The following is a 56582-nucleotide window of genomic DNA, read 5'->3' as shown; positions in this document are numbered from 1 at the left end:
ACGAACCACTGTTCATGCTGACCCATGAGCGCATGCGCCGCTGGCCGGGCGATGCCAGCGTCAATGCCGACGGTTGGGGTTGGGACGCCATCAGCCACTACGGCGGGTCGATCGGCAACCTGGAAACCAAGGCCAATTTCGGCGGTGAAGTGCGCTTTGGCTGGAAGCTGCCAGACGACTTCGGCAGCACGCCGCTGCGCCCGGCCGGCGAGAACACCGCGCCGACCCGCCGCGGCCGCCCCAGTGGGTGGTCCTGGCACCTGTTCGCGACCTCGGACGCTGCCTGGGTGATCCGCGATATCACCCTCGATGGCAACACCTTCCGCAACAGTCACAGCGTGGACAAGCGCCATGTGGTGGCCTACGGCGGGTACGGCGTGGCGGTGATGTACGGCCGCTGGAAGTTCGCCGCCGCGCGCTACCACAGCACGCGCGAGTTCAACGGCCAGCGCGAGGCGCCGGTGTTCGGCAGCTTCACCATCAGCCGGTCGCTGTAGGCGAGGGGCTGATGGTGAAGCGGGTAGGTGCCGACCGTTGGTCGGCACACCGGTTATTGCATCGCTCGCTGTAAGCGAGCGGCTGAGGGTAGTGCCGGCCGCTGGCCGGCTGTTGGCACATCCGGATGGGTTCAAGCGGAGCCGGCCAGCGGCCGGCACTACCCGCATCCGCACGCAACCGGCATCCCGAAACAGAAAAGGCCGGCATTCGCCGGCCTTTTCGTTCACCACGCCGGGGCGTGGATCATTCCGATTCCCACCACATCCAGAAGCTGTCCCACAGGCGCTTGAAGAAGCCGGCCTGCTCGACGGCGGCCACGGCCACCAGCGGCGCTTCGGCGACGACCTTGCCATCCAGGGTGACCTTCACGGTGCCGATCTGCTGGCCGGCGGTGAACGGTGCTTCCAGGGTCTTGGGCACATCGATGCTCGGCTTCAGGTCGTTGTAGCGGCCGCGCGGCACGCTCACCAGCATCGGCTGGGCCACGCCCAGCTGCACCTTGTCGGTGGTGCCCTTCCAGACCTTGTGCTCGGCAACGGCCTTGCCCGGCTCGTACAGGCGGTGGGTCTCGAAGAAGCGGAAGCCCCAGTTCAGCAGGGCCAGGCTGTCATCGGCGCGCTGCTTTTCCGACGCACCGCCCAATACCACGGCGATCAGGCGCTGGTCGCCACGCTGCGCCGAACTCATCAGGCAGTAACCGGCTTCGGAGGTGTGGCCGGTCTTGATACCGTCCACGCTGCCGTCGCGCCACAACAACAGGTTGCGGTTCGGCTGCTTGATGTTGCCGACCTGGAATTCCTTGATCTTGTTGTACGCGTAGGTTTCCGGGTAATCACGCACCATCGCGCGGCCCAGCAGCGCCAGGTCGTAGGCGGTGCTGTGGTGGCCTTCGGCAGTCAGGCCGTGGGCGTTGACGAAGTGCGAGTTCTTCATGCCGATCTTGGCGGCGTAGCTGTTCATCAGCGACGCAAAGGCTTCTTCGCTGCCGGCCACGTGCTCGGCCAGGGCGATCGCGGCGTCATTGCCGGACTGGATCGCCATGCCCTTTTCCATGTCTTCCAGGCGTGCGGTCTGGTTGACCGGGAAGCCGCTGTAGCTGCCATCGGTGCCGGCGCCGCCTTCGCGCCAGGCGCGCTCGCTCATCATCACCTGGTCATCCGCACGGACCTTGCCGTTCTTGACCTCGGCGGCAACCACGTAGGACGTCATCACCTTGGTGATGCTGGCCGGCGCGAGCTGCTCGTGGATGTTCTCGCCGGCCAGCACCTGGCCGGTGGCGTAGTCCATCAGCACCCAGGCCTTGGATACGCTCGGCACCGGCGCCGGCGGGGTGGCAACGGTGGCCGGGGCGGCAGCGGCGGCGGCAGGCGCCGGCGTGGCCGGGGTCGGCAGCGGGGTCTGGGCGGAAGCCAGGCCCACCACCAGGGTGGCGGCCAGGGCGGTGGCGGCGGAACGGAAATTCATTGGACAGCAGGCTCCAGGGGACGGCCAGGAATGGAGGGTGGAACGTAGTGGCCATTGTAAGGCCGGGGCAGCATGGGCCGGCAGCACCGGCCCGGGCGGGTCAATCCTTGACGATCTGCGGCGAACCCAGGCCCAGACCGGCAATGCGGCCGACAAGTTCCGCGGCACTGGCATGGTCGCTGGCGGGAACGCGCAGGCGGAACAGGGTGCGGCCACCGGCGGCGATGTCGCTGATGGTCGCGCCAACGATGCCGGCGGCGTTGAGCTGGCCCATTGCGCGGTTGGCATTGTCGCGGCTGGAGAAGCTGGCGACCTGCACCATCACTGCGCCTACCACCTGCTGCGACAGGCTGGGGGCCGTCGGTGTGGCCGGCGTCGTACGCGCCGGCGCCGGCGTGACCGCGCGCGGCGCCGCGCTGGCGACGGCAACCGGTGCCACAGGGGCGCTGCGCGCCGGCGGTGCGCTCGGCGGCAGGCTGCTGACCGCCACGTCCGGCACGGCGCTGGCCACGCCCTGGGTGGTGGCCGGCTGGCCACGCGCAGGCATGGCGTCGGCCGGCAGGCGCTTGACCAGGCGATCAATGTCGCTGTCGGCGGTGGCACGCGCAGCCGTTACCGGGCGCGTACTGGCCGCCGCGACAGCCGTTTCGGCGGCACGGCGCTCGCGGCGCGACGGCTTTTGGGCCAGCAGGTTGCTCTCGCCCGGTTGCAGCGCACGCACTTCCACGTTGCCGGTACCGCGCTGGGTGATGCCCAGCCGCACCGCGGCGGCATAACTGAGGTCGACCACGCGGCCATCATGGAACGGGCCACGGTCGTTGACGCGCACGATCACCGACTCGCCGTTGTCCAGGTTGGTGACGCGGGCGAAGCTGGGCAGCGGCAGCGTCTTGTGCGCGGCGGTGAACTGGTACATGTCGTAGACCTCGCGGTTGGAGGTCAGGCGGCCGTGGAACTTGGCGCCGTAGTACGAGGCCGTACCGCGCTCGACATAGTTGCGGGTGTCGTCGAGCACCTTGTACGACTTGCCCAGCACCACGTACGGCGACTTGTTGCCGATGGCCGAACGCTCTTCGGCGGTCACTTCCGGCTCGGGAATGCAGGCGACGTTGGGAATGTAGTCCGGGGTGCTGTCACGCACGCCGGGCTTGTACAGCCCCCCGGCGGTGTAGTTGCCGCGCGTGTTCGGGTCTTCCTTGGCCGCGGCATAGGGCGAGCCCTCCGGGCAATGCGCCGGGCGCGAGCCGCGACCCTGCACCACCGTGCCGCTGGGCTTGCCACCGTGGCCGGCCGTGGCCGGCTTCTTCGGCGCACTGCTGCAGGCAGCGAGCGCGAGGACGATCAAGCTCGGGACCAGCCATCTGATGTTCATGCCGGGGGCAGCTCCTGTCCGGCGATGGCCTGGGACAACTGGAACACGGCCATCGCGTACATCTTCGAGAGGTTGTAGCGGGTGATCGCGTAGTAATTCTGGAAGCCCAGCCAGTACTGCTTGCCGGTGCTGCCCTCAAGCGTGATCGGCGTTGCGGTGGCGCCCGGCTGCACCGCAGCGCTGGGCTGGTAGCCGCGCTGCGCCAGGTCGGCCAGCGACCAGGTCGGCATCCATTCGGTCGGGTTGAACTCCTCGCGCCCCGGCGCCAGCGTGGCCGGTACGGCCACCTGGCCACCACGGACCCAGCCGCCCTTCTTCACGAAATAATTGGCGATGGACGAGAACACATCGTCGTAGCTGGTGAACAGGTCGCGACGGCCATCGCCATTACCGTCCACGGCGTAATCGAGATAGCTGGACGGCATGAACTGGCCCATGCCCATCGCACCGGCATAGCTGCCCTTGAGCGTGGTGATGTCCAGCTTTTCCTCACGGCCCAGCTCGAACAGCTTGGCCAGCTCATCGCGGAAGAACAGCTCGCGACGCACTTCGCGTTCCAGCTTGGCCGGGTCGCCACTGCGCGGGTAGTAGAACGCCAGCGTGTACAGCGCATCGAGCACGCGGTGGTTGCCGGCATTTTTCCCGTAACTGGTCTCCACGCCGATGATCGCCACGATCACTTCGGCCGGCACGCCGGTGCGCTGCTGCACGCGATCCAGTTCGGCACGATGCTGGGCCAGGAACGCACGGCCGCCATCGATGCGTGCCTTGCTGATGAACATCGGCCGGTATTCGTTCCACGGTTTGACCCGTTCGGCCGGGCGCGACATGGCGGCGATGATCGGCTGGCGCACCTGCGCCTGGTCGAGCACGCTGCTGATCTGCTCTGGCTTCAGGCCATAGCGCTTGGCCGTATCGGCAACAAAGCGGGCCCGTGCGACCTCGAACGGCACCGGGGTGAGATCGACCGGCGGCGCTGTAGCAGCGGCCGCTTCGGGCGCGGCCTCGGCCGGGCCGTGGGCCTTGGTGGCGGGCTGGCGCGGCGTACTGCTGGCCTGGGGCGGAGACGGTGGGGACTTCGGCTGGGTCGCGCAGGCGACCAGGCCGAGGGTGAGCATGCAGGCCAGAGTGCGTCGAATCATCGTCGCAGGTTAGCAGGTCATGGATGAATTAAAACCCCTAACACCATGAATCACAACGATTTGCCCGCGTTTAGCGGGAAATGTGAAGACGTCGTGATCGAGCTTCCCCATTCAGATAGAGGTGGCCGGTTGCGTCCCCATCCCCGCAGACGCAACCGGCGACCGGATCCGGTCGGTACCTGCGCGGCTGCCGCTCCCCAGTGGCAGTTCCCCGCGCTCCCTGTACCCGTTGGATCAGTACTGCTCCCGCCCGACGCCCCCTCGCGCTGCATCGATTGACGGCGCGCCGTACCGAACGGGCCGCCATTGTGCAGGCCGATTACGACAAGTCCATTGATCAAGATCAACGCGGTGTAAAAATGTGAACCAGCTAACGTTTTTCGCGGACTTTGGTCGGAGAGCGTGTTGCGTCGCATTGTTGTGAGAACGCTTCCACAACGGGCATTGCGCAGCGCCAGGAAGTCTCCGGCCAACGGCGCAGCCCCCTCGTGGGTGGTGTCTGGGTGGTCGCAGAAAGCCGGATTGCTGGGAGCTGGCCGGGTGGGTGGGCAGTGCGGGGACGCCGTGAACCCATCCATGGGGGCTTGGCCGCGGCATCCATGCCGCGGACACCCCGCACTGCCCACCCACCCGACCGCTGACAGTTTTCGGGCGCGTTCACCCACGGAGAAGAAAAGAGAAGATCAAAAGCAAAAGCGGTTTGGCGGGTCGCTTCATTGCCTTGTGTGGAGCCGAGCCATGCTCGGCTCACGAGCAAGCGCAGCGCCGTGACCCGCTTTTGATTTTCTCTTGCTTCTCCGTGGGTGGCAGACCGCCAAAATCTGTCAGAGGGCGGTCGGGTTGGGTACGCGGGGGTGTCAGCCGCATGGATGCGGCTGCCAAGCCTCCAGGGACGGGTTCACGGCGTCCCCCGCGTACCCAACCCGACCGGCCCACCCGCGGCTTCTGCTTTCCGCGACCACCCAGACACCACCCACGAGGGGGCTGCGCGGTTGGCTGGAAACGCTATCCCCCGTGCACGGGCCGATGCCCGCGTACCGCCATCACCAGCCCGATGCCGGCCAACAGCGAAACCGCCGAGGTCCCGCCATAACTGATCAGCGGCATCGGAATGCCCACCACCGGCAGCAGGCCGGAAATCATTCCGCCGTTCACCAGCACGTAGACGAAGAACGCCAGCCCCAGGCTACCGGCCAGCAATCGCGCGTGCGTGTCGCGCGCGTGCACCGCAATCCACAGGCAACGCCCCACCACGAACAGGTACAGCGCGAACAGCGTCGCCACGCCGATCCAGCCAAACTCTTCGGCCAGCACCGAGAACGCAAAGTCGGTGGTGTACTCGGGCAGGAAATCCAGCGTGGCCTGCGTGCCCTGCCCCCAGCCACGTCCTTGCCAGCCCCCGGAACCGATCGCGATGCGCGATTGCAGGATGTTCCAGCCGGTACCAAGCGGGTCGGCCGCCGGGTCGAGGAAGGTCAGCACACGATCCTTCTGGTATTGCCGCAGCAAGCCGAACCACGCCAGGGGTGCAGCCACTGCCAGCCCTGCCGCCCCGGTCGCCAACCAGCCCCAGTGCAAGCCCGCCAGCAACAACGCGAACACGCCACTGGCAGTGACCAACGTGGCGGTGCCGAGGTTGGGCTGCATGAGGATCAGTACCGCCGGCATGCCGATCAGCAGCGCGGCAGTCAATACCGTGCGCGGCGAGGGCGGCAGTGGTTGCCGATGCAGGTACCACGCCATCATCAGCGGCAGGCTGAGCTTGAGCAGCTCGGACGGCTGCAGGTAGAACACGCCGAGGTTCAGCCAGCGCTGCCCGTACTTGCCGGTGCCGATGACGTACACCGCCATCAGCGGCAGCATCGACAGCGCGTAGATCGCAGGGGTCCATGCACGCAATCGCAGCAGCGAAACACGCGACAGCAGCCACATCGCCAACAGCCCACCGGCAAAGCGTGCCGCCTGCCCGGCCACCGGGCCGGACACGCTGTGCAGCACCGCCAGGCCGGCGCCCATCAGGATCAACAACGCGCCCAGCAACGGCAGATCGATCGTGCGCAGCGCCTCACGGCAGCCGCCAAGCAGTCGTTTCCATTTCACGCGGGCACGGTAGCAACGGGTGCTTGCGTGAAGCTGTCATTGTGGTCCTGCGTTTGTAGAGTCGAGCCATGCTCGACTGCATTTCCGGCAGTCGAGCATGGCTCGACTCTACAGAAGCGCGCAGCCGATGTTACCCGTAACCCCCGTGCACCGGGTTGTGGCTGCGCACCGCCATTACCAGGCCGAAACCGGCCAGCAGCGACACCGCCGAAGTACCACCGTAGCTGATCAGCGGCATCGGCACGCCTACCACCGGCAGCAGGCCGGAAATCATCCCGCCATTCACCAGCACGTAGACGAAGAACGCCAGGCCGGTGGCACCCGCCAGCAGGCGCGAATAGGAATCGCGTGACTGGCTGGCGATCCACAGGCAGCGCCCGATCACCACCAGGTACAAAGCCAGCACGGTAGCCACGCCGATCCAGCCGAATTCCTCGCTCAACACCGAGAACGCGAAGTCGGTGGTCTGCTCGGGAATGAAGTTCAGGTGCGACTGCGAGCCTTCGCCCCAGCCCTTGCCATCGAAGCCGCCGGAACCGATCGCGATCTTCGACTGGATGATGTTCCAGCCGGCGCCCAGCGCGTCCATCTCCGGGTCCAGGAACATCATGATGCGGTCCTTCTGGTACGGCCGCAGCAACCAGAACCAGGCCACCGGCGCAACCGCTGCCACGCCGCCCACGCCCAGCCCAACCCACCACCACGGCAGGCCCGCCAGCAGCAGCACGAACACGCCGCTGGCGGCGATCAGCACGCCGGTACCGAAGTCCGGCTGCAGCATCACCAGGCCGGTGGGTACGCCGATGATGATCAAGGCCACGAGCACGGTATTGAAGCGCGGCGGCAGCGGCATCTTGTGCAGGTACCACGCCACCATCATCGGCAGGCTCACCTTCAGCAGTTCGGCCGGCTGCAGGTAGAAGAACTTCAGGTCCAGCCACTGCCGGCCATATTTACCGGTGCCCAGCACGAACACCGCCAGCAACGGGATCATCGAGATCGCGTAGATCATCGGCGTGGCCGAGCGGATGCGCAGGATCGGCACCCGCGAGATGCCCCACAGTGCGGCCATGCCCACCGCGAAACGCGCGCCCTGCGCCATCACCAGGCTGTCGCCACCAGCGCTCTTCAGGGTCGCCAGGCCAATCACCATCAGCGCGCCCAGGGCCAGGCACAGCACCCAGTCCAGCGTGCTGAAAAAGCGGCGCAGCATGTCGCCGGCCCAGCGCAGGAACACTCTCATCGTGCAGGCTCCGCAGGGGTCGGGCGGGGCGTGGCGGGCAGCGCGGCGGTCGGCGCACCCGGCTGCGGCGCAGGCGCCGGCTCCGGTGCGGGTGCACCGATCAGCACCGGATGCTCTCCCACCTGTGCAGCGGCGAGGTCACCGGCCTGACGTGCGCCCGCGTCTTCGTTGTCGAACGCGGTGGCGCCGATGGCGGTGGTGCCGCGCTCGCTGTCCAGCGGCTGCATGCCTTCGGGCATCTTGCCCAACAGGTAAGCGTCGAACACCTTGCGCGCGATCGGCGCCGCGGCCGAACCACCATAGCCACCACCTTCCACTGCCACCGCAATCGCGATGACCGGGCTCTCGACCGGCGCGAAGCCAACGAACAGCGCGCGGTGGCGCAGGTGCATCGGCAGGCTCTTCGGGTTCACTGCAGCAGTGCCCTTGCGGCTGATGACCTGTGCGGTACCGGTCTTGCCGGCCATCACGTACGGCGCACCGACCGCGACGCGCCAGCCGCTGCCGCCGGGCCGCATGGTCGCCATCATGCCCTCACGCACGGCCTGCACGTTGTTGGGGTTGGGGCTGATCGGCTTGCTTTCGCCGGCCGGCATTGCCGTCCAGTCGCTGTCGAAGCCGTCGCGCTGCTGGATCACCAGGTGCGGGGTGCGCAGCTGGCCGTCGGCCAGGCCGCTGACGCCGCGCGCCAGCTGCAGCGGGGTGACCTTCCAGTCACCCTGGCCGATGCTGATGTTGACCGTATCGCCGGGATACCAGGCTTCCTTGCGGGTCTTCCGTTTGTAGGCCGGCGAAGGCAGGATGCCGCCGATCTCGCCGGTGAGGTCGATGCCGGTCGGCTGGCCGAAGCCGTAGTACTCCATGTAATGGTCGAAGCGCTCGATGCCCAGGTCCAGCGCCAGCTTGTAGTAATAGGTGTTGACCGATTCGGCGATGGACTTGCGCAGATCCGTCCAGCCGTGGCCGCCACGGTGGGCGTCACCCCAGCCGCGCGAGGTGCCCGGCAGGTAGAACATGCCGGTGGACAGCACCTTGTCTTCCGGGCGGCGCACGCCGGAGTCCAGTCCCGCCAGGCCGATCAGCGGCTTCAGCGTGGAACCGGGAGCGACGCCACCGAGCACCAGGCGATTGAACTGTGGCCGCGACGGGTTTTCGTTCAAGGCCTTGAAGTCGGCATGGGAAATGCCGTTGACGAACAGGTTGGGATCGTAGGACGGCAGGCTGACCATCGCCAGCACTTCGCCAGTGCGCGGATCCATCGCCACCGCCGAACCTTCCTGGTCGCCGAACGCGGCCACCATCGCGCGCTGCAGGTCGGCGTCGATCGACAGCCGCAGGTCGGCGCCGGACTGCGCGGCGACGCGGCCGATGGTGCGGATCGCGCGGCCCTGCACGTTGGTCTCGACCTGCTCGTAGCCGACCTTGCCGCGCAGCTGCTGCTCGTAATAGCGCTCCAGGCCGGATTTGCCGATGTGGGTCAGCGCGGCATTGCCTTCGCCGAGGATCTCCAGATCCTTGTCATCAACGCGGCCGACGTAGCCGATGATGTGCGCGAACAGATCGCCGTACGGGTAGCGCCGGGTCAGGTAGGGTTCGAGCTCGACACCGGGGAAGCGCCAGCGGTCGACGGCGAAGCGCGCCATCTCCTCATCGCTCATGCGCAGCTTCAGCGTGACCGGCAGGAACTTGCGGCGCGCCTTGCGCGACCTGTTGAATGCTTCCAGCTCTTCCGGGCTGATGTTGATGATCTTCGCCAGCCCTTCCAGGGTGGCATCCATGTCCTTGACCTTGTCCGGGGTCACGTCCAGGCGGAAGGCCGGCACGTTTTCGGCCAGCAGGCGACCGTTGCGGTCGTAGATCATGCCGCGCCCCGGCACCACCGGTCGCGGCTTGATGCGGTTGGCCTCCGAGCGCGTGGCGTAGACGTCGTGGTCCAGCACCTGCAGCTTGAAGTACCAGCCGCCCAGGCCCAGCAGGCAGACCAGCACGCCCAGGAAACCCAGCGCCGCGCGGCGGCGGAACTGTTCGGCTTCGGCGTGCGGGTTCTTGACCTGGCGGCGCGGGATCATGGCTCAGCGCCCGCGCTTGCCGAAGCGCACCGCGTCCAGCAGCACGAACACCAGCGGCCACAGGCCCATGCCCAGCAGAGGCGCCCACCAGTACGACCAGGGCAGCGTTGGCTCATCCACCACGATGTGGACCAGCGCGCTGACGATGCGATCGTTGAACAGCAGGCCGCCGATGGCCAGCATCTGCTGGGACATCGGGAAGAAGCGGATGCGGGCACGGAAGCGCTGCAGGATGAAGGCCAGCATCACCAGCCGCAGTGCCTGTTCGCCCAGCACGCCGCCGTACAGCAGGTCGGCCACCACGCCGCTGGCGAAGGCGATGCCCAGGCCGACGCGTTCGGGAGCTTCGATCACCCAGTACGCCAGCACCAGCGCCAGCCAGTATGGGCGCAGCGGCTGCAGCAGCGCCGGCAGCGGCAGCAGGCCCAGCAGCAGCGCCACCACCAGGCTGGCCGGCAGCACCCACGGGTTGTCGCGCAGGCGGCTCATCGTGCGGGCTCCTGCGCGGCGGGTTGGATGGACTGGGCGGGTTGCGGTTGCCGGCCAACGGCCGGCACTACCGGGGACCCGGCGGGTGGAGAGCTCCCCTCTTGTTGAGGGGGGCGCGCCGAAGGCGGGGGGGTAAGGGAAGATGCGCGGGCCGGTTGCGCCGAAGGTGCAGTCGGCTGCGGTTCGCTGGCCGCAGGCAAGCGGATCGCCGCGCCCGGGCGCAGCAGCAGCACGTCGCGGCCGCGGTCGAGCTGGGCCGCCGGCTTCAGTTCGCCGACCAGGAAGGCGTGGGTGTCGTCCGGGCGCAGGCCGGTGATGGTGCCGACCGGGAAACCGGCCGGGAAGCGCCCGCCGAGGCCGGAGGTGACGATCTCATCGCCCACTTCCACGCCAGCGCTGAGCGGGATGTCGCGCAGTTCCAGCGTGTCGCCGCGGCCATAGACGATCAGGCGCACGCCGTTGCGGGCCACGGTGACCGGCACCGCGTGGTCGGGATCGGTCAGCAGCAGCACGGTGGAGGTGCCACCGGTGACGCTGATCACCTGCCCCATCAGGCCGCCGGCGTCGATCACCGCCTGGCCGACGTGCACGCCCTCGCGGCTGCCTGCGTCGAGCACCAGGCGCTGCTTCACCGGGTCCAGGTCGATGTCCAGGATCGGCGCCAGCTGCACGTCCAGGCCACTGCGCTCGGCCACGTTCAGCAGTTCGCGCAGCTGGGCGTTGTCCAGCGCGGCGGTCTGCAGGCGAGTCAGGCGCGCGTTGGCCAGCAGCAGCTGGTTGCGCAGTTCACGGTTTTCGGCGACCAGCTGGGTATGGCTGGCGGCGGAGTCCTTGACCTGGTTGCCGAGCTTGCCGGGCAGGCCAGCCAGTGCCCATACCGGCTGTACCAGGCTGTTGGCCTGCTCGCGCAGGCGTGCCAGCCAGCCGGCCTGGTCATCAAGCACGATCAGGGTGATGGCCAACGCGAGATAGGCCAGCAACCGCAGGGGGCTGGCGGCATCACCGGATCGGGAGGCGACGGGAGGACCGGCGTAGGGCGGCACGGCAACGATTCAACTGGCAGAAGGCGGAAGGGAAACACGCGGGCGCCCCGCCGGTGCCGGCCCGCCATCACGGCGGGCCGCACCCCGGAAGGGCGCGGCGGGCAGGAACGGCCGGGACGGCTTATTCCGGCGCAAAGAACTCGTTGCCGTGCATGTCCACCAGCTCCAGCGCACGGCCGCCACCGCGCGCCACGCAGGTCAGCGGATCGTCGGCCACCTGCACGTGCAGGCCGGTCTCCTCGGAGATCAGGCGGTCCAGGTCGCGCAGCAGGGCGCCACCACCGGTCAGCACGATGCCGCGCTCGGCGACGTCGGCGCACAGTTCCGGCGGGGTCTGCTCCAGCGCCAGCTTGACCGCGCTGACGATGCCCGACAGCGGCTCGTGCAGGGCCTCGAGCACCTCGTTGGAGCTGATCTTGATCATCTTCGGCACGCCCTCGGCGAGGTTGCGGCCGGAGATCTCCATCTCGATCACTTCCGCCTGCGGGTAGGCGCAGCCCAGCTCGACCTTGATGCGCTCGGCGGTGGCTTCACCGATCAGCATGCCGTGGTTGCGGCGCACGTAGTTGGTGATGGACTCGTCGAAGCGGTCGCCGCCGATGCGGACCGAGGCCGAATAGACGATGCCGTTGAGCGAGATGACCGCCACTTCGGTGGTGCCACCGCCGATGTCGATGACCATCGAGCCACGGGCTTCGGTGACCGGCATGCCGGCGCCGATCGCGGCGGCCATCGGTTCTTCGATCAGGAACACGTCGCGGGCACCGGCTTCCTCGGCCGATTCCTTGATTGCGCGGCGCTCGACCTGGGTCGAGCCGGCCGGCACGCAGACCAGCACGCGCGGGCTCGGGCGCAGAACGCGCGACTTGTGCACCTTCTTGATGAAGTGCTTGAGCATCGCCTCGGTATAGGTGAAGTCGGCGATGACGCCATCCTTCATCGGGCGGATGGTGGTGATGTGGCCCGGGGTACGGCCCAGCATCTGCTTGGCTTCGGCGCCGACGGCTGCCACCGAGCGGGTGCCACCGATGGCACGGTCCTGGCGCACGGCCACGACCGACGGCTCGTTCAGCACGATCCCCTGCCCGCGCACGTAGATGAGGGTGTTGGCCGTGCCCAGGTCGATGGACAGGTCGTTGGAGAACATGCCACGGAGTTTCTTGAACATCTGAGGAAGGAGTCCTGAGGGGTGTCGTGCCCGCCGCGGGATGGCGAAAAAATGGGCAGAAATCGAGGCCGACAAGCCTAGCAACCCGCCTGCCGCCGAGCAAGGAAAAAACTAGCTGAACCCGCGTCTTCACAGGCTTTCGGCCTGATCGGGTCTCACCCGGTTCTGGCCCTGAGCGGCACCAGCGGGTAACCTTTGCGCCGTCGGGCGCCCAAGGGCGCCGTTTGCTTGCCCGATGAACCGGGCCGGCCCACCCCAAAATTCACCGCATAGGCTTACATCGATGTCCGCTCTGATCTGTGGTTCTCTTGCCTTCGACACCATCATGGTGTTCCCGGACCAGTTCAAGAATCACATCCTGCCGGACAAGGTGCACATCCTGAACGTGTCCTTCCTGGTGCCGCGCATGCGCCGCGAGTTCGGCGGCTGCGCAGGCAACATCGCCTACAACCTGCACCTGCTGGGCGGCCAGCCGATCCCGATGGGCACCGTGGGTTCGGACTTCGGCCCGTACCGCGAATACTTCGAAGGCCTGGGCATCGACCTGTCGCGCGTGCGCGTGATCGATGAGCTGTTCACCCCGCAGGCGTTCATCACCACCGACCACGACAACAACCAGATCACCGCCTTCCACCCGGGCGCGATGATGCGTTCCTACGAGAACCACGTGCGTGGGGTGCCGGGCGTGACCCTGGGCCTGGTCGGCCCGGACGGCCGCGAAGGCATGATCCAGAACGCGCAGGAATTCCACGAAGACGGCATCCCGTTCATCTTCGACCCGGGCCAGGCCATGCCGCTGTTCAACGGCCCGGAACTGCGCGCCTTCATCGAGCAGGCCGACTACGTGGTGGTGAACGACTACGAGTCGAACCTGCTGCAGGAGCGCACCGGCTGGGACGAAAAGGAGATCGTCAGCCGGGTCAAGGCCTACATCACCACCCGTGGCCCGAAAGGCGCGGTCATCCACACCCCGGAAAAGAGCTATGACATCCCGCCGGCGCACGAGCGCCGCGTGGTCGACCCGACCGGCTGTGGCGACGCCTTCCGCGCCGGCCTGATCTACGGCATCCAGAAGGGCTACGACTGGCTGACCATCGGCCGCATGGGCAACCTGATGGGCGCGCTGAAGGTCGAGCATCCGGGCACGCAGAACCAGCGTTTCACCTTCGATGAGTTCAACGAGCAGTTCAAGCAGCAATTTGGCTACGCGCTTGGCGCGTAACCAAATTGCTCGCGCATTCCACCTTATCCCCGCGCCTTCAGCGCGCCCCCTTGAACAACAAGGGGGCTTTCCACCCGATGCGCCGCTGGGAATGCTGTTGGTAGGTGTCGACCTTGGTCGACACTGCCGGCCAGCGGCCGGCACTACCGGAACTTCCGACCGACACGTTGCCTGCTCTCTGTAGAGCCGAGCCCATGCTCGGCTTGCGCGCGCCGGTCATGCGGCCTGCCAGGCAGCCAACAGCGCGCGGCAATCGGCGAAATGCCAGTCGGCGCGGCCCGGCCATGGGTTTTCCGGCAGGTTGACCAGTACGGTATGGGCGCCCGCGGCGCGGCCGCACTCCAGGTCGTAGGCGTGGTCACCCACCATCACCGCCTGCGCAGGCCCGATGCCCCATCGCCGCAGATGCTGCTGCAGGCCCTCCGGCGAGGGCTTGGGCACCGCTTCATCGCGACCAATGATGTCGGCATCGTCGAACAACGCCCCGACCCCGATCGCGTCCAACGTCAGCTTCGCCAGCGCATGATCATTGCGGGTCAGGATGCCCAGCCGGCAGCCAGCCGCCGCCAGCGCGCGCAGCAGCTTCACCGCACCCGGCGCCGGCAGCGCGTCCTCGGCCAGCGCGCGCTCGTGATCCAGCAACCACTCACGCTTGGCCTGCGCCGATGCATCCGGCAACGCCGCGATATGGTCGAGGATGTCTTCCTCCGCGGCGATCTGCAGCGTACGGCGGATCGCGGCGAAATCATGCACGGCGACGGTCAGCGTGCCATCCATGTCGAACACCCAGTGCCGGATCGCGGACAACGCGTGCACTGCGCTGCCCGCCGCCCCCGTCACTGCCACCACTGCGGCATGCGGCTGGCGTCTACACCACCCGTTTCGAACACCGCCGTGCGGGTGCCGCCGGCCTTGACCGGGAACTCGATGCTGATCGACTTGCCCTTGCGCGCCAGCTTCCACAGCGCCTTCTGGTCGGTGATGAACAGGGCGATGGCTTCATCGGTCTTCGGGCGCCACGCCGCCATCGACACCGGCTTGCCGTCGTCCACGGTCACTTTCACCGTGCACTGCGGGCAACGGAAATCGCCGGCCTGCAGCACCAGGTAGGCATGCCGCTTCCACTCCGGATGATCGCGGAACACCAGCTGCACCGTCTTCGCGCCGCTGCCATCCACGTCCACCCGTTCCTTGCTGTAGATCTGCGCCGACACCTGGTTGCCCTTGTTGCCCACCGGGATCTGGTTGTACTGCCACAGCGCCTGCATGCGGCGCAGGTCGCGCGCGGCATCGCCCTTGGCCTTGACCTCGTCGAAGCCTGCAGCGATGCGCTCGGCGGCGGCGGTGTCCTTGTACTGGTCAAGCAGCGAGGCGCCGTGCAGGCGCGCGCGCTCCCAGTCCTGCGCGGCCACGGCCATGTCGTACTGCTTGGCCAGGTCTTCGGCCTTGGCCTCCTTCTGCGCCTGCACGGCGGCCGCGGCGGCTTCCTGCGCCTTGCGTTCTTCCTCGGGGTTGCTGCAGGCGGCCAGCGCCAGGGTGCAGGCGGTGAGCAGGATCAGTCGTTTCATGGCGGAGGTCCTTTGCGAGTGCATCCCGATTCTATCGGCAGCGAAAAGCGGATACACCAACGGCGGGTTTCCCCGCCGTTGGTGGTGAAGCAGTGACCGGTTGCCGGTCAGCGACCGGCACTACCGCTTACTTGGCTTCAGCCTTGGCCAGCATGTCCTGGACCGAGGCGGTGGTGATCGGGTGGTAGCCCGGCTTGGCCTTTTCGAAGGCCTGCTTGGCCAGCTCCAGCCCCTTCGGGGTCTTCACCAGTTCGGCGTAGATCGGCATGATCAGCTTGCGACGGCCGACGCGCTCGATGAATGCCGCCGCGCCTTCATTGGCCTGCTCGTAGCCGCTGCGGATTGCCAGCGGGTACCAGCGCATGGCGATCTCGCCATTCGGGGTGCCGGTGAAGTGGAAGGCCTTGTCCAGCGTGGCCAGCTTGTCCAGCGGCTGGGTCGCGCCCAGGCCATCGATGAAGCGCACCCATTCCTGCGTGCTCCAGTCGGCGATGACCTGGCTGCTCGGCACGGTGCCGGCGCTGGCGAAGGCGATGCGCGCGGTATCGACGCTGCTGAAGTTGCGCGACTGCGCCTTGGCCGCGAACGCCGGAATGCCCGGCTCGTCCAGCCATGCCTTCAGTTCGGCCTCGGTCACTGCCGACGGATTCTTCGGCAGCAGGTTCTTCTTCATGTAGTCGACGAACTGGTCGGTGTTCGCGCTCTGGAAAGCATGGTCATCGAACCAGCCGCGCAGGAACGGATCGAAGGTCTCGCGGCCGAAGCGCTGCTCCAGGAATTCCAGGAACCACGCACCCTTGACGTAGGCCACCTGGCTGAGGGCTTCGTCGGGATCACGCTCGTTCAGCGGCGGCAGCGCCAGTGCCTGGTCGGCCGGGCTCATGTCCTTCACTTCGGCCAGCAGGTCGGTCTGGTCGATCTGCTTCTCCATCTCGGCCATTTCCTTGCCGTACAGGGCTTCGGTGATGCGGCCCTGGACGTAGGTGGTGAAGCCTTCATTGAGCCAGATGTCCTTCCAGCTGGCGTTGGTCACCAGGTTGCCCGACCAGCTGTGCGCCAGTTCGTGGGCGACCAGCGAGACCAGCGACTTGTCGCCGACGATCACGGTCGGGGTGGCGAAGGTCAGGCGCGGGTTCTCCATGCCACCGAACGGGAACGACGGCGGCAGCACCAGCATGTCGTAGCGGCCCCAGCGGTATTCGCCGTACAGCTTCTCGGCGGCACCGATCATCTTCTCGGTGTCCTCGAATTCCTTGGCGGCCTTGTTGACCATGGTCGGCTCGGCCCAGACGCCGGAGCGGCCAGAGATCGGCTCGAACACCAGGTCGCCGGCGGCGATGGCCAGCAGATAGGACGGAATCGGCTGCGGCATCTTGAAGGTGTAGTCACCATCACGCGCGGCCTTCGGATCATTGTCGGCGCTCATCAGCACCATCACGTCCGGGCGCGAGACCACGTGCGCGCTGTAGGTGAAGCGCACGCTCGGGGTGTCCTGCAGCGGCACCCAGGAACGGGCATGGATGGCCTGCGACTGGCTGAACATGAAGGGCAGCTTCTTGCCCTCGGTCATCGAAGGCGCCAGCCACTGCAGGCCCGAGGCGGTCGGTGCGGTGTGGTAGGTCACTTCCACCTTGGCCGGCTGTTCCGCAGCCTCGATGGTCAGCTTGCTGCCGAACACCTTGTCGGCCGGGGCCAGTTCGAACTTCAGCGGGCTGCGCGCGCCGTCGGCGGCAACGGCCTCGACCTTGGACACGGTCAGCTCGCGGGTGTCGAGCACCAGCTGCCTGGCGTCCTTCTGTTTCCATTCCAGGGTGTAGGTGGCGGTACCGCCGATCTGCTTCTGGTCGAAGTCCAGCTTCAGATCCAGCGCGATGTCCTTGATGACGACCTTGTCCGGCTCGGCGTACGAGCTCTCGTCGTGGCTGCGGTTCTCGGCGTTCACGGGGGCGGCAGGGGCCTTTGCGGCAGTCGGGGCGGCGGCGGGCGCGGCCGCCTCCTGGGAGCAGCCGGCGGCCAGGGCCACGGCCAGCGGAAGGAGGATCAGCGGATTACGCATGAATCGGGACCGTTACGGGGATCAAACCCCAATGGTACCTCCCTCCGGCCCGGCAGGCGTTACGCGGTGCGGGGTAATGGCAGGCACAGCGCCGGTAGTGCCGGCCGCTGGCCGGCAACCCCGTCGCCCGGTGGTTGCCCGCGCAGGTGCCGGCCAGCGGCCGGCACTACCGGAACACCGGGCTTACAGCTTGTAGCCGGAATGGATCGACACGATGCCGCCGGTCAGGTTCTTGTAGTGGCAGCGCTCGAAGCCGGCCTGCCCCATCATCGCCTTCAGTTCGTCCTGCGGCGGATGCTTGCGGATGCTCTCGGCCAGATACTGGTAGCTGTCCGAATCGTTGGCGAACAACTTGCCCAACCTGGGCAGGATCTTGAACGAGTGGAAGTCGTAGATCGGCTTGAACCAGTCCGCAGTGACCTCGGAGAACTCCAGCACGCGGGCCTGGCCGCCCACCTTCAGCACGCGGTACATCTCGCGCAGGCCGGCGTCCTTGTCGGTCACGTTGCGCAGGCCGAAGGCAATGGTGACCAGGTCGAAGCTGTTGTCCGGGAACGGCAGGGCTTCGGCGTTGCACTGCACGTAGTCCAGGCCAAGCACCAGGCCGCGGTTGGTCAGGCGGTCCCGGCCGACCGACAGCATGCCGGCGTTGATGTCGCCCAGCACCACCGAGCCCTCGGCGCCGACGCGTTCCTTCAGCAGGGCGGCGATGTCGCCGGTGCCGCCGGCCAGATCGAGCACGCGGTCGCCCGGCTTCACCTGCGCGGTCGCGACGTAGTAGCGCTTCCACGCCCGGTGCACGCCCAGGCTCATCAGGTCGTTCATCAGGTCGTAGTTGCGCGCGACCGAGGTGAACACCTGGCCGACCAGCTTCTGCTTGTCCTTGGCGGCGACGTCGCGGAACCCGAAATGGGTGGTACCGGCTTTGTAGGGGGATTCGCTCATGGCCCCGATTATCGCACCGCCGGGGGCGAGCGGCACCCCCTGCCCGTATGATGGCGGGCCACGACTGACCGGAGCCCCCGCATGATCACCACGCCCGACTACCAGGCCCTGCTGCAGACCGCCATCGCCGAAGCCCGCCAGGGCCTGGCCGAGGGCGGCGTGCCGATCGGCGCGGCGCTGTACCACAACGACGGCCGCCTGCTCGGCTGCGGCCACAACCGCCGCGTGCAGGAAGGCGACCCGTCGGTGCACGGCGAAACCGACGCCTTCCGCAAGGCCGGCCGCCAGCGCCGCTACCAGGACACCATCATGGTCACCACCCTGGCGCCGTGCTGGTACTGCTCGGGCCTGGTGCGCCAGTTCAACATCGGCACCGTGGTGGTGGGCGAATCGCGCACGTTCCAGGGCGGCATCGACTGGCTGCGCGAGAACGGCGTCAACGTGATCGACCTCGACAACCAGGAATGCGTTGACCTGCTGGGTGGCTTCATTGCGCAGCATCCGGAGATCTGGAACGAAGACATCGGTGAATAAGCACCGTGCAACGTGTCATTGAACCCGTTTAATGAACGCTTCAGCGCGGGCACGCTCTAGTGCCTGCAGCGTTTGCGGCCGATGCCGTGAACCCGTGCACAGTCAGCTGCGCTGCGTGCATACACTGCGGTAACACCCCATCCGGCCGAGGCGCCTAGGGTGGGGTTACCGGGGTCCCTTTCCCCGGCGGAGCCAGCCATGTGCGCGCATGCCGTACGTCCCCCGCCCGACCCGATCCTCGATGCCATCCGCGAGCGCCTGCAGCAGCAGTACGCGCTGCACCAGCGTGGCGCCAGGTTCTGGACCGCCTACCAGGGCCTGCAGCTGGAACTGGTGCGCGACCATCCGCTCGATCAGGAGCGCCTGTGCAATGCGATGGCCGACATGGCCGAGGACCTCGGTGCGGTCGAGCATGCGCAATTGATCGGCAATCGCCACGCCGGCTCCACATCCCGCTGACGCGGCATGCACCGCCACATACGCCACACTCCGATGAACCCCCACTCCCTTTCCACTCAACCGAACTGGATTGTCATGCACGCTGAAGTCCCCACCATTCCTCCGGTCATCAACGTAGACGCCGAGCTTGACCACTGGCGCCGCCAGCATGCCGAAGGCGCACTGCCGCACAACTCGTTCGGCTCGTACGTGCCGTGGATCAAGTTCGCCTGTGATTCGCTGATCACCCAGCCGCGCGCCAGCGAGGCCGAACGTGACGAGATGTTCCAGACCCAGTATGCCTTGCAGATCATGCCGCGGCTGAGCGAAGCCCAGGCCCGTGAGTTCGTCGACCGTTGCTGGCAGCACGTCTACCAGAGCAGCCCGGTGCGCAGCCTGCAGGCGCCACGACTGCAGCGCATGCGCGCCTGACCGGCGCTGCACGGCGCCTGCACGGGTCACTGCCGATCATCCTCGTCACCTGAGTGGGAACACGACGACGATGAAAGCGCGCAACCTGTTCAATACGATCGCCAAGAAGGCCGCGACAGCCACTGGCTCACCGTGGACCTTCCTGGCTGCGGTAGGGATCGTGGTGATCTGGGGCATCAGTGGTCCGGTGTTCGGTTTCAACGACACCTGGCAGCTGGTGATCAATACCGGCACCACCATCATCACCTTCCTGATGGTGTTCCTGATCCAGCACACGCAGAACGCGGACACCGCCGCGATGCAGATCAAGCTGGACGAGCTGATCCGGGCGACGGCCGAAGCCAACAACGAACTGCTGGATCTGGAAGAACTGGACGAAGCGCGCCTGGAAGAGATCCGTGCCGAGTACGAGCAGATGGCCCGCGAAGCAGGCGATGCGCTGGCGCGCGTCCGCGCCTGCCATGCGGCGCGGCGCGACGATGAAGCGGTGTAGCAGGCCCCGGAATGACAATGCCGGCCAGCGGCCGGCACTGCCATCGATCATCCAGGTAGAGCCGGCCGCCGGCAGGCCTTCCCTCAGCCGCGCTCGTGCCAGCCGCCGCCCAGTACCTTGTACAGAGTGATGCGGTTGGCCTGCTGGGCCAACTGCGCCTGCAACTGGGTCTGCTGCGCGTTGTAGGCAGTACGTCGTGCGTCCAGCAGGGTCACGAAGCTGTCCAGGCCGGCGTCGTAACGTGCCTGCGACAGGCGGTTGGCCTGTTCGGCCGCTTCCACCAGGCGCTGCTGTGAACTCACCTGTTCATCCAGGCTGACATTCAACGCCAGCGCATCGGCGGTTTCGCGGAAGCCCACCTGGATCGACTTCTCGTACTGCGCCAGTGCGATATCACGATCAGCGTTGGCGACGGCCAGGTTGGCGCGCAGCTTGCCGCCCTGGAAGATCGGCAGGGTGATCTTCGGCAGGAAACTCCATACGCGAGTGCCGCTGTCGAACAGACTGGACAATTCGCTGGAGCCACTGCCAATGCTGCCGGTCAGCGAGATGCTCGGGAAGAACGCGGCACGTGCCGCGCCGATGTTGGCATTGGCGGCCAGCAGCTGGTGTTCGGCGGCCATGATGTCCGGGCGCTGCAGCAGCACATCGCTGGGCAGGCCGGCCGGCGGAGGCGCCAGTGCCAGCAACTGCGGTTCGATGCCGTCCGGCAGCAGCGCCGGATCCAACTGGCCACCGGCCAGCAGCGCCAGCGCGTTGCGGTCCTGGGCCAGCTGGCCACGCAGGCGCGCGGCATCAGTGCGCGCGGTCTCGACCAGCGTGCGGGTCTGGGTCAGTTCCAGTGCCGAACTGCCACCACGCTCGTGGCGGGCCTCGGCCAAGCGCAACGAATCCTCGTAGGTCTTCAGCGTGGCATCGGCGATCTTCAGACGCTGGGCATCGGCACCGTAGGTCAGCCACGCCGTCGCTGTCTCGGCCACCAGGCTCAGCTGCGCGTTGCGACGATTGGCAGCTACGGCAAAGTACTGCTGCAGTGCCGCTTCGCTGAGGTTGCGCACGCGGCCGAACAGGTCCAGCTCGAACTCGGCCACGCCGACACCGGCGGTGAACTGCTCGGTGACGCCAGCGTCGGTGCCCTGGCGCTGCATCTGGCCGGTGACGGCCACGCCGGGCACGCGGTCGGCACGCTGTACGCGGTACTGGCCGCGCGCGCGTTCAACGTTGAGCACGGCCACGCGCAGGTCGCGGTTGTTCTGCAGCGACTGCTCGATCACTTGCTGCAGGCGCGCATCGGTGAAGAAATCGCGCCAGCCGACGGCGGCGACATCAGCCACCTGGCCCTGTACAGCCTCGGCCGGCCACTGCGCCGGAATTGCCGGAGCGACGGCGGTGTTCTTCGGCACCAGAGTGGAGCAGCCGGCCAGCACGAGCGCGGCGGCAATGGAAAGGAACAGGGATGCACTTTTCATGGGAATGACTTCCATCGGTACTGCCGTATGGCAGGAGGCAGTGCCGGCCAGCGGCCGGCACTGCCGTTTCGATCACGTCGTGGATTTGCGCTTGAACACGCGCTGCACCACCACGAAGAACAGCGGTACGAAGAACACGCCGAGCACGGTGCCGACGATCATGCCGCCGAGCACGCCGGTGCCGATCGCCTGCTTGGCACCGGAGCCGGCACCGGTGGAGATCGCCAGCGGTACCACGCCCATGCCGAAGGCCAGCGAGGTCATCACGATCGGGCGCAGGCGGTCGCGCACGGCGTGCATGATCGCGTCGACCAGGCTGGCGCCCTTCTCCAGGTTTTCCTTGGCGAACTCGACGATCAGGATCGCGTTCTTGCTGGTCAGGCCCACCGTGGTCAGCATCGCCACCTGGAAATAGATGTCGCGCTCCAGGCCCTTGAAGGTATTGGCCAGCACTGCGCCGAGGATACCCAGCGGGGCCGCCAGCAGCACCGCCGTCGGCACGCTCCAGCTTTCGTACATCGCGGCCAGGCACAGGAACACGATCATCAGCGACAGCGTGTACAGCAACGGCGTCTGCGAGCCCGCCTGGCGTTCCTGGTAGGACATCGCCGTCCACTCGATGCCGAAGCCCGCAGGCAGCTGCTTGGCCAGTTGCTCGATCTCGGCCATGGCATCGCCGGAGGCAACACCCGGGGCCGGTTCGCCCTGGATCTCCATCGCCGACACACCGTTGTAGCGCTCCAGGCGCGGCGAACCGTAATCCCAGTGCTTGGTGGCGAACGCGCTGAACGGCACCATCTCGCCCTTGTCGTTCTTCACGGACCAGAGGTCGAAGTCCTCCGGGACCATGCGGAACGGCTGGTCGGCCTGCACGAACACGCGCTTGACGCGGCCACGATCGACGAAGTCGTCGATGTACGAGCTGCCCCACGCAGCGGCCAGCGTGCCGTTGATCTGGTCGATCGACAGCCCCAGCGAGGTCGCCTTGGCCGCGTCGATGTCGATGCGGAACTGCGGCGTGTCCTCCTGGCCGTTCGGGCGCACGTTGGCCAGCTTCTTGCTGCCGGCGGCCAGGCCGAGCAGCTGGTTGCGTGCGGCCACCAGTGCCTCGTGGCCCTGGCCGCTGTTGTCCTTCAGGAAGAAGGTATAGCCCGAGGCGGTACCCAGTTCCGGAATGGCCGGCGGCGGGAAGGCGAAGATGAAGGCATCCTTGATCTGGCCCAGGGCTGCCATCGCACGACCGGTGATCGGCATCACGCCATTGTTGGCGTCACGCTCGCTCCAGTCCTTCAGCTTGACGAACGCCATGCCGGCGTTCTGGCCCATGCCGGCGAAGCTGAAGCCCTGCACGGAGAACACCGAATCCACCGCATCCTTCTCGTTCTGCAGGAAGTGGTTCTCCAATGCCGCGATCGATTCCAGCGTGCGCTCCTGGGTGGCGCCGACCGGGGCCTGCACCAGCGCCATCAGCACGCCCTGGTCTTCGTTGGGCAGGAACGAGCTGGGCAGGCGCACGAACAGCACGCCCATCAGCACGAACAGTGCCGCCACGATGCCCATGAAGCGCCACGGACGATGGATGATGCCGCGCACACCACGCTGGTAACTTTCGCTGGTGCGGTCGAAGCCGCGGTTGAAACCGTTGAAGAAGCGACCGGCCAGGCCGCGGTGGGCAACATGATGCTCGCCCTTCTTCAACGGCTTGAGCATGGTCGCGCACAGTGCCGGCGTCAGCACGATCGCCACCAGTACCGACAACGCCATTGCAGAGACAATCGTGGCCGAGAACTGCCGGTAGATCACGCCGGTGGATCCGCTCATGAAGGCCATCGGCACGAACACCGCCGACAGCACCAGGCCGATACCCACCAGCGCACCGGTGATCTGGCCCATCGACTTGCGGGTCGCTTCAAGCGGCGACAGTCCTTCCTCGGACATGATGCGCTCGACGTTCTCCACCACCACGATGGCGTCGTCCACCAGCAGGCCGATCGCCAGCACCATCGCGAACATGGTCAGCATGTTCACCGAAAAGCCCAGCATCGCCAGCACGCCGAAGGTACCCAGCAGCACCACCGGCACGGCGATGGTCGGGATCAGGGTGGCGCGGAAGTTCTGCAGGAACAGGTACATCACCACGAACACCAGCACGATCGCTTCGAGCAGGGTCTGCACCACGCCCTTGATCGACACGCGCACGAAGGGGGTGGTGTCGTACGGGATCTCGGCCTTCAATCCGGCCGGGAAGAAGCTCTTCATGTCGTCCAGCGCAGCATCCACGCCGGCAGCGGTATCCAGCGCATTGGCGCCGGTGGCCAGGGTGACCGCCAGGCCGCTGGCCGGCTGGCCGTTGTAGCGGGTGACGAAGTCGTAGGACTCGGCACCCAGTTCGACGCGGGCGACATCACCCAGGCGCAGCTCGGCACCGTCCTGCGCGCCGCGCACGATGATGTTGCGGAACTGTTCCGGGGTCTGCAGGCGCGACTGCGCGTTGATGGTGGCGTTGAGCTGCTGGCCCTTCACCGACGGCGCACCGCCGAGCTGGCCGATCGCCACCTGGGCATTCTGCGCCTTGATCGCCGCAGTCACTTCCGCGACGGACAGGCCATAGGTATGCAGCTTGTTCGGGTCCAGCCAGATGCGCATGGCGTACTTGCCACCGAATACCTGGATGTTGCCCACGCCCGGCACGCGGCTGAGGCGGTCGACGACATTGGAACCGACGTAGTCGGCGATGTCGTTGGCGTCCATGCTGCCGTTCTCGGACACGAACGCGATGACGTTCAGGAAGCCCGAGCTGGACTTGGCCACGTTGATGCCCTGCCGCTGCACTTCCTGCGGCAGCAGCGGCATGGCCAGCTGCAGCTTGTTCTGCACCTGCACCTGGGCGATGTCCGGGTTGGTGCCGCTCTCGAAGGTCAGGGTGATGGTGGCCTGGCCGTTGGACGAGCTGTTGGAGGAGAAGTAGATCAGGCCATCAAGGCCCTTCATGTTCTGCTCGATGATCTGCGTCACCGAGTCTTCGACCACCTTGGCCGATGCACCCGGGTAGGTGGCGCTGATTTCCACCGCCGGCGGCGCGACGTTGGGGTACATCGAGACCGGCAGCTTGAACAGGGCCAGGCCGCCGGCGAGCATGATGATGATGGCGATCACCCACGCGAAGATGGGTCGATCGATGAAAAAGCGTGCCATGGGGTTCTCCGCTTACTTCGCGTCGCCGGCCGGGGCGGCAGGCTGGGCGGCGGCCGCCGGCTTGGCCGGTACGTCGCCCTTTTCGGTGGCCTTGACCGGCATGCCGGGGCCGATCTTCTGCAGGCCTTCCACGATGACCTTGTCACCGGCCTTCAGGCCGTCCTCGACCAGCCACTTGTCGCCAACCGTGCGGCTGACCTTGACCGGGCGTACTTCGACCTTGTTGTCCTTGCCGACCACCATCGCCGTGGTATCACCCTTCGGATCGCGGGCGATGCCCTGCATCGGCACCAGCACGGCATCACTGCGCACGCCGCCGCCGATCACCGCACGCACGTACATGCCCGGCATCAGCAGGCCGTCCGGGTTGTCCACCTTCACGCGCAGGCCGAAGCTGCCGGTGGTCGGATCGACGCTGACTTCGGAGAACTCCAGCGTGCCCTTGTGCTCGAAGGTGCTGCCGTCTTCCATCAGGATGCTGACCGGCAGGGTCTGGTTGTCCTGCAGGCGGCCGGCGGCCAGTTCGCGGCGCAGCTGCAGCAGCTCGGCCGAGGACTGGGTCAGGTCGACATAGATCGGATCCAGCTGCTGCACCGTAGCCAGTGCATTGGCCTGGCCGGCGCTGACCAGCGCACCCTGGGTGACGCTGGACTTGCCGATGCGGCCGCTGATCGGCGCGGTGATGCGGGCGTAGCCCAGGGTGACGTTGGCTGCGTCCAGCGATGCCTTCGCGGCACCGACATCCGCCTCGGCCTGCTTCTGCGCGGCCACGGCATTTTCCAGGTCCTGCTGGCTGACCGCATCGACCTTGGCCAGCTCGGTGATGCGCTTGGCGCTCAGCCGGGCGGCGTTGGCGGTGGCCTCGGCGCGGGCCAGCTGGGCACGGGCACTGTTGGCCTGGGCGCGGTAGCTGGCGTCCTCGATCTGGTACAGCGCCTCGCCGGCCTTGACCATGCCACCTTCGGAGAACAGGCGCTTGGCGACGATGCCACTGACCTGCGGCCGCACTTCGGCGACCAGGAAGGCGTTGGTACGGCCCGGCAGTTCGCGGGTCAGGCCCACGGTCTCGGACTTCAGCGTGACCACAGTGACGTCACCCGGGCCCTGCTCGGGGGCCTGGGGTTGGCCGCCGCAGGCAGCCACGGTCGCGGCGATCGCCAGCGACAGCGCAAAGGGTCGGATTCGGCTCAGCAACATGACAGAAAGGCTCTTAGGGGAAGGAATCTCAAATCGCGCTGATACAGGCCGAAAGCGCCAGCAGGCAACGCTCACCAGCGGGGAGTGGAAGCCGGACCGGCCTGCCACGCACACGACGGGAATGATGGGAGCGAAATATACATACATGATTGTTTGTTTGTAAACCGGTACAATTCAGCCACGTTTCACCCGCACTCGTACCCATCCATGGCCCGCAAGACCAAAGAGGACACCCAGGCAACCCGGGAAGGCATCCTTGACGCCGCCGAAGCCTGCTTCCATGAACACGGCGTGGCCCGTACCACGCTGGAGATGATCGGTGCCCGCGCCGGCTATACCCGCGGTGCGGTCTACTGGCACTTCAAGAACAAGAGCGAGGTGCTGGCCGCGATCGTCGAGCGCGTGCATCTGCCTTTCATGCAGGAGCTGGAGCGCACCTCGACCGACCAGCGCGACACGCCGGTGCACGACCTGCGCGCGGTGATGATCCACTCGTTCATCGAACTGTCCGAGGACGAGCGCCTGCGCAAGACCATGGAGATCATGCTGCGCAGCGATGCGTCGGCTGATACCCGGGTGCTGACCGAACTGCAGCAGGCCGGTTTCCGCGATGGACTGGACCGGATGGAACGTGCCCTGCGCCGGGCAAAGGACCTGGGCCAGCTGCGCGAGGGTGCAGACCCGAAGATCGCCGCACGCATGCTGCATGCCACCGTGCTGGGCGTACTGCACGGTGCGATGGTCGAACCGGAACTGATGGACCTCAAGCGCGATGGCATGCTCGCACTGGACATGACCCTGGCCGCCTACGTGAAGGACGGCGTGTTCGTTCCCGGCACCGTGCCCGAGCCGCTGCCCGAGGCATGAGCGGGGTCGCTGCCGCCACCGCAGCCCCACTGTGAGGACAGACCCATGATCCTGGACAACGTGGTGTGGGGCTTCATCGGCTGCGGCAGCGTCACCGAGAAGAAGAGCGGCCCCGCCCTGGCCAGCACACCCGGCTCACGGGTGGCGGCGGTCATGCGCCGCAATGCCGCATTGGCCGAAGACTATGCGCGGCGCCACGCGGTGCCACGCTGGTACACGGATGCCGACGCGCTGATCGGCGATCCGGACGTGAACGCTGTGTACGTTGCAACACCGCCCTCCACGCACATGCAGTACGCATTGCAGGCGATTGCGGCGGGCAAGCCGGTCTATATCGAGAAACCCATGGCCCTGGACCTCGCCGAATGCGAGCGCATCCTGGAAGCCAGTGCACGCCGTGGCGTGCCCGTGTTCGTCGCCTACTACCGCCGCGCCCTGCCCCGATTCGCGCAGGTGAAGCAGCTGCTGGACAGCGGCGCGATCGGTACACCGCGCAGCGTTCGCGCCACCCTGCATCGGCCGCATTCGGTGAATGCCGCATCGCCGGACTTCTGGCGGACCAATCCCGCGATCTCCGGCGGCGGGCTGTTCGTCGATCTGGGCTCGCACACCCTGGACCTGCTCGATCATCTACTGGGGCCGCTGAGCGATGTGCGCGGCCTGGCCAGTTCATTGGCCGGCGCTTACGCCGCCGAGGACAGCGTCTCGATGTGCTTCCGCATCGGGCCAGGCGTGCATGGCATCGCGCAATGGAGCTTCTGCGCGTTCCGCCGCCAGGATGAGATCGAGATCACCGGCGACCGCGGCCAGCTGCGTTTTGCCACCTTCGAGGATGTACCGGTGGTGCTGGAGACCGAAGCCGGTGTGCAGACGTTCGACATCCCCAACCCGTCGTCGATCCAGCAACCGTTGATCGCGCATCTGGTGGACGAGCTGCGCGGCAGCGGCCGTTCGCCCTCGACCGGCATCAGTGCTGCCCGCACCAGCGCGGTGATCGACCAGGTACTGCAGGACTACCGCGCCCGGCAATCGTGCTGAGCGCCAACGCAAAAGGCCGCCCTGCGGCGGCCTTTTCTGTTGCAGCGGATGGAGTCAGGGCCCTCGCCGTGGCGAGGGATCCGGCCGGATCGGGCGTTACAGGATGTAGCGGCTCAGGTCCGGGTCCTGCACCAGCTCACCCAGGTGTGCATCGACGTAGGCGCTGTCGATGGCCAGGGTTTCGCCATCGCGGTCCGGTGCCTCGTAGCTGAGCGAATCCAGCAGGCGCTCCAGCACCGTATGCAGGCGGCGCGCGCCGATGTTTTCCTGGCGCTCGTTCACCTGGAACGCGATCTCGGCCAGGCGCTCGATGGCATCGGCGGTGAAACTGACCTTGACGCCCTCGGTGGCCAGCAACGCTTCGTACTGCTTGGTCAGCGCAGCCTTCGGCTCGGTCAGGATACGCACGAAATCACCCTTGCTCAGCGCACCCAGTTCCACGCGGATCGGGAAACGGCCCTGCAGCTCCGGAATGAGGTCGCTGGGCTTGGCCAGGTGGAACGCGCCCGACGCGATGAACAGGATGTGGTCCGTCTTGATCGTGCCGTACTTGGTGGACACGTTCGAGCCTTCCACCAGCGGCAGCAGGTCGCGCTGCACGCCTTCGCGGGAGACATCGCCACCGCCCACGTTGTCGCCGCGCTTGGCAACCTTGTCGATCTCGTCGATGAAGACGATGCCGTGCTGCTCGCAGGCCTCGATCGCCGCGGTGCGGATATCGTCTTCGTTGACCAGCTTGCCGGCTTCTTCCTCGATCAGCAGCGGGCGCGCAGCCTTGATGGTCAGCGTGCGCTTGTGCGCCTTCGCGCCGCCGCCGAGATTGGCGAACATCGACTTCAGCTGCTGGCCCATTTCCTCCATGCCCGGCGGGGTCATGATGTCCATGCTGACATTGGCGGCCAGGTCGAGCTCGATCTCGCGCGCGTCCAGCTCGCCGTTGCGCAGCATCTTGCGGAACTTGATGCGGGTCTCGTTGTCCTGCGCCGACGGCTCGTTGCGGGCGGCTTCCGGATCGAAACCGATGCCACCGCTGCGGCGCGGCAGCAGCGCATCGAGGATACGGTCTTCGGCGCGTTCCTCGGCCTGGGTACGCACGCGCACCTTGGCCTGTTCGCGGTACAGCTTGACCGCAGTATCAGCAAGGTCGCGGATGATCTGCTCGACGTCCTTGCCGACGTAGCCCACTTCGGTGAAGCGCGTGGCTTCGACCTTCACGAACGGCGCGTTGGCCAGCGTAGCCAGGCGGCGCGCGATCTCGGTCTTGCCGACGCCGGTCGGACCGATCATCAGGATGTTCTTCGGCATCACTTCATTGCGAAGCTCCGGCGCCAGCTGCATGCGGCGCCAGCGGTTGCGCAGGGCAATGGCCACCGCGCGCTTGGCGTCGTGCTGGCCCACGATATGCCGGTCCAGTTCCTGCACGATCTCGCGCGGGGTCATGGTGGCGGAGGAAACTTCGATCTTCGACATGGATGTGCTCACGGATTCAGATGCATGTAGAGCCGAGCCATGCTCGGCTGACGGGCAGCCCTGCCGAGCATGGCTCGGCACTACAGAAGAGCGGTCACAACTCCTCGACCACCACGTTGCGGTTGGTGTAGATGCAGATGTCGCCGGCGATGCCGATCGCCTCGCTGGCGATGGTGCGTGCATCCAGTTCGGTGTGCGCCATCAACGCGCGCGCGGCCGACAGTGCATAGGAACCACCGGAGCCGATGGCGATGATGCCGTCCTCCGGTTCGATCACATCGCCGGTGCCGCTGATGATCAGCGAGGTTTCCTTGTCAGCCACTGCCAGCAGAGCTTCGAGCTTGCCCAGGCGGCGCTCGGTGCGCCAATCCTTGGCCAGCTCGACCGCGGCGCGCTGCAGCTGGCCGTGCTTTTCCAGCTTGGCCTCGAACAGCTCGAACAGGGTGAAGGCATCGGCGGCGGCACCGGCGAAACCGGCCAGCACCTGGCCGTCGCGGCCAAGGCGGCGCACCTTGCGCGCGTTGCCCTTCATCACGGTGTGGCCCAGCGTGACCTGGCCGTCGCCGGCAATGGCCACGTGCTCGCCGCGACGGACGCAGACGATGGTGGTGGCGTGGAAAACGTTGGGGTTCTGACTGGGGTCCATGATGCCTCCGGGGTGACAGAACCAGAGGTGGGGACTGCGCTGCGCCCTTCAAGCCACCCGCGACCGGCTGACGCAGGGGCAACGTTCAGCTTTCTCCGCTGCCCTCGTTGCTGCGTCGCCGCTTGGCGCGCGGATGCGCGGCGTCGTAGACCTTGGCCAGGTGCTGGAAATCGAGGTGGGTATAGATCTGCGTGGTGGCGATGTCGGCATGGCCCAGCAGCTCCTGCACACCACGCAGGTCGCCGGACGATTCCAGGATGTGGCTGGCGAAACTGTGCCGCAGCATGTGCGGGTGCACCTGCTTGAACAGGCCCTGGCGCTGCGCCAGCTGGCGGATGCGGATCTGCACCGCACGCTGGCTGATTGGCCCGTTGCGACCGGGGAACACCGGCGATGCCGGACCACCGCCACTTTCCGCGCGCCACGCCTGCAGCGCTTCGCGTGCCGGCCGCCCGAACGGCACCCGGCGCTGGCGGTTGCCCTTGCCCAGCACGTTGACCAGCCCGCTGTCGAAATCCAGGTCGCGCCAGGTCAGCGCGCAGACTTCGCTCAGGCGCAGGCCGGAGGAATAGAACAGTTCCAGCAGCGCGCGGTCACGGCGGCCGAGCTCACCTTCCGGCTCCAGTTCGACCAGCTGCACCGCCTCATCGGCGTCAAGGACCTGCGGCAACCGGCGCGGCGCGCGCGGTGCCTTCAGCGTCGCTGCCGGACTGACCTCGATGCGCCCGTGCTTGAGCAGCCAGGCATAGAAGCTGCGGCAGGCCGACAGGCGGCGTTGCAGGCTCTTGGCCGACAGGCCGCGGCGATGCTCGTCGGCGACGAACTGGCGCAACGCATCGGCATCGAGCGCCTCCACCGCTACGCCACGCGGTTCGGCCCAGACCGCTAGCGCGTCCAGGTCGCGGCGGTAGGCGTCAAGCGTATGCGCCGACATCCGCCGCTCCACCTGCAGGTGCTGCAGGAAGGCCTGTACCGCGCTCATCGTCGTCCGGTCCTGCTCAGTCGTGGAAGCGCTTCAGGCCAGTGGCAAGGGCGTCGCCCATCATGCGCAGGAACAGCGTGCCCATGCCCGGGTAGAAGCGGTTCGGGTCGTGGCTGCCGACTGCGATCAGGCCGACGCCCGGCAACGGCAGCAGCGCGGTGGTCTGCACTTCCTCGCTGCGCACGCCGTACAGGACGGCATTCTTTTCCGGCTGCAGGCGGCCGCAGATCGGCTCGCCGTCGTTCAGGCAATCGCGGAACGGGCCCAGTTGCGGATCATCGGCAGCAATCACCTGCAGCCAGTCGGCCTGTTCCAGCCCGGCCACCGGCGCATGCACCACCAGCCGCACCAGGTCGCCGGCGAAGTCTTCCTGCAGCGATGCGGCCATCGCGCGCAGGGTATCGGCCGCGTTGTCCTGCTTCATCAGTGCCAGGGTCAGCTGGTGCGTGCGCACTGCCAGGCGTTCATTGACCTGGGCGGTGGCGCCCAGGTCGGCCAACCGTCGTGCCAGCTCGCGGTTCTTCTCGCGCAGCACTTCCAGCTGGTAGCTGGCCAGCGATGCGGTCGGGCCGTCATCGCGCGGCACCACCAGGGTCAGGGCCAGGTCCGGGAACTGCTTGAGGAAGCCGGGATGTCGCCGCAACCAGGCAGCGACTTCATGAGCCCCGAGCTTGTCGACGGTTTCGGTCATGCCATCCACTCCCCTTCGAAGACGAATGCGGTCGGGCCCGCCATCACCACCGGCTGGCCATCGCCCGGCCACTGGATGCGCAGGTCACCTCCGGGCAGGCTGATGCGCGCATCGCGCTGCAGGCGGCCGCGCTGCATCAGGGTCACGGCGGCGGCGCAGGCACCACTGCCGCAGGCCAGGGTCTCGCCGACACCGCGCTCGAACACGCGCAGGCGGGCGTGCGCCGGGCCCATCACCTGGGCGAAGCCCACGTTCACCGAGCGCGGGAACGACGCGTGCTGCTGCAGCAGCGCACCGACGCGTTCAACCGGAGCGGCATCGATCAGGCCCACTTCGATCACCGCATGCGGGTTGCCCATCGACACCGCAGCAAAGCGGACGCTCTCCCCCTGCAGCGGCAGCAGGTATTCCTCGCGCGGATGGGCGAAGCCCATCAGCGGCACGTTGGCCGGCTCGAACGCGGGCACGCCCATGGTTACCGCGAATTGCCCATCACCGAGCACCTTCACTTCATGGCTGGCCAGCGGGCTGTCGATGACGAACGCATCGCCCTGCGCACTGCCCTCGCGCACCAGCCAGGCCGCGATGCAGCGCGCGCCATTGCCGCACTGCTCGGAATTGGAACCGTCGGCGTTCCAGATGCGGTACGAGGCCACCGAGCCTTCCGCACGCGGCGCCTCGATGGTCAGGATCTGATCGCAGCCGACGCCGGTGTGGCGGTCGGCCAGGCGCGCGGCCAGTTCAGGCGTGGGCGGCGCAGTACCGTCACGCAGGTCGATCACTACGAAATCATTGCCCGCGCCATGCATCTTGCTGAAGCGCAAGGCCCTGGAACCGGCCTTACTCATTCCCGCTGCCCGCCTTCTTCGCTGGCGCGGGTGCCGGCTGGGGGGTCGTTGCAGCCGGGTCGACGGTCGTGGCCGGAGCAACGGCGCCCTGGCCCTCGGCCGGGGTCGCCTCGATGGCGGGCTCGGCGGCCGGTTCGACGGTTTCTTCCACCGGCACCGGCTTCTGCGGCAGTACCAGCGGGCCCTTGTTGCCGCAGGCGGCGAGGAGCAGCAGCGAGGCCGCTGCCAGCGGAATCAGGATGGCGTTTCGATGGGGGATCTTCATGCCCCGAGTATAGCCATTGGCGGCTGAGCGGTTCGTGCAGGGGATCGGGTTGCCGGCCAGCGGCCGGCACTACCGCAGGCGCTCAATCCGCGGGCGGTGGCAACGGCCGCGTCCACAGCCAGATCGCCACCACGGTCATGCTGCCGATCGAGAACCACTTCACCCAGGCGACCGGCACGCACCACAGCATGATGCAGGCGCACACCGCCATGGTGATCGTGGCCATCCACTTGCCGTAGCGGCTGACCGCACCATGTGCCTGCCAGTTGGCGATGGCCGGGCCGAAGCGCGGGTGCTGCAGCAGCCAGGTGTGCAGACGTTCGGACCCACGTGATGCAGCCCACGCCGAGATCAGGATGAATACGGTGGTCGGGAGGCCCGGCACGAAGATGCCGACGATGCCGGTGCCCAGGCTGACGTAGGCCAGCAGCCACCACGCCCAGCGGAAACGCACCACGCGCGGTGGCGTGGCGGTATTGCGGGATGCGGAGGGCTCGGGCAGGCTCATGGCCGCAAGGATAACGGTTCGGGGTGCCCGGCAACGCCCGGCACCCCTTCGCCGTTACGGCTGGGCGATGCCCAGCTGCTGCAGCACGAACGCGTACGACTCGGACAGCTCGCGGTAGCGCTGGAAGCGCCCCGACTTGCCGCCGTGGCCGGCTTCCATGTTGGTGCGGAACAGGATCGGGTAGGGGCCGGTGTTGTGATCACGCAGCTTGGCCACCCACTTGGCCGGCTCCCAGTACTGCACCTGCGAATCCCACAGGCCGGTGCCCACGAACAGCGCCGGGTACGCCTGCTGCTTCACGTTGTCGTAGGGCGAGTAGGACAGCATGTAGTCGTAATACGGCTTCTGCTCCGGGTTGCCCCACTCATCGTATTCGTTGGTCGTCAGCGGAATGGTCGGGTCGAGCATGGTGGTGACCACGTCGACGAACGGGACCTGCGCCACCATCACCCGGTAATCCTGCGGGGCCTGGTTGGCCACCGCGCCCATCAGCAGGCCACCGGCGCTGCCGCCGGACGCGGCGACACGATCCTTCGCCGCCCAGCCCTGTGCGACCAGGCCGCGGGTGACGTCGATGAAGTCGTTGAAGGTGTTCTGCTTGTGCAGCAGCTTGCCGTTCTCGTACCAGTCGCGACCCATTTCCTGGCCGCCACGGATATGGGCAATGGCATACACCACGCCGCGGTCGAGCAGGCTCACCGCGGTCTGGTTGAAGTACGGATCCATCGACATGCCATAGCTGCCATAGGCGTACTGGAACAGCGCGCCCTTGCCATCCTTCTGGTAGCCCTTGCGGTAGACCAGCGACACCGGCACCTTCACCCCATCGCGCGCGGTGATCCAGACGCGGTCGGTTTCGTACTTCGAGGCGTCATAGCCGATCACCGGCTGCACCTTCAGCTGGCGACGCTCACCGGTGGCGGTGTTCAGCTCGAACACGGTGGTCGGGGTTGTCATCGAGGTGTAGACGTAGCGCAGCCACGGCGTATCGGCCTCGGTGTTGTCGCCCAGGCCCATCGAGTACGCCGGCTCATCAGCCTTCACGTAGTCGCTGCGGCCATCCTTGAACAGCAGGCGGATGCGCTCCAGGCCCTCGGAACGTTCGGCGATGGCGGTGTAGCTGTCGAACAGCTCGAAGCCTTCGATGAACACCGCATCGTCATGCGCGATCCAGTCCTTCCACTGCGCACGCGAGGTGGCATCGGTCGGTGCGGTGACCAGCTTGAAGTTCTTCGCACCGTCGTTGGTGCGGATCACCCAGCGGCCGTCGTAGTGGTCGGCGTCGTACTCGACGTCACGCTGGCGCGGGGCCAGCACGGTGAAGGTGGTCGGATCGCTGGCCGGTGCGTAGCGCTCTTCCGAGGACACAGTGCTGTGCACGCCGATGGTGATGAAGCGATCGTCGCGGGTGCGGCCGATGCCCATGTAGAAGCTGTCGTCCTTCTCTTCGTAGACGACGGTGTCGGCGCTGGCTGGAGTGCCCAGCACGTGCTTCTTCACGCGCACGGTGAGCAGCGTTTCCGGATCGTTCTCGACATACAGCACGGTGCGGTTGTCGTCGGCCCAGACCAGGTCGCCGGAGCTGCCGGTGATCACATCGGGCAGCACCTTGCCGGTGGCCAGATCCTTGAAGCGGATCGTGTACTGGCGGCGGCCGACATCATCATCGGCCCAGGCCAGCAACTGGTTGTCCTGGCTGACCTCCATCGAGCCGACGCTGAAGTAGCCCTTGCCGGCAGCCATCGTATTGACGTCCAGCAGGATTTCCTCGGCGGCCTCCATGCTGCCCTTGCGGCGCGCGTGGATGGGGTAGTCCTGGCCGGTCTCGAAACGGCTGTAGTACCAGTAGCCGCGCTCGCGCGCCGGCACGCTGGAATCGTCCTGCTTGATGCGGCCGACAATCTCCTTGTACAGGGTGTCTTCCAGGGGCTTCAGCGGTGCCAGCAGCTGGTCGGCGTAGGCATTCTCGGCCTGCAGGTAGGCCAGCATGTCCTTGTCCGCGCGCTTGTCATCGCGCAGCCAGTAATAGTCATCGTTGCGGGTCGCGCCGAACGGCGCCTTGACCACGTGCGGATGCCTGGCGGCGTCCGGCGGAACGGGCGGAGTGGCGGCGGTAGCAGTCGTGGTCATCAGGCTGGCGAGCAACAGGCAGAGGGTGGACTTCATGAAGTAGGGTTCCTGGCGCATCAATGCAATGGTCTTCGGCGGGGTCAGATCCCTTTTCCCGAAAAGGGATCTGACCCCAATCGCAGCCAAGCGGCAACCCTGCGGATCGTCATGGGCCATGCCGACCGGCGTACCATGGATCCATGAGTACCCTGCCCCACACGCCGGGCTACAGCCGGCGCAGCCATGAAATCGCTCCGTTCCATGTGATGTCCCTGCTGGCCCGCGCGCAGGCGCTGGAACAGGCCGGCCACGATGTGATCCACCTGGAAATCGGCGAACCGGACTTCACTACCGCCGAACCGGTCGTGCGGGCCGGCCAGGCCGCACTGGCCGCCGGCCATACCCGCTACACCGCCGCACGTGGCCTGCCGGCCCTGCGCCAGGCGATCAGCGGTTTCTATCGCAGCCACTACGGTCTGGACATCGACCCTGAACGCATTCTGGTCACCCCGGGTGGGTCCGGTGCGCTGCTGCTGGCCAGCAGCCTGCTGGTCGACCCCGGCCGCCACTGGCTGCTGGCCGACCCCGGCTACCCCTGCAACCGCCACTTCCTGCGCCTCGTCGAAGGCGGCGCACAGCTGGTGCCGGTCGGCCCGGACACTGCGTACCAGCTCACGCCGTCGCTGGTGGAACAGCATTGGAATGCCGACAGCGTCGGCGCGCTGGTTGCCTCGCCGGCCAACCCGACCGGCACCGTGCTCTCCGCCGACGAACTGGCTGCACTGTCGCAGACCCTGCACGCGCGGGGCGGCCACCTGGTGGTGGACGAGATCTATCACGGCCTGACCTACGGCCTGGACGCGCCCAGCGTGCTGCAGGTGGACGACAACGCATTCGTACTGAACAGTTTTTCCAAGTACTTCGGCATGACCGGGTGGCGGCTGGGCTGGCTGGTGGCGCCGCCGTCCGCAGTACCGGATCTGGAGAAGCTGGCGCAGAACCTGTACATCAGCGCCTCGAGCATCGCCCAGCACGCCGCGCTCGCCTGCTTCAGCGAGGAATCCATGGCGATCTTCGAGCAGCGCCGCGACGCGTTCCGCCAGCGTCGCGACTTCCTGCTGCCGGCACTGCGTGAGCTGGGCTTCCGTATCGAAGTCGAGCCACAGGGCGCGTTCTACCTGTACGCCGACGTCAGTGCATTCACCGACGACGCGCAGGCATTCTGCGCGCATTTCCTGGAAACCGAGCACGTGGCGTTCACCCCGGGCCTGGATTTCGGCTTCCATCGTGCCAACCAGCACGTGCGCCTGGCCTATACCCAGGAGGTACCGCGATTGCAGGAGGCGGTGGCGCGGATTGCGCGCGGATTGAAGCGTTGGCAGGGATCACGTTGACGGTAGTGCCGGCCGCTGGCCGGCGACGGCATCATCCACGCATTGCAGGTTTGCCGGCCAGCGGCCGGCACCACCGGGCAAAGAAAAACGCCGCCCTGGGGCGGCGTTTTCCGTTCTGCTTACTTGCCGCCCAACCGCTCCCACAGGAAGCTGTACGCCAGCGCCGACATGTGCGCGGCCTGCGCGTTGTTGGCGGCGCCGCCGTGCCCTCCTTCAATGTTCTCGTAGTAGGTCACGTCCTTGCCGGCGTCGATCATCTTCGCCGCCATCTTGCGGGCATGCCCCGGGTGCACGCGGTCGTCGCGGGTCGAGGTCGTGAACAGCACCGGCGGGTAGTTCTTCTTCGCGTTGAACAGGTGGTACGGCGAGAAGGTCTTGATGAACTCCCAGTCACTGGTATCCGGGTTGCCATACTCGGCCATCCATGAGGCACCCGCCAACAGGTGGCTGTAGCGCTTCATGTCCAGCAACGGCACCTGCACCACCACCGCACCGAACAGCTCCGGGTACTGGGTCAGCATGTTGCCGGTCAGCAGGCCACCGTTGCTGCCGCCCTGCACGCCCAGGTGCTTGGCGCTGGTGATCTTGCGCTTGACCAGGTCCCGCGCCACCGCGGCCATGTCTTCGTAGGCCTTATGGCGGTTCTGCTTCAGCGCCGCCTGGTGCCAGCGCGGGCCGTACTCGCCGCCGCCACGGATGTTGGCCACCACGTACACGCCGCCCTTCTCCAGCCAGGCGCGGCCCATGCCACCGGAATAGCTCGGGGTCAGCGAGATCTCGAAGCCACCGTAGCCGTACAGCAACGTCGGATTGGAGCCATCGAGCTTCATCGCCCTGTCGTGCACCACGAAGTACGGCACGCGGGTGCCGTCCTTGCTGGTGGCGAAGTGCTGCTCGATCACCTTGCCCTTGGCGTCGAAGAAGGCCGGCATGGTCTTCAGCGTTTCCGGGGCCTGGCCGATCTCGGCCAGGGCCAGCGTGGTCGGGGTCAGGTAATCGGTGGCGGTCAGCCACACCGCGTCGCTGTCATTGCTGTCCACTGCAGCCACGCCCAGCGTGCCGAAGGCCGGGGCGCCGACGAAGCGGCTGGTCTGCCAGCCATTGGCGCCCGGGGTCAGCACCGACAGGCGGTTCTTGACGTCGTCCAGCACGTTCAGCACCAGGTGGCTTTTGGTCCAGGTGGCGCTGGCCAGCGAGGTGGTCGCGGTCGGGGTGAACAGCACCTCGAAGTCGCGCTTGCCGGCAAGGAAGTCGTCCAGCTGGATCGCCAGCAGCGAACCGGACGCATAGGTCTTGCCGCCCACGGTCCACGGGTCGCGCAGCTCCAGGGTCAGCCACTGCTTGTGCAGGCCCTTCTCGGCCGAATTCGGCGCGTCGATCTTGGTCAGCGTGCCGTCGTCGCCACGCAGGTAGAGTTCGTTGTTGTAGAACGCCAGCGTACGGCTGACCAGGTTGCGCTCGAAGCCCGGGGTGTCATCGTGCATCGCCGCGATGTACATGTCTTCCGGCTTGCCTTCGTACACCACGGTGGCCGAGGCCATCGGCGTGCCGCGCTTCCACAGCTTGGCCACGCGCGGATAGCCGGACGTGGTCATCGTGCCGGCACCGAAGTCGGTGTAGACGAACACGGTGTCGCGGTCGACCCAGTTGAGGCCCCCCTTCGACTCCGGACGGAAGAAGCCGTCCTTGATCCAGGTCTTGTTGGCCAGGTCGAACTCGCGGGTGACGTCGGCGTCGGCGCCGCCGCGCGACAGCGCGATCAGGCAACGGCTGTAATCCGGGCGCAGGCAATCGGCGCCGTGCCAGACCCAGTTCTCACCCTCGGCCTTGTTCAGCGCATCCAGGTCGAGCACGGTCTCCCACTGCGGCGACGCCTTGCGGTACTCGGCCAGGGTGGTGCGCCGCCACAGGCCGCGCTCGTGCTGCTGGTCCTTCCAGAAGTTGTAGTAGTAGTCGCCGATCTTCTGCACGCCCGGAATCTTGGCATCGGAATCGAGCACCTCGCGGATGCGGGTCTCCATCTGCTTGAAGGCCGGGGTCTGCGCCAGGCGCGCCTCGGACTTGGCATTCTGTTCCTTGACCCAGGACAGCGGCTTGTCGCCGGTAACGTCCTCCAGCCAGGCGTAGCGGTCGGTATCTTCAGCGGCCACGGCGGTCCCCACCGAGGCAGCGGTCATCATGCCGGCCAACAGGCAGGCGGAAGCGAGTCGTGACATTGCAGCTCCAGGCAGTCATAAGCCGTGGAACGCTAGCACGGAATGCCGCGGCCTCCCCCGTGTCGAAGGTCAGGCCGTGGCCGCCGGGCCGCGCCGGCGACGCGCCTGTCCACCGGTACGCCGCACCTTCGGCAGCCGCGACAGGCGCGGCAGCGGGAAGCGCAACAGCGCCCACCAGGCCGCGAGCGGCATGCCGATCAGCCACATCGGCAGCCAGCCCAACCACGCGCTGCTGCCACGTGCCGCTGGCCAGACCAGTACCAGCGCCAGTCCGGCCAGCGCCAGTTGCCGCACGCCACGCAGCAGGCGCGGGTCGGCGCGTTCGATGATGCGTTCAGTTGCAGGGTGACGGACGGAACGTGTGTTCATGAGCCTTCTCCGGTAGACAATGCAACACAGCTTGGGCAATCCCCTTCTCACAGATTGCGACACCATTGACGGATCGCGCACGCTCAGTCGACCATGCTCAGGCAAAGCCCTCCTGAGCCCGCTCCCGCATGACTTCGATCCGCCCGCTCTGCGCCGTGTTGCTGGCCCTGTCCCTGGCGGGCCCCGCCATGGCGGTCGGTGAGCCGCCATCACCCCGTGCCAGCGCCCCGCGCGCCGATCCGGATGCCCCGATCGACCTCAAGCGCTTCATGGGCACCTGGTACGTGATCGGCCGCGTGCCGAACTTCATCGAACGCGGGCACGTCGCCAGCGTCAACGAGTACGAGTTGCGCGACGAGCACAAGGTCGGCATCACCTACCGCTACCGCGACGGCTTCGGCGAACCCCTGCAGGAGATCCGCGCACGCGCCAGCGTCGACCCGGACAGCGGCAACCACGGCTGGCGCACCTGGTTCTACCGCGTGGTGCCGACCCACTCCCGGGTGCTGGACGTCGCCCCGGATTACTCGTGGGCGCTGATCGGTTATCCGGGCCGTGAGATGGCGTGGATCTTCTCGCGCACGCCGGACATGGACAAAGCCCTGTACAAGGAGCTGGCCGAGCGCCTGCGTGACGAGTACGGGGTGAACACCGACAAGCTCAAGCGCGTGCCGCAGCACCCGGAGCAGGTCGGCAAGCTGGGCTACGAAGTACCGAACGCGCGTTGACCGCACGTGGAATTGCCGGCCAGCGGCCGGCACTACCGTTTCCAGGCAATGGGGTAGAGCCGGCCGCTGGCCGGCTACCGGCAGGCGTAGCGGTTACTTGCGGCTGTAATGCGCGACCAGGCGGTCGCCGAGCATCTGCAGCAGCTGCACCAGGACCAGCAGCAGGACCACGGTGACCAGGGCCACGTCGGTGTGCGAACGCTGGTAGCCATCGCGGAACGCCAGGTCGCCGAGGCCGCCGGAACCGATCGCACCGCCCATCGCAGTGAAGCCGATCAGGGCCACGGTGGTGACGGTGGCACCGGCGATCAGGCCGGGGCGCGCTTCCGGCAGCAGCACGCGGGTCACCAGCTGCCAGGTGGTGGCGCCCATCGCCTGGGTCGCCTCGATGACGCCTCGATCCACTTCGCGCAGCGCGGTCTCGACCAGGCGCGCATAGAACGGCGCTGCGCCGATCACCAGCGGCACGATCGCGCCGCGCACGCCCAGCGAGGTTCCCATCAGGAACAACGTGACCGGAATCAGCACGATCATCAGGATGATGAAAGGCACCGAGCGCAGCAGGTTCACCACCAGTGCCAGCGCGCCATAGGCGAACGGCCTCCGCTTCATCTGTGGCGCGCCGAACAGGTACAGCAGCACGCCCAGCGGCAGGCCGATGGCCAGCGTCAGCGGCAGCGAACCGAGCAGCATCAGCAGCGTGTCGAGGGTGGCCTGGCCGATGTCGGCCCACTTGCCCGCATCCAGGTGACGGAAGAAGCCGCCAGCAGCAGCAATGATCATCGACGCAGCTCCTCGACGTGCACGCCGGCGGCCACGAAGGCAGCCTGCGCGGCGGACTGGTCGCCGCCCACCAGGGCGACCACCAGCTGGCCATACGGGGTGTCCTTTATCCGGTCGATACGGCCGGACAGGATGTTGTAGTCGACCCCGGTCTGCCGCGCGACGCTGCCGAGCAGGGGTTCGTAGGTGTCGCCACCGAGGAAGGTCAGGCGCACGATACGGCCGCCAACGGCATCGAAATCACGGTGCAGCGCGCCCTCGTCCACATGCTCCGACTCGCTGACGAACCGGCGCGTGGTCGGATGCTGCGGGTGCAGGAACACCCGGGTGACCGGACCGGTTTCGACCATCTGGCCGGCATCGAGCACCGCAACGCGGTCGCAGACACGGCGGATCACGTCCATCTCGTGGGTGATCAGCACGACGGTCAGGCCGAGCTCGCGATTGATCTTCGACAGCAGTGACAGCACCGAAGCAGTGGTCTGCGGGTCGAGCGCACTGGTGGCCTCGTCGCACAGCAGGATCTGCGGACGGGTCGCCAGCGCGCGGGCGATGCCGACGCGCTGCTTCTGGCCACCGGACAGCTGCGCCGGATACTTCTGCGCATGCGCTTCCAGGCCCACGGTCTGCAGCAGCTCGGCCACACGCGCGTCGATTTCCGCCTTCGGCGTGCCGGCCAGTTCCAGCGGAAAGGCGACATTGCCCGCCACCGTGCGCGACGACAGCAGATTGAAATGCTGGAAGATCATGCCGATGCGCCGGCGCAGCGCGCGCAGGCCGTCGGCGTCCAGCGCGGTGACATCCTCACCACCAATCAGCAGCCGGCCACCGCTGGGTTCTTCCAGGCGGTTGATCATGCGGATCAGGGTCGACTTGCCGGCGCCGGAATGGCCGATGATGCCGAAAACCTCACCGGCCTCGATGGTCAGGTCCAACGGTTGCAGCGCGCTGATCTCGCGGCCGGCAACGGCATAGGATTTGTGCAGGCGCTGGAACTCGATCACGGGCGTGGCTCACCGGCTGGGTGACGGAAGGGGGCGTGCAGCCTACCAGCGCAGGCGGTCGCGCGCCCGCGCCATGGGCCAGAATGTTATTCCTTTTGGTTCTAACGTACCTGCTCCGGCGCGGGTTCCGGGGTCGGATCCCCGCAGGGGCTCTGACCCCGCTTCCCGGCCAAACCGGTTCAGGGATGATCCAGCGGCTTCGGCGGCTCCTGCCTGTTCACCCGCTCGCGGTGCAGCAGGTAAAGCCCCGAAGCCACGATGATTGCCGCGCCCACCCAGGTATAGCCATCGGGCAGCTGGCCCCAGAAGGCCAGGTCCCAACCGATCACCCAGACCAGCCCGCTGTACTCCAACGGCGCGATCATCGAGGCCTCGCCCAGCTGGAAGGCCCTGGTCAGGGCGATCTGGCCCAGCGCCCCGGCCAGGCCCATGCCACCGATCAGCGGCGCATGTGCCAGCTGCAGTGGCACCCAGCCGGGAAGGGCCAGCAGCCCGGCACCGATGGCCATGATCACCAGGAACCAGACCACCATCGACTGCGAAGTATCTGTGCGGGTCAACAGGCTGACCGTGATCGCGGCTACGGCATAGGCAGTGGCCGCGGCCAGCACCATCAGCCCCGGCACCGAGATGAAGCCATCGACGCCCGGCCGCAGCACCACCAGCACACCGACCAGGCCAATCCCGATGGCGACCCAGCGCCGTGGCCCGACCCGCTCGCCCAGCAGCGGCACCGACAATGCGGCGATCAGCAGCGGGGCAACGAAATAGATCGTGTAGGCAGTGGACAGCGGCAGGTCGCGCAGGGCGAACACGAAGCAGCCGATCATCGCCATGCCCAGCGCACCACGCAGCAGGTGCAGCCCCCAGCGGCGCGGCACCAGCGAACGCGGCCCGGCGCTGGCCAGCACCCAGACCAGCACGAATGGCAACGAGGCCGCGCCGCGCAGGAAGGTCACTTCCAGGGTGGGGTAGCTGGCCGACAGCTGCTTCATGCCAGCATCCATCAGCGAGAAGCAGGCGACCGCAGCGACCATCCAGGCCACTGCGCGCGAGGGGGAGCGTTGCACGTTCATGGCCCATTATCGCCCGGTCGTCGCTTTCTGTAGAGCCGGACCCACGCTCGGCCGCTCTTCACAAAGCAGCCGAGCGTGGGCTCGGTTCTACAAAGGGCGGGCGTGGGGCCCTCGCGATAGAATGGCCGCCACTGAATCCTGCGGAGCATCGCCCATGCCTTCCTTCGACGTCGTGTCTGAAGTCGACACCCACGAACTGACCAACGCCATCGACCAGGCCAACCGCGAACTGGCCACCCGCTTCGATTTCAAGGGCGTGGATGCCAAGTTCGAACGCGATGGCGATGTGATCAACCAGTTCGCGCCGACCGAGTTCCAGCTCAAGCAGATGAACGACATCCTGCGTGCACGCCTGGCCGCGCGCGGCATCGATGTGCTCAGCCTCGAATTCGGCGACATCGAGACCAACCTGGCCCAGGCCCGGCAGAAGATCACCGTCAAGCAGGGCATCGAGCAGAAGATCGCCAAGAAGATCGCTGCTGCGCTGAAGGAGGCCAAGCTGAAGGTTGAAAGCCAGATCAATGGCGACAAGCTGCGCGTGCAGGGCAAGAAGCGTGATGACCTGCAGGACGCCATCGCCGTGCTCAAGGCCGGCAAGTTCGAGCTGCCGCTGCAGTTCAACAATTTCCGCGATTGATCTGGCCGCCGGGCATGGCCCGGCGCCGGCACCTGCGGTAAGACGGTGCGTTGCAAGCGACGCGCCTACAATGTCCGCCCCGCCAGCCGACGTGCCCGCCATGACCGACGCCCAACTACCCACCGAGGACCCGATCGCCGCCACCCGCCTGTGGCTGGAACGCATCGTCATCGGCCTGAACCTGTGCCCGTTCGCCAAGGCGGTCTACGTGAAGGACCAGGTCCGCATCGTGCTCAGCGATGCGACCACGACGGAAGCCCTGGTTGAGCAGCTGGCCGAGGAACTGGTCCTGCTGCGCGATACGCCGGCCGAGCAGATCGATACCACGCTGATCGTGCATCCGCAGGTGCTGACCGATTTCCTCGACTACAACGACTTCCTCGACAACGCCGACGCGGCGATCGAGGCGCTGGACCTGCAGGGCATCCTGCAGGTGGCCAGCTTCCACCCCGACTACCAGTTCGACGGCGTGGCCGCGGACGACGCCAGCAACTACACCAATCGCGCGCCCTTCCCCACCCTGCACCTGCTGCGCGAAGACAGCGTGGCGCGCGCGGTGGACGTCTATCCGGATCCGGACGTGATCGTCGAGCGCAACATCCAGACCCTGGACCGCATCGGCGTGGACGGCTGGCATCGCCGCCTGCGTGGCGAAGACCTGTCGTGAGCACGGTGCCGCCGATTGCCGCTTGGCCGGCCGCGCCGCTGTCGGGCAAGGTGGTGCTGGTCACCGGCGGCGCCAACGGCATCGGCCGTGGCATCGCGCAGGCCGTGCTCGGCGCCGGTGGCCGCGTGCTGATCGGCGACCTCGACGTGGAGGCCGGCGAGGCGTGCCTGGCGGAATGGCAGCGTGGTGAGGATGCCGTGTTCCAGCGCCTGGACATCACCGACGAAGCCAGCGTGCGCGCCTTCATCGCCGTGGCCCTGCAGCGTTTCGGCCGCATCGACGGGCTGGTCAACAACGCGGGGATTGCCAGCCCGCACGGCACGCTGCTGCAGGACATGGACTGGGACGAGTGGCAGCGCCGGCTGTCTTCGCTGCACGGCGCGTTCCTGTGCAGCAAGCATGCGTTGCCGGCGCTGACCGCCAGCGCCGCCGGTGCGATCATCAACATCGCCTCGACCCGCGCCTGGCAATCCGAAGCACACAGCGAAGCCTATGCCGCAGCCAAGGGCGGACTGGTGGCGTTCACCCATGCGCTGGCGATCAGCAGCGGCCCGGCGGTGCGGGTGAACAGCATCAGTCCCGGCTGGATCGGCACCTGCGAGTGGCAGGCACCCTCACGCCGACACGCACCGGAGTATTCGGCCACCGACCATGCGCAACACCCGGTCGGCCGCGTCGGCCAGCCGGAGGACATCGGTGCGTTGGCCGTGTACCTGCTGTCATCACTGTCCGGTTTCAGCACCGGCCAGGATTTCATCGTCGACGGCGGCATGACCCGGAAGATGATCTACGCCGAATGACCCACCACCGGTAGTGCCGGCCGCTGGCCGGCATTCCGGTAGATCCACGCCATGCGTGGATGGCGGTGAAGTGCCAACCAAGGTTGGCACCCACCACCATGGATTACGCCATGCCCGAGTGGCGCAGCAGCGCATCGATCTGCGGCGCACGGCCGCGGAAGGCCTTGAAGTTGTCCGCCGCCGGGCGGCTGCCACCGCGCGACAGGATCTCATCACGGAAGCGTGCGCCGGTTTCAGCCAGTGCCTGCGGCGCTTCCTCGAAGGCGGCATAGGCGTCGGCGCTGAGTACCTCGGCCCACTTGTAGCTGTAGTAACCCGCGGCGTAACCGCCCGCAAAGATGTGGCTGAACTGGTGCGGGAAGCGGTTCCAGGCCGGCGGGTGGTTCACCGCCACTTCCGCGCGCACGCGGTCGAGCAGCGCCAGCACGCTGTCCTGCGCTGGTTCGAACTGGCTGTGCAGCAGCATGTCGAACAGGCCGAACTCCAGCTGGCGGACGGTGGCCATGCCGCTGTGGAAGTTGCGCGCGGCCAGCATGCGCTCGTACAGCGCGCGCGGCAGCGGCTCGCCACTGTCCACATGCGCGGTCATCGCCTGCAGGTGGTCCCATTCCCAGCAGAAGTTCTCCATGAACTGGCTGGGCAGCTCCACCGCATCCCATTCCACGCCGTTGATGCCAGCCACGCCCAGTTCGCTGATGCGGGTCAGCAGCTGGTGCAGGCCGTGGCCCATCTCATGGAACAGCGTGGTCACTTCGTTGTGGCTGAAGGTGGCCGGCTTGCCGTTGGCACCGCGGCCGAAGTTGCACACCAGGTAGACCAGCGGCGTCTGCACGCTGCCGTCGGTGCGCACGCGACGGTTGCGGCAATCATCCATCCACGCCCCGCCGCGCTTGCCCTCGCGGGCGTACAGGTCCAGGTAGAACTGGCCAACCAGCGCGCCCTGCGCATCGACCAACCGGAAGAAGCGCACATCCTCGTGCCACACCGGCGCGCTGTCCTCCTGCACGCGCAGGCCGTACAGCTGCTCGATCACCGAGAACAGGCCACCCAGTACCTTCGGCTCGGTGAAATACTGCTTCACCTCCTGCTCGGAATAGCTGTAACGCGCCTGCTTCAGGCGGTCGGCGGCGAAGGCCAGGTCCCAGGCCTGCAGGCTGTCGATGCCGAGCTGTTCGCGCGCGAACTGCTCCAGCTCGGCGCGGTCCCTGACGGCGAACGGCTTGGCACGCGCGGCCAGGTCACGCAGGAAACCGAGCACTTCGGCCGGGTCCTGCGCCATCTTGGTCGCCACCGAGTAATGGCCGTACGAATCGAAGCCGAGCAACGCAGCCAGTTCGGCGCGCAGGGCAAGGATGCGGTCGATGTTGCCGCTGTTGTCCAGTGCGTCATCGCCGAATTCGGACGCACGCTGGGCGCTGGCGCGGTACAGGATCTCGCGCAGGTCGCGGTCCTCGCCCCAGGTCTGCACCGGCAGGTAGCACGGCATCTGCAGGGTCAGTTTCCAGCCGGCCTTGCCGTCCTTCTGTGCTGCGGCATGCGCGGCGGCCTTCACGTCTTCCGGCAGGCCCTTCAGCCGCGCTTCGTCTTCGATGAACAGCGACCAGGCATCGGTAGCGTCGAGCACGTTCTGCGAGAACTTCGCCGACAGCGCCGACAGTTCTTCCTTGATCGCAGCAAAACGCTGCTGCGCCTCGGGCGCCAGCTCGGCGCCGCCCAGGCGGAAGTCGCGCAGGGTGTTGTCCAGCACCTTGCGCTGGGCTTCATCGAAATGCGCCGCCTCCGGGCTGGCGGCCAGCGCCTGGTACTGGCGGTAAAGCGCCAGGTTCTGCCCCAGCGCACTGGCGAAGCGGGTCACCCGCGGCAGGTTGCTGTTGTAGGCCTCGCGCAGCTCCGGGGTATTGACCACGCCCTGCAGGTGGCCGACCAGGCCCCAGGCGCGCCACAGGCGCTCGGTGGCATCGTCCAGCGGGGTCACGAAGGTCTGCCAGGTGACCGGCTGCACCTGCTCGGCTGCGCTGACGGCGGCTGCGGCCTCGGCCAGCAGCACATCCAGCGCCGGCGCCACGTGCTCGGGGCGGATCGCCTCGAAGCGCGGCAGGCCGGAAAAATCGAGCAGGGGGTTGGCAACGGTCACGGCAGGTCTCCAGGGTACGGGCCCGGCAGGCGGGCAGCCCGGTAGATATGGCGCTGCCAGGCATCGCTGACAAGGGGGCACGGCATTCACATCGGCCTTACGCATGCCCCCCGAAGCTCTGGGTGCGGGGGAGTCCGCAGCGGCACGTACCGAACGAGGCCCAACATGGAAGGTCTGGCTGCAGTTGCATCCGCCTCACCGGCGCGGTCGCTGGCACTGTCTGCCAGCGCGGCCGAACTGGCCTGGATCGCCGCGCTGTGCGATGCCGGCGACGACGCCCCGCGCCACCTGCAGCAGTTGCAGGCGGTGCTGCAGCAGGGCGGCACGTTCAATGAAAGCCAGGAGTGGTACCCGTTCGAAGTGGTCGAGCGCGGCGCCAGCCAGCTGCAGCTGGGCCATGAGCGCGAGTTCGTGATCTGCGTGCTGCTGTGGTTGCAGGCATTGGCCCAGGGCCGCGCCAGCATCCTGGATCCCACCCTGCACCTGGATGACCGTGCGATGGACATCGAGGCGTTGCCTGATGCGCTTCGCGACGCGGTGCTAGACGCCTTCACCGCAGCGGGGTACTGAGACACCGTCGCGGACGCCAGCATGGCCCGGCGCGAGCTTCGTCCGTGCTACAGCGCTTCCAGGCTGCACCATGGCAGCTCGGGCAAGCCCTGCCCGGCCACCGCAGCGGCCAGCTGTGCATCGGCGCCATCGACATCGATGCCCTGGCGCGCGTACCACGCCGGGTCGTAATAGCTCTGCGCATAGCGCTCGCCGCTGTCGCACAGGATGCTGACGATGCTGCCCTGGTGGCCCGCCTCGCGCATCCATTGCGCGGCCTGCAGCACGCCGATGAAGTTGGTGCCGGTCGAGCCACCGACACGGCGGCCGAGCTGGCGGCTGACATGGCGCATCGCCGCCAGGCTCAGTGCGTCGGGTACCTTGACCATCGCATCGACGCTGGTCGGGATGAAGCTCGGTTCCACCCGTGGCCGGCCGATGCCTTCCACGCGCGAACCACCACTGCAGGTCAGGTCGCGCCAGTCCTGTTCACCGGCCACGGCGGCCCGGTAACCGTCGAAGAACACCGACACTTCCGGGTCCGCGCACAGGATGCGGGTGTCGTGGCGGCGGTAGCTGACATAGCGGCCCAGGGTGGCGGCGGTACCGCCGGTGCCGGGGCTGCACACGATCCATTCCGGAACCGGGCTGGGCTCTTCGGCCATCTGCTTGAAGATGGACTCGGCGATGTTGTTGTTGGCACGCCAGTCGGTCGCGCGCTCAGCGTAGGTGAACTGGTCCATGAAGTGGCCACCGGTTTCACGGGCCAGCTTTTCCGAATCACAGTTGAGGTCGCAGGCGCGTTCGACAAGATGGCAGCGGCCGCCTTGGAACTCGATCGCGGCGATCTTTTCAGGCGAGGTGGTGGCCGGGATCACTGCAATGAACGGCAGGCCGAGCAGGCGCGCGAAATAGGCTTCGGACACCGCCGTCGAGCCGCTGGACGCCTCGATCACCGGTCGCCCTTCGCGCAGCCAGCCATTGGCCAGCGCATACAGGAACAGCGAGCGCGCCAGCCGGTGCTTGAGGCTGCCGGTGGGATGGCTCGACTCATCCTTCAGGTACACATCGATGCCCTCGAACCCGGGCAGCGCCAGCGGGATCAGGTGGGTATCGGCGGAGCGGTTGAAATCGGCTTCAATCTTGCGGATGGCGGCGGCCACCCATTCACGCTGCGACATGGCGGGCAATCGTTGTCAGGACGGAACGGTGCGATCCGGCCATTGTACGTCGCGGTACCGTCAGGTGCTGGCCGGTAGAATGCCCCCATCCGGCCGGCAACGGCCCTGTCTGAAGGACCTCCCCCATGACCATTCCCGCCCTGCGCGATGTCCCCGGCGTCGCCGCCCAGGCCCCGGCCGAAACCACCGGCTTCGTGTTCAACCACACCATGCTGCGGGTGAAGGACATCACCGCCTCGCTGGACTTCTACACCCGCGTGCTCGGCTACCAGCTGATCGACAAGCGCGACTTTCCCGAAGCCCAGTTCAGCCTGTACTTCCTGGCCTACGTCCCAGCTGGCGTGGCGGTTCCGGAAGATGACAGCCAGCGCCGCCTGTGGATGGCCGGCCTGCCGGGCGTGCTGGAACTGACCCACAACCACGGCACCGAGAGCCAGGACGGCGCGGTCTACCACGACGGCAACAGCGACCCGCGCGGCTTCGGCCACATCTGCGTGTCGGTGCCGGACATCGAGGCGGCCTGCCAGCGCTTCGAGGACCTCGGGGTAACCTTCCAGAAGCGCCTGACCGACGGCCGCATGAAGAACCTGGCCTTCATCAAGGACCCGGACGGCTACTGGGTCGAGATCATCGCCAACGTCTGACCCCGAAAAGGGGACGGAGGGGATTAAGCCGTTTCTGGCACTATTGTGCTGGAAGCGACTTAATCCCCTCCGTCCCCTTTTTCTGTGAGGTTCGTATGGAAACGATGGAACTGCACCGTGGCCGCCTGATCGACCACATCCAGCTGGTGGTGCGTGACCTGGCCGCCAGCCGCCGCTTCTACCAGGCAGTGTTCGATACGATCGGCATCCCACTGGGCGGCGAAGGGCCAGACTTCTTCTGGGCCGACGAGCTGTTCATTTCCAGCGCCAGCAGCCGTGCCGCCGCCGGCCAGTTGACCGGCCGCCACCATCTCGCCTTCCAGGCGCGCGACAGCGCAACTGTTGATGCCTTCCACACTGCCGCGATCGCCGCCGGCGGTACCGACAATGGCGCGCCAGGCGAACGCCCCTACCACCCGGGCTACTACGGCGCCTTCGTGCTCGACCCCGATGGCAACAACATCGAAGTGGTCTATCACGGGCCGGCGAACTACAGCGCCGATTCGGTGAAGGTCACTTTCTGATATCACCGGCGCCGTGAATGAAGAAGCCGGGCAATGCCCGGCTTCTCTGCTTCCAGCGCTGCGGCCCTCAGTGGGCGGCCATGTAGATGTCCTGCAGCACGGCCTTTTCCAGTTCCAGCTCGCCCAGCAGGTTCTTCACGATATCGCCCAGGCTGAGGATGCCGACCAGGCGGGTGCCTTCGGTGACCATCAGGTGACGGCGCCGCGAGTACGTCATCAACGACATGGCCTGTTTCAGCGTGGCTTCCGGCGCAATGCCCTCCAGACCGGTGGACGGCAGGCTGGAAATCACCCGGCGGCCGGCCTGCGGGCCGTCGTCGGCCAGGGTGCGCACGATGTCCTTCTCGGAAATGATGCCGACCGGGGCATCGTCCTTCATCACCACCAGCGCAGCGATCCTGTTCGCGCTCATCTTGTGGGCGGCGGCACCGATCGTGTCTTCGGCATCGATGGTGATGACAGCTTCTTTCTTGGATTGCAGGAGTTCGCGGACGTTCATTCTTGTTTCCTGGTGCAGGTCACTGAAGTCAAAAAAGTGTGCTCTTCCGATACGCCCCCTCCCCGGGAACAGACCTTTCAGCGCACGTCTGGCGCACCCGTCTGCCGCTTGGAATCACTCGGCAGACGATGTGCTGCAACGCGAACGAGGCGGGTTCAATCGCTCAACCCTAACCTCGGCCAGATCGATTCTACGACTGCGACCCTCGGTCACTACCGGCATCGATAGGACAGTTCGTCGTGGGAACCAACTGACGATCCAGAGAATGGCACCGCGGCTGAAACCGCCGCTGAATACAGGCGGCTTCGCGCATTAAAGAATGATTGCCTGCTGCCGACGACGGACAGAACGCCCGGCAGCTGTCCCACTTCGCACTGCGTCCGGCACAAACGAAAGGGGCCTCGCAGGCCCCTTTCGCATGCAGCATCCCACAACTCCGGGAATGCCTTACTCCACCGTCACGCTCTTGGCCAGGTTGCGCGGCTTGTCCACGTCGGTGCCGCGTGCCAGCGCGGTGTGGTAGGCCAGCAGCTGCACCGGGATGGTGTGCACGATCGGGCTGAGCACGCCGGCATGGCGCGGCGTGCGGATCACATGTACGCCTTCGGACTCATTGAAGTTGCTGTCCTGGTCGGCGAACACGAACAGCTCGCCACCACGCGCACGCACTTCCTGCATGTTCGACTTCACCTTCTCCAGCAGGCTGTCGTTCGGCGCGATCACCACCACCGGCATGTCCTCGTCCACCAGCGCCAGCGGACCATGCTTCAGCTCACCGGCCGGGTAGGCCTCGGCGTGGATGTAGGAGATTTCCTTGAGCTTGAGCGCGCCTTCCAGCGCGATCGGGTAATGCAGGCCGCGGCCCAGGAACAATGCGCTGCTCTTGCGCGCGAAACGCTCGGCCCAGGCGGCGATCTGTGGCTCCATGTTCAGGGCGTGCTGCACGCTGCCCGGCAGGAAGCGCAGCTGCTCCAGGTAGTCCGCTTCCTGCGCCGCGTCGATGCGGCCATGCAGCTTGCCCAGCACCACGGTCAGCTGGAACAGTGCGGCCAGCTGGGTGGTGAAGGCCTTGGTCGAGGCCACGCCGATCTCGGCGCCGGCGCGGGTGTAGCAGACCAGTTCGCTGGCGCGCGGGATCGCACTTTCCGGCACGTTGCAGATCGACAGCGTGTGCTGGTGGCCCAACGATTTGGCGTACTTCAGCGCTTCCATCGTATCCAGCGTTTCGCCGGACTGCGAGATGGTCACGATCAGATGCTTGGGGTTCGCGTAGGCCGCGCGATAGCGGTACTCGCTGGCGATCTCCACGCTGCACGGCAGGCCGGCGATGGCTTCGATCCAGTAGCGCGCGGTCAGGCCGGCGTAGTAGCTGGTTCCGCAGGCAATGATCTGCACGCCTTCGATGCCCGACAGCACCGCTTCGGCGTTCTTGCCGAACAGCCCGGCCGGGAAACCACCGGCATCGATCGCCGCCTCGATGGTGTCGCCCAGCGCGCGCGGCTGCTCGTGGATTTCCTTCTGCATGAAGTGGCGGTACGGGCCCAGCTCCAGCGATGCCAGCGATACGTCGGACAGATGCACGTCGCGCTCGACCGGCTGGTCGTGCTCGTCGAAGACGCGCACGCCATCGCGGCGGATCTCGGCGGTGTCGCCCTCTTCCAGGAAGATCACCTTGCGGGTGGCCGAGATCACCGCCGAGACATCCGAAGCGACGAAGTTCTCGCCCTCGCCCAGGCCGACCAGCAGCGGGCAGCCCATGCGCGCGCAGACGAAGCGCTCCGGCTCGGCGCGGCTGACCACGGCCAGCGCATAGGCACCGGTCAGTTCCTTCACCGTGTGCTGCAGTGCCACCAGCAGATCGTCGCCATCCTTCAGATGATGATGGATCAGGTGCGCGATGACTTCGGTATCGGTCTGCGATTCAAACGTGTAGCCCAGCGCGCGCAGCTTCTCGCGCTGCTCTTCGTGGTTCTCGATGATGCCGTTGTGCACCAGGGCCACACCGTGGCTGATGTGCGGATGTGCATTGGCCTCGGTGACACCGCCGTGGGTGGCCCAGCGGGTGTGGCCGATGCCCAGCACCGCATTGAAGCCCTCGGCCTCGGCCGCCGTAGCCATTTCCGACACTCGACCGGTACGACGGACACGACGGACTTCGGGGCGCTCGGCCTGGTCGATCACCGCGATGCCCGAGGAATCGTAGCCACGGTATTCAAGGCGCTTCAGACCCTCGATCAGTACCGGTACTACGTCGCGATCGGCGATTGCACCCACGATTCCACACATGTCACGCGTTTCCTTGAAGACGATTGCCGCATTCTAGCCTGCGTGTCCGGCTTCCCCCTCCTGTCCGCTTAATGAAAGTGTCCGGAAAGGTGTCCGCGGACACCCGGACACTTCCCCGAAAACCCCAACCCCTTGACCTGAAAGGAAATAAAGTTGGCACGCTACGTGCTTGGTATTGGCTACCACCGTCAGGCACGCACCCGATGATCCGCGACACTTCCGCACAGGACCAGATCGTTTCCTCCGCCCCGGCCGGCACCACCCGCGCAAGCTGGCATCGCTACCGCTGGCCGGCGCTGGGCGCCATCGCGCTGCTCGCCGGCATCGGCTGGGCGGTCCATGCCTGGTCCAATGCCAGCCGCTCCTTCGACAGCAGCCGCGTGCGCATCGCCGAGGTGAAGCGGGGCGACCTGGTCCGTGACATCGCTGCCGACGGCCGCGTGATCGCCGCCAACAGCCCGATCCTGTACGCGATCTCGGCCGGTACCGTGGACCTGAAGGTCGTCGCCGGTGACGTGGTCAAGAAGGGCCAGGAGCTGGCGATCATCGACAGCCCGGAACTGCGCAGCAAGCTGGCCCAGGAACAGGCAACGCTGGCCGGCCTGGAAGCCGAGGCCAGCCGCGCCGCGCTGGACGCGACCCTGGCCCGTGCCAAGTCACGCAAGGAAACCGACCAGGCCACCATCGAACGTCAGGCCGCCGACCGCGACCTGCAGCGCTACCAGCGCGGCTACGACGGCGGCGCGGTACCGCAGATCGACCTGGCCAAGGCCAAGGATTCGCTGAAGAAAGCCGACATCGCCCTGGCCAATGCCACCACCGATGCGCGCCTGCAGAGCCAGGGCGCCGACCTGGATGCCCGCAACAAGCGCCTGCTGGCCGACCGCCAGAAAGCGGTGGTGGCCGAAGTGCAGCGCCAGGTCGATGCGCTGACCCTGCGCGCGCCGTTCGATGGCCAGGTCGGCCAGGTGCAGGCCGTGCAGTCCACCAACCTGGCCGCCAACGCGCCGGTGCTGGGCGTTGTCGATCTGTCCAAGTTCGAGGTCGAGATCAAGGTGCCGGAAAGCTTCGCCCGCGACCTGGCGATCGGCATGCCGGCGCAGCTGACCGGCGGCAACGGCCAACCGTTCCCGGGCGAGATCAGCGCGGTGTCGCCGGAAGTGGTCAACGGCGAGGTCAACGCCCGCGTGCGCTTTGCCAGCGCGCAGCCGGAAGGCCTGCGCCAGAGCCAGCGGATGTCGGTGCGCGTGCTGCTCGATACCCGCAAGAACGTGCTGAAGGTCGAGCGCGGCCCGTTCGTCGAACAGGGCAACGGCATGGCCTACGTGATGGATGGCCGCACCGCCGTGCGCCGCCCGGTGGAACTGGGCGTCAGCAGCCTGGGCGAAGTGGAAATCAAGTCGGGTGTGCAGCCGGGCGACCGCATCGTGGTCTCCGGCAGCGACCTGTTCAAGGACGCCGAACGCGTCTCCGTCAACTGATACCTGAATCCTGGAGAGAGGACACCCCATGTACATGCTCGAAATGCGTTCGGTCGCCAAGGTCTTCCGTACCGAACAGGTGGAGACCCACGCGTTGCGCTCACTGGAACTGCAGGTCAAGGAAGGCGAGTTCGTCGCCGTCACCGGCCCGTCCGGTTCCGGCAAGACCACTTTCCTCAACATTGCCGGCCTGCTGGAAACCTTCACCAGCGGTACCTACATGCTGGACGGGCAGGATGTGAGCACGCTGGGCGACGACGCCCGCAGCCGCCTGCGCAACCAGAAGATCGGCTTCATCTTCCAGGGCTTCAACCTGATCCCCGACCTGAACCTGTTCGACAACGTCGACGTGCCGCTGCGCTATCGGAAGATGAGCGCCAACGAGCGCCGAGAGCGCATCGAGAAGGCGCTGACCCAGGTCGGCCTCGGTTCGCGCATGAAGCACTACCCGAACGAGCTGTCCGGCGGCCAGCAGCAGCGCGCGGCCATCGCACGCGCCCTGGCCGGCAGCCCGCGCCTGCTGCTGGCCGACGAACCGACCGGCAACCTGGACACGCAGATGGCGCGCGGCGTGATGGAACTGCTGGAGGAGATCAATGCCGCCGGCACCACCATCGTGATGGTCACCCACGACCCGGAACTGGCCGCGCGTGCGCAGCGCAACGTGCATATCGTCGACGGCCAGGTCACCGACCTTGTGCGCGAGCCGGTACTGGCCACGCCACGCCACATCGTCGCCGTCAACGAGTGAGGGCATTCCCATGTTCGCCTACTACGCCCGATTGGCGGTACGCAGTTTCCGCCGCAACAAGGTCCTGACTGCGCTGATGGTGGTGGCCATCGCCCTCGGCATCGGTGCCTCGATGACCACCCTGACCGTGTTCCACGTGCTGTCCGGCGACCCGATCCCCGGCAAGAGTGACCGGCTGTTCTATGTGCAGCTCGATGCCGCGACCGGCGCCTACGTCGCGGGCGAGGAGCCGGAAACCCAGTTGACCCGCTTCGACGGGGAAGCCCTGCTGCGCGAAGCCAGGGGCGAGCGCCAGGCGCTGATGAGCGGCGGAGGCGGCACCATCGAACCGGACAACAGCACCCTCAAGCCCTTCAGCATCGACACCCGCTGGACCTCGGCCGATTTCTTCCCGATGTTCGAGGTGCCCATGCAGTACGGCCGCCCGTGGACGCGCGAGGACGACGAAGGCCGAGCACGCGTGGTGGTCATCTCCAAGGCGCTCAACGACAAGCTTTACCAGGGCGCCAACAGCGTAGGCCGCGACCTGCGCATGGAAGGCCAGAGCTACCGCATCGTCGGCGTGATGAAGGAGTGGAGCCCGGAGCCGCACTTCTACGACCTGACCACCGGCAGCTACGGCAAGAACGAGGACCTGCTGCTGCCGATTTCCACGTCCTTCGACCTGAAACTGGGCAGCAACGGCAACATGAACTGCTTCGGCGAAAATCCCGACGGCAACAGCTACTCGCTCAATGCGCCGTGCGCGTGGCTGCAGTACTGGGTGGAGATGGACCCGGCCAAGGCCGCCGACTACCGCCGCTACCTGGAGAACTATTCGAGCCAGCAGCGCCAGGCCGGCCGCTTCAAGCACCCGCCGAACGTGCGCCTGCGCACCGTGATGGAATGGCTGGACTTCAACGGCGCGGTGCCCAGCGACGTGCGCCTGCAGCTGTGGCTGGCACTGGGATTCCTGGGGGTCTGCCTGGTCAACACGGTGGGCCTGCTGCTGGCCAAGTTCCTGCGCCGCAGTGGTGAGATCGGCGTGCGCCGCGCACTCGGTGCCAGCCGCGGCCAGATCTTCCTGCAGTGCCTGGTGGAAGCCGGCGCAGTCGGCGTGGTCGGGGGCGTGCTGGGCATCGGCCTGGCCCTGCTGGGCCTGTTCGCGGTGCGCCAGCAACCGGTGGAGTACGCAAAGCTGGCCCACCTGGACGGCAACATGCTGCTGCTCGCGCTGGGCTTGACCCTGTTCGCCAGCCTTGCCGCCGGTTTCCTGCCTGCCTGGCGCGCCATGCAGGTCACTCCGGCCATCCAGCTCA

General features: G+C 66.8%; 52 protein-coding genes (2 of these 52 cut by a window edge). 19 read left to right on the top strand and 33 right to left on the bottom strand.

The window, feature by feature from the left end; genetic code table 11:
- A protein-coding gene (locus AC5P8U_RS05390) for a lipid A deacylase LpxR family protein (RefSeq protein ID WP_080376906.1) crosses the window boundary here: on the top strand, positions 1–497 show its end. Its footprint begins 562 nt before the window's first position; only the last 497 of its 1059 coding nucleotides appear in the window; the start codon falls outside the window, past its left edge; its stop codon occupies positions 495–497.
- Between the two features lie 244 nt (positions 498–741).
- On the opposite strand, the gene AC5P8U_RS05385 is transcribed toward AC5P8U_RS05390, so the two are convergent.
- The 9 genes from AC5P8U_RS05385 to AC5P8U_RS05345 all read right to left on the bottom strand — a co-directional run bounded on the left by AC5P8U_RS05385 (position 742) and on the right by AC5P8U_RS05345 (position 12588).
- Positions 742–1962 (bottom strand): D-alanyl-D-alanine carboxypeptidase family protein, encoded by a 1221-nt coding sequence (locus AC5P8U_RS05385; RefSeq protein WP_061479685.1) that lies wholly within the window; start codon positions 1960–1962, stop codon positions 742–744.
- Between the two features lie 100 nt (positions 1963–2062).
- Positions 2063–3334, bottom strand: coding sequence for a septal ring lytic transglycosylase RlpA family protein (locus AC5P8U_RS05380; RefSeq protein WP_053498246.1), 1272 nt, complete (start codon positions 3332–3334; stop codon positions 2063–2065).
- Complete coding sequence (gene mltB / locus AC5P8U_RS05375; RefSeq protein ID WP_061479687.1) at positions 3331–4476, bottom strand: lytic murein transglycosylase B; 1146 nt, start codon at positions 4474–4476, stop codon at positions 3331–3333. The genes AC5P8U_RS05380 and mltB overlap by 4 nt, the downstream gene beginning before the upstream one ends.
- Before the next feature lie 1005 nt (positions 4477–5481).
- A complete protein-coding gene (rodA, locus tag AC5P8U_RS05370; RefSeq protein WP_151355351.1) occupies positions 5482–6576 on the bottom strand; it encodes a rod shape-determining protein RodA in 1095 nt (364 codons plus the stop codon).
- Between the two features lie 130 nt (positions 6577–6706).
- Entirely contained in the window at positions 6707–7819 is a 1113-nt protein-coding gene (gene rodA, locus AC5P8U_RS05365; RefSeq protein WP_005419392.1) for a rod shape-determining protein RodA, read from the bottom strand.
- The gene (gene mrdA / locus AC5P8U_RS05360; protein ID WP_111007805.1) at positions 7816–9888 is read right to left on the bottom strand and encodes a penicillin-binding protein 2; all 2073 of its coding nucleotides are present in this window, start codon (positions 9886–9888) and stop codon (positions 7816–7818) included. Before mrdA ends, rodA (AC5P8U_RS05365) begins: the two co-directional genes overlap by 4 nt.
- A gap of 3 nt (positions 9889–9891) precedes the next feature.
- Positions 9892–10377: a rod shape-determining protein MreD gene (gene mreD / locus AC5P8U_RS05355; protein ID WP_005419400.1), complete on the bottom strand. Its 486-nt coding sequence runs from the start codon at positions 10375–10377 to the stop codon at positions 9892–9894.
- Positions 10374–11420, bottom strand: coding sequence for a rod shape-determining protein MreC (gene mreC, locus AC5P8U_RS05350; RefSeq protein ID WP_111007806.1), 1047 nt, complete (start codon positions 11418–11420; stop codon positions 10374–10376). Before mreC ends, mreD begins: the two co-directional genes overlap by 4 nt.
- A 121-nt stretch (positions 11421–11541) precedes the next feature.
- Complete coding sequence (locus AC5P8U_RS05345; protein ID WP_005419402.1) at positions 11542–12588, bottom strand: rod shape-determining protein; 1047 nt, start codon at positions 12586–12588, stop codon at positions 11542–11544.
- A 283-nt stretch (positions 12589–12871) separates the two neighbouring features.
- On the opposite strand from AC5P8U_RS05345, the gene AC5P8U_RS05340 reads away from it, so the two are divergent.
- Positions 12872–13810, top strand: coding sequence for a carbohydrate kinase family protein (locus AC5P8U_RS05340; RefSeq protein ID WP_005419403.1), 939 nt, complete (start codon positions 12872–12874; stop codon positions 13808–13810).
- 216 nt (positions 13811–14026) lie between these two features.
- On the opposite strand, the gene AC5P8U_RS05335 is transcribed toward AC5P8U_RS05340, so the two are convergent.
- The 4 genes from AC5P8U_RS05335 to ubiE form a co-directional block, all read right to left on the bottom strand.
- Positions 14027–14659: an HAD family hydrolase gene (locus tag AC5P8U_RS05335; protein WP_111007807.1), complete on the bottom strand. Its 633-nt coding sequence runs from the start codon at positions 14657–14659 to the stop codon at positions 14027–14029.
- The gene (locus AC5P8U_RS05330; protein WP_072167194.1) at positions 14647–15378 is read right to left on the bottom strand and encodes a hypothetical protein; all 732 of its coding nucleotides are present in this window, start codon (positions 15376–15378) and stop codon (positions 14647–14649) included. Before AC5P8U_RS05330 ends, AC5P8U_RS05335 begins: the two co-directional genes overlap by 13 nt.
- Positions 15379–15505: 127 nt before the next feature.
- Positions 15506–17434, bottom strand: a complete 1929-nt coding sequence (locus tag AC5P8U_RS05325; protein ID WP_447897580.1) for a M1 family metallopeptidase — start codon at positions 17432–17434, stop codon at positions 15506–15508.
- 183 nt (positions 17435–17617) lie between these two features.
- A complete protein-coding gene (gene ubiE / locus AC5P8U_RS05320) occupies positions 17618–18379 on the bottom strand; it encodes a bifunctional demethylmenaquinone methyltransferase/2-methoxy-6-polyprenyl-1,4-benzoquinol methylase UbiE (RefSeq protein ID WP_005419407.1) in 762 nt (253 codons plus the stop codon).
- Positions 18380–18460: 81 nt separating this feature from the next.
- Here ubiE and AC5P8U_RS05315 point away from each other — a divergent pair, with 81 nt between their 5' ends.
- The 4 genes from AC5P8U_RS05315 (at position 18461) to AC5P8U_RS05300 (ending at position 20276) form a co-directional block, all read left to right on the top strand.
- On the top strand, positions 18461–18913 hold the full coding sequence (locus AC5P8U_RS05315) for a nucleoside deaminase (protein ID WP_049399252.1): 453 nt from the start codon (positions 18461–18463) through the stop codon (positions 18911–18913).
- Positions 18914–19111: 198 nt separating this feature from the next.
- On the top strand, positions 19112–19372 hold the full coding sequence (locus AC5P8U_RS05310) for a hypothetical protein (protein ID WP_053497535.1): 261 nt from the start codon (positions 19112–19114) through the stop codon (positions 19370–19372).
- Between the two features lie 75 nt (positions 19373–19447).
- Positions 19448–19783, top strand: a complete 336-nt coding sequence (locus AC5P8U_RS05305; RefSeq protein WP_005411085.1) for a hypothetical protein — start codon at positions 19448–19450, stop codon at positions 19781–19783.
- A gap of 70 nt (positions 19784–19853) precedes the next feature.
- On the top strand, positions 19854–20276 hold the full coding sequence (locus tag AC5P8U_RS05300) for a low affinity iron permease family protein (protein WP_069139167.1): 423 nt from the start codon (positions 19854–19856) through the stop codon (positions 20274–20276).
- Between the two features lie 83 nt (positions 20277–20359).
- Here AC5P8U_RS05300 and smeF read toward each other — a convergent pair whose 3' ends face one another.
- Genes smeF through smeD form a run of 3 tightly spaced genes read right to left on the bottom strand, consistent with a single transcriptional unit; the run spans position 20360 to position 26137 of the window.
- Positions 20360–21760 (bottom strand): multidrug efflux RND transporter outer membrane subunit SmeF, encoded by a 1401-nt coding sequence (gene smeF / locus AC5P8U_RS05295; protein ID WP_143592510.1) that lies wholly within the window; start codon positions 21758–21760, stop codon positions 20360–20362.
- Between the two features lie 57 nt (positions 21761–21817).
- Positions 21818–24940, bottom strand: a complete 3123-nt coding sequence (gene smeE / locus AC5P8U_RS05290; protein ID WP_072167197.1) for a multidrug efflux RND transporter permease subunit SmeE — start codon at positions 24938–24940, stop codon at positions 21818–21820.
- A 12-nt stretch (positions 24941–24952) separates the two neighbouring features.
- Entirely contained in the window at positions 24953–26137 is a 1185-nt protein-coding gene (gene smeD, locus AC5P8U_RS05285) for a multidrug efflux RND transporter periplasmic adaptor subunit SmeD (RefSeq protein WP_072167198.1), read from the bottom strand.
- 207 nt (positions 26138–26344) lie between these two features.
- Here smeD and smeT point away from each other — a divergent pair, with 207 nt between their 5' ends.
- Together smeT and AC5P8U_RS05275 are read left to right on the top strand one after the other, a co-directional pair.
- A complete protein-coding gene (gene smeT, locus AC5P8U_RS05280; RefSeq protein WP_088496536.1) occupies positions 26345–27004 on the top strand; it encodes an efflux transporter SmeDEF transcriptional repressor SmeT in 660 nt (219 codons plus the stop codon).
- A gap of 45 nt (positions 27005–27049) precedes the next feature.
- The gene (locus tag AC5P8U_RS05275) at positions 27050–28042 is read left to right on the top strand and encodes a Gfo/Idh/MocA family protein (RefSeq protein WP_072167200.1); all 993 of its coding nucleotides are present in this window, start codon (positions 27050–27052) and stop codon (positions 28040–28042) included.
- 96 nt (positions 28043–28138) lie between these two features.
- Here the strand turns inward: AC5P8U_RS05275 and hslU are convergent, their stop codons facing one another.
- The 8 genes from hslU to AC5P8U_RS05235 all read right to left on the bottom strand — a co-directional run bounded on the left by hslU (position 28139) and on the right by AC5P8U_RS05235 (position 35618).
- A complete protein-coding gene (gene hslU / locus AC5P8U_RS05270; RefSeq protein WP_072167201.1) occupies positions 28139–29512 on the bottom strand; it encodes an ATP-dependent protease ATPase subunit HslU in 1374 nt (457 codons plus the stop codon).
- 94 nt (positions 29513–29606) lie between these two features.
- Positions 29607–30158, bottom strand: a complete 552-nt coding sequence (gene hslV / locus AC5P8U_RS05265; RefSeq protein ID WP_005411093.1) for an ATP-dependent protease subunit HslV — start codon at positions 30156–30158, stop codon at positions 29607–29609.
- 85 nt (positions 30159–30243) lie between these two features.
- Positions 30244–31140, bottom strand: a complete 897-nt coding sequence (gene xerC / locus AC5P8U_RS05260; protein ID WP_072167202.1) for a tyrosine recombinase XerC — start codon at positions 31138–31140, stop codon at positions 30244–30246.
- A 16-nt stretch (positions 31141–31156) separates the two neighbouring features.
- Entirely contained in the window at positions 31157–31831 is a 675-nt protein-coding gene (locus tag AC5P8U_RS05255) for a DUF484 family protein (protein WP_005419445.1), read from the bottom strand.
- Positions 31828–32679, bottom strand: a complete 852-nt coding sequence (gene dapF, locus AC5P8U_RS05250; protein ID WP_088496538.1) for a diaminopimelate epimerase — start codon at positions 32677–32679, stop codon at positions 31828–31830. The genes AC5P8U_RS05255 and dapF overlap by 4 nt, the downstream gene beginning before the upstream one ends.
- Positions 32672–32944 (bottom strand): LPS translocon maturation chaperone LptM, encoded by a 273-nt coding sequence (gene lptM, locus AC5P8U_RS05245; protein WP_088496539.1) that lies wholly within the window; start codon positions 32942–32944, stop codon positions 32672–32674. The genes dapF and lptM overlap by 8 nt, the downstream gene beginning before the upstream one ends.
- Before the next feature lie 82 nt (positions 32945–33026).
- Entirely contained in the window at positions 33027–33452 is a 426-nt protein-coding gene (locus tag AC5P8U_RS05240) for a YbaN family protein (RefSeq protein WP_072167205.1), read from the bottom strand.
- 54 nt (positions 33453–33506) lie between these two features.
- Positions 33507–35618, bottom strand: a complete 2112-nt coding sequence (locus tag AC5P8U_RS05235) for a S9 family peptidase (RefSeq protein ID WP_072167300.1) — start codon at positions 35616–35618, stop codon at positions 33507–33509.
- 143 nt (positions 35619–35761) lie between these two features.
- Between AC5P8U_RS05235 and AC5P8U_RS05230 the strand changes: the two genes are divergently transcribed.
- Entirely contained in the window at positions 35762–36955 is a 1194-nt protein-coding gene (locus AC5P8U_RS05230) for a pyridoxal phosphate-dependent aminotransferase (protein ID WP_065186217.1), read from the top strand.
- 119 nt (positions 36956–37074) lie between these two features.
- Here the strand turns inward: AC5P8U_RS05230 and AC5P8U_RS05225 are convergent, their stop codons facing one another.
- Together AC5P8U_RS05225 and AC5P8U_RS05220 are read right to left on the bottom strand one after the other, a co-directional pair.
- Positions 37075–39171 carry a prolyl oligopeptidase family serine peptidase gene (locus AC5P8U_RS05225; RefSeq protein ID WP_072167207.1) on the bottom strand — a complete coding sequence of 699 codons (2097 nt, stop codon included), beginning with the start codon at positions 39169–39171 and terminating at the stop codon, positions 37075–37077.
- 69 nt (positions 39172–39240) lie between these two features.
- Positions 39241–39540 (bottom strand): hypothetical protein, encoded by a 300-nt coding sequence (locus AC5P8U_RS05220; RefSeq protein WP_072167208.1) that lies wholly within the window; start codon positions 39538–39540, stop codon positions 39241–39243.
- A 128-nt stretch (positions 39541–39668) separates the two neighbouring features.
- Between AC5P8U_RS05220 and AC5P8U_RS05215 the strand changes: the two genes are divergently transcribed.
- Entirely contained in the window at positions 39669–40268 is a 600-nt protein-coding gene (locus AC5P8U_RS05215) for a lipocalin family protein (protein WP_049438993.1), read from the top strand.
- A gap of 93 nt (positions 40269–40361) precedes the next feature.
- On the opposite strand, the gene AC5P8U_RS05210 is transcribed toward AC5P8U_RS05215, so the two are convergent.
- From AC5P8U_RS05210 to AC5P8U_RS05200, 3 genes are all read right to left on the bottom strand, one after another.
- The gene (locus AC5P8U_RS05210; protein WP_065196496.1) at positions 40362–41051 is read right to left on the bottom strand and encodes a methionine ABC transporter permease; all 690 of its coding nucleotides are present in this window, start codon (positions 41049–41051) and stop codon (positions 40362–40364) included.
- On the bottom strand, positions 41048–42055 hold the full coding sequence (locus AC5P8U_RS05205) for a methionine ABC transporter ATP-binding protein (protein WP_072167209.1): 1008 nt from the start codon (positions 42053–42055) through the stop codon (positions 41048–41050). The genes AC5P8U_RS05210 and AC5P8U_RS05205 overlap by 4 nt, the downstream gene beginning before the upstream one ends.
- 179 nt (positions 42056–42234) lie before the next feature.
- Positions 42235–43131 carry a DMT family transporter gene (locus tag AC5P8U_RS05200; RefSeq protein ID WP_019660712.1) on the bottom strand — a complete coding sequence of 299 codons (897 nt, stop codon included), beginning with the start codon at positions 43129–43131 and terminating at the stop codon, positions 42235–42237.
- 154 nt (positions 43132–43285) lie between these two features.
- On the opposite strand from AC5P8U_RS05200, the gene AC5P8U_RS05195 reads away from it, so the two are divergent.
- The 3 genes from AC5P8U_RS05195 (at position 43286) to AC5P8U_RS05185 (ending at position 45235) form a co-directional block, all read left to right on the top strand.
- Positions 43286–43768, top strand: coding sequence for a YajQ family cyclic di-GMP-binding protein (locus AC5P8U_RS05195; RefSeq protein WP_005419468.1), 483 nt, complete (start codon positions 43286–43288; stop codon positions 43766–43768).
- A gap of 100 nt (positions 43769–43868) precedes the next feature.
- A complete protein-coding gene (locus AC5P8U_RS05190) occupies positions 43869–44435 on the top strand; it encodes a DUF1415 domain-containing protein (protein ID WP_061479870.1) in 567 nt (188 codons plus the stop codon).
- A complete protein-coding gene (locus AC5P8U_RS05185; RefSeq protein WP_111096771.1) occupies positions 44432–45235 on the top strand; it encodes an SDR family oxidoreductase in 804 nt (267 codons plus the stop codon). The genes AC5P8U_RS05190 and AC5P8U_RS05185 overlap by 4 nt, the downstream gene beginning before the upstream one ends.
- A gap of 103 nt (positions 45236–45338) precedes the next feature.
- Here AC5P8U_RS05185 and AC5P8U_RS05180 read toward each other — a convergent pair whose 3' ends face one another.
- Complete coding sequence (locus AC5P8U_RS05180; protein ID WP_447897176.1) at positions 45339–47369, bottom strand: M3 family metallopeptidase; 2031 nt, start codon at positions 47367–47369, stop codon at positions 45339–45341.
- Positions 47370–47534: 165 nt separating this feature from the next.
- Here AC5P8U_RS05180 and AC5P8U_RS05175 point away from each other — a divergent pair, with 165 nt between their 5' ends.
- The gene (locus AC5P8U_RS05175) at positions 47535–47939 is read left to right on the top strand and encodes a hypothetical protein (protein ID WP_005419475.1); all 405 of its coding nucleotides are present in this window, start codon (positions 47535–47537) and stop codon (positions 47937–47939) included.
- A gap of 47 nt (positions 47940–47986) precedes the next feature.
- On the opposite strand, the gene AC5P8U_RS05170 is transcribed toward AC5P8U_RS05175, so the two are convergent.
- Positions 47987–49099 (bottom strand): PLP-dependent cysteine synthase family protein, encoded by a 1113-nt coding sequence (locus AC5P8U_RS05170; RefSeq protein ID WP_019660717.1) that lies wholly within the window; start codon positions 49097–49099, stop codon positions 47987–47989.
- A gap of 125 nt (positions 49100–49224) precedes the next feature.
- Between AC5P8U_RS05170 and gloA the strand changes: the two genes are divergently transcribed.
- Together gloA and AC5P8U_RS05160 are read left to right on the top strand one after the other, a co-directional pair.
- The gene (gloA, locus tag AC5P8U_RS05165) at positions 49225–49743 is read left to right on the top strand and encodes a lactoylglutathione lyase (protein WP_033834977.1); all 519 of its coding nucleotides are present in this window, start codon (positions 49225–49227) and stop codon (positions 49741–49743) included.
- A gap of 95 nt (positions 49744–49838) precedes the next feature.
- Entirely contained in the window at positions 49839–50267 is a 429-nt protein-coding gene (locus AC5P8U_RS05160; RefSeq protein ID WP_019660719.1) for a VOC family protein, read from the top strand.
- 67 nt (positions 50268–50334) lie between these two features.
- On the opposite strand, the gene AC5P8U_RS05155 is transcribed toward AC5P8U_RS05160, so the two are convergent.
- Both AC5P8U_RS05155 and glmS read right to left on the bottom strand, forming a co-directional pair.
- On the bottom strand, positions 50335–50766 hold the full coding sequence (locus AC5P8U_RS05155; protein WP_005411115.1) for a CBS domain-containing protein: 432 nt from the start codon (positions 50764–50766) through the stop codon (positions 50335–50337).
- A gap of 447 nt (positions 50767–51213) precedes the next feature.
- Positions 51214–53052, bottom strand: coding sequence for a glutamine--fructose-6-phosphate transaminase (isomerizing) (glmS, locus tag AC5P8U_RS05150; RefSeq protein ID WP_111007814.1), 1839 nt, complete (start codon positions 53050–53052; stop codon positions 51214–51216).
- Between the two features lie 203 nt (positions 53053–53255).
- On the opposite strand from glmS, the gene AC5P8U_RS05145 reads away from it, so the two are divergent.
- The 3 genes in view from AC5P8U_RS05145 to AC5P8U_RS05135 are tightly spaced (at most 28 nt apart) and all read left to right on the top strand, a layout consistent with a single transcriptional unit that may run on beyond the window.
- On the top strand, positions 53256–54533 hold the full coding sequence (locus AC5P8U_RS05145) for an efflux RND transporter periplasmic adaptor subunit (RefSeq protein WP_072167215.1): 1278 nt from the start codon (positions 53256–53258) through the stop codon (positions 54531–54533).
- Positions 54534–54561: 28 nt separating this feature from the next.
- The gene (locus AC5P8U_RS05140; protein WP_005419487.1) at positions 54562–55284 is read left to right on the top strand and encodes an ABC transporter ATP-binding protein; all 723 of its coding nucleotides are present in this window, start codon (positions 54562–54564) and stop codon (positions 55282–55284) included.
- Between the two features lie 10 nt (positions 55285–55294).
- Positions 55295–56582: the 5' portion of an ABC transporter permease gene (locus tag AC5P8U_RS05135; RefSeq protein WP_072167216.1), read on the top strand. Its footprint extends 11 nt past the window's final position; the window shows 1288 of its 1299 coding nt (coding positions 1–1288); it begins with the start codon at positions 55295–55297; its stop codon lies beyond the right edge, outside the window.

Source organism: Stenotrophomonas sp. YJH_SMC_81, from assembly GCF_059370875.1.
The sequence above is the reverse complement of the archived record's forward strand: the minus strand, read 5'-3'. Positions and strand labels throughout refer to the sequence as shown.

Bases quoted from the DNA above. Each gene is read 5' to 3' on its own strand.
- smeD (WP_072167198.1), bottom strand. From the start codon at position 26,137: ATGTTGCTGAGCCGAATCCGACCCTTTGCGCTGTCGCTGGCGATCGCC.
- AC5P8U_RS05340 (WP_005419403.1), top strand. From the start codon at position 12,872: ATGTCCGCTCTGATCTGTGGTTCTCTTGCCTTCGACACCATCATGGTG.
- hslV (WP_005411093.1), bottom strand. From the start codon at position 30,158: ATGGACCCCAGTCAGAACCCCAACGTTTTCCACGCCACCACCATCGTC.
- AC5P8U_RS05300 (WP_069139167.1), top strand. From the start codon at position 19,854: ATGAAAGCGCGCAACCTGTTCAATACGATCGCCAAGAAGGCCGCGACA.
- AC5P8U_RS05160 (WP_019660719.1), top strand. From the start codon at position 49,839: ATGGAAACGATGGAACTGCACCGTGGCCGCCTGATCGACCACATCCAG.
- AC5P8U_RS05190 (WP_061479870.1), top strand. From the start codon at position 43,869: ATGACCGACGCCCAACTACCCACCGAGGACCCGATCGCCGCCACCCGC.
- mltB (WP_061479687.1), bottom strand. From the start codon at position 4,476: ATGATTCGACGCACTCTGGCCTGCATGCTCACCCTCGGCCTGGTCGCC.
- AC5P8U_RS05235 (WP_072167300.1), bottom strand. From the start codon at position 35,618: ATGAAGTCCACCCTCTGCCTGTTGCTCGCCAGCCTGATGACCACGACT.
- AC5P8U_RS05310 (WP_053497535.1), top strand. From the start codon at position 19,112: ATGTGCGCGCATGCCGTACGTCCCCCGCCCGACCCGATCCTCGATGCC.
- AC5P8U_RS05325 (WP_447897580.1), bottom strand. From the start codon at position 17,434: ATGCGTAATCCGCTGATCCTCCTTCCGCTGGCCGTGGCCCTGGCCGCC.
- smeE (WP_072167197.1), bottom strand. From the start codon at position 24,940: ATGGCACGCTTTTTCATCGATCGACCCATCTTCGCGTGGGTGATCGCC.
- AC5P8U_RS05195 (WP_005419468.1), top strand. From the start codon at position 43,286: ATGCCTTCCTTCGACGTCGTGTCTGAAGTCGACACCCACGAACTGACC.
- AC5P8U_RS05240 (WP_072167205.1), bottom strand. From the start codon at position 33,452: ATGAGCCTGCCCGAGCCCTCCGCATCCCGCAATACCGCCACGCCACCG.
- AC5P8U_RS05140 (WP_005419487.1), top strand. From the start codon at position 54,562: ATGTACATGCTCGAAATGCGTTCGGTCGCCAAGGTCTTCCGTACCGAA.
- smeF (WP_143592510.1), bottom strand. From the start codon at position 21,760: ATGGAAGTCATTCCCATGAAAAGTGCATCCCTGTTCCTTTCCATTGCC.
- AC5P8U_RS05225 (WP_072167207.1), bottom strand. From the start codon at position 39,171: ATGTCACGACTCGCTTCCGCCTGCCTGTTGGCCGGCATGATGACCGCT.
- AC5P8U_RS05385 (WP_061479685.1), bottom strand. From the start codon at position 1,962: ATGAATTTCCGTTCCGCCGCCACCGCCCTGGCCGCCACCCTGGTGGTG.
- AC5P8U_RS05230 (WP_065186217.1), top strand. From the start codon at position 35,762: ATGAGTACCCTGCCCCACACGCCGGGCTACAGCCGGCGCAGCCATGAA.
- AC5P8U_RS05220 (WP_072167208.1), bottom strand. From the start codon at position 39,540: ATGAACACACGTTCCGTCCGTCACCCTGCAACTGAACGCATCATCGAA.
- lptM (WP_088496539.1), bottom strand. From the start codon at position 32,944: ATGAAGATCCCCCATCGAAACGCCATCCTGATTCCGCTGGCAGCGGCC.
- ubiE (WP_005419407.1), bottom strand. From the start codon at position 18,379: ATGAGCGAATCCCCCTACAAAGCCGGTACCACCCATTTCGGGTTCCGC.
- AC5P8U_RS05345 (WP_005419402.1), bottom strand. From the start codon at position 12,588: ATGTTCAAGAAACTCCGTGGCATGTTCTCCAACGACCTGTCCATCGAC.
- mrdA (WP_111007805.1), bottom strand. From the start codon at position 9,888: ATGATCCCGCGCCGCCAGGTCAAGAACCCGCACGCCGAAGCCGAACAG.
- hslU (WP_072167201.1), bottom strand. From the start codon at position 29,512: ATGTCGAAGATCGAAGTTTCCTCCGCCACCATGACCCCGCGCGAGATC.
- AC5P8U_RS05210 (WP_065196496.1), bottom strand. From the start codon at position 41,051: ATGATCATTGCTGCTGCTGGCGGCTTCTTCCGTCACCTGGATGCGGGC.
- AC5P8U_RS05155 (WP_005411115.1), bottom strand. From the start codon at position 50,766: ATGAACGTCCGCGAACTCCTGCAATCCAAGAAAGAAGCTGTCATCACC.
- AC5P8U_RS05275 (WP_072167200.1), top strand. From the start codon at position 27,050: ATGATCCTGGACAACGTGGTGTGGGGCTTCATCGGCTGCGGCAGCGTC.
- mreD (WP_005419400.1), bottom strand. From the start codon at position 10,377: ATGAGCCGCCTGCGCGACAACCCGTGGGTGCTGCCGGCCAGCCTGGTG.
- AC5P8U_RS05200 (WP_019660712.1), bottom strand. From the start codon at position 43,131: ATGAACGTGCAACGCTCCCCCTCGCGCGCAGTGGCCTGGATGGTCGCT.
- dapF (WP_088496538.1), bottom strand. From the start codon at position 32,679: ATGAGTAAGGCCGGTTCCAGGGCCTTGCGCTTCAGCAAGATGCATGGC.
- AC5P8U_RS05215 (WP_049438993.1), top strand. From the start codon at position 39,669: ATGACTTCGATCCGCCCGCTCTGCGCCGTGTTGCTGGCCCTGTCCCTG.
- AC5P8U_RS05330 (WP_072167194.1), bottom strand. From the start codon at position 15,378: ATGAAACGACTGATCCTGCTCACCGCCTGCACCCTGGCGCTGGCCGCC.
- glmS (WP_111007814.1), bottom strand. From the start codon at position 53,052: ATGTGTGGAATCGTGGGTGCAATCGCCGATCGCGACGTAGTACCGGTA.
- AC5P8U_RS05255 (WP_005419445.1), bottom strand. From the start codon at position 31,831: ATGACCGAAACCGTCGACAAGCTCGGGGCTCATGAAGTCGCTGCCTGG.
- AC5P8U_RS05305 (WP_005411085.1), top strand. From the start codon at position 19,448: ATGCACGCTGAAGTCCCCACCATTCCTCCGGTCATCAACGTAGACGCC.
- xerC (WP_072167202.1), bottom strand. From the start codon at position 31,140: ATGAGCGCGGTACAGGCCTTCCTGCAGCACCTGCAGGTGGAGCGGCGG.
- gloA (WP_033834977.1), top strand. From the start codon at position 49,225: ATGACCATTCCCGCCCTGCGCGATGTCCCCGGCGTCGCCGCCCAGGCC.
- AC5P8U_RS05380 (WP_053498246.1), bottom strand. From the start codon at position 3,334: ATGAACATCAGATGGCTGGTCCCGAGCTTGATCGTCCTCGCGCTCGCT.
- rodA (WP_005419392.1), bottom strand. From the start codon at position 7,819: ATGAGAGTGTTCCTGCGCTGGGCCGGCGACATGCTGCGCCGCTTTTTC.
- AC5P8U_RS05145 (WP_072167215.1), top strand. From the start codon at position 53,256: ATGATCCGCGACACTTCCGCACAGGACCAGATCGTTTCCTCCGCCCCG.
- AC5P8U_RS05315 (WP_049399252.1), top strand. From the start codon at position 18,461: ATGATCACCACGCCCGACTACCAGGCCCTGCTGCAGACCGCCATCGCC.
- AC5P8U_RS05170 (WP_019660717.1), bottom strand. From the start codon at position 49,099: ATGTCGCAGCGTGAATGGGTGGCCGCCGCCATCCGCAAGATTGAAGCC.
- smeT (WP_088496536.1), top strand. From the start codon at position 26,345: ATGGCCCGCAAGACCAAAGAGGACACCCAGGCAACCCGGGAAGGCATC.
- AC5P8U_RS05175 (WP_005419475.1), top strand. From the start codon at position 47,535: ATGGAAGGTCTGGCTGCAGTTGCATCCGCCTCACCGGCGCGGTCGCTG.